This is a genomic window from Rhodococcus sp. NPDC054953, assembly GCF_053609225.1.
On the sequence record NZ_JBSGXD010000008.1, the window covers coordinates 106716 to 164386 of the forward strand.

The following is a 57671-nucleotide window of genomic DNA, read 5'->3' on the forward strand; positions in this document are numbered from 1 at the left end:
CCCTTCGCCGTGGAGGCGGCTACGCCACCCGTGAGTCTTTCTGGCCCCGTGGTGGGCCAAAAAGACTCACGGGCAGCGGAGCTGCCTAGAAGTTGATCATGTGGCCTGCGAGGCCGTGGATGGCCTCCTGCAGCGCCTCCGACAGGGTCGGGTGGGTGTGCACGTTGCGGGCCAGCTCGTTGACCGTGAGGTCCCACTTCTGCGCAAGGGTCAGCTCCGGCAGCAGCTCGGAGACGTCGGGGCCGATCAGATGGCCGCCGATGAGCTCGCCGTGCGTCTTGTCCGCGATCAGCTTGACGAAGCCGGTCGGATCGGCGAGGCCGTGGGCCTTGCCGTTCGCGGTGAACGGGAAGGTCGCGACCTTGACGTCGTAGCCCTCCGCCCGTGCCTGCTCCTCGGTGAGACCGAACGACGCGACCTGCGGCTGGCAGAAGGTGGCGCGCGGCATCATCCGGTAATCGCCCAGTTCGAGGGTCTCCGCGCCGCCGATGGTCTCTGCAGCCACGACGCCCTGCGCCTCGGCGACGTGCGCGAGCTGCAGCTTCGCGGTGACGTCGCCGATCGCGTAGATGCCGGGCACGTTGGTGCGCATCCGCTCGTCGATCGCGATGGCGCCGCGGTCGGTCAGCGCGACACCGGTGTTCTCAAGGCCGTAGCCGGTCACGTTCGGGGCGAAGCCGACGGACTGCAGCACCTTGTCCACGACGACGGTCTCGACGGTGCCGGACTTGTTGTCCTTGATCGCGACGGTGACCTTGGTGCCGTCGTCCTCGATGGTCTGGACCGCGGCGCCGGTCTTGATCGTGACGCCGAGCTTCTTGTACTGCTTGGCGATCTCCTTGGAGACGTCGGCATCCTCGTTCGGCAGCGCGCGGTCGAGGAATTCGACGATGGTGACGTCGACGCCGTAGTTCTTCAGGACGTAGCCGAACTCCATCCCGATCGCGCCCGCGCCGACAATCAGGATCGATCCGGGCAGGTCGCGGGTGAGGATCTGCTCCTCGTAGGTGACGACGTTGCTGCTCAGCGACGTGCCGGGGAGCAGCTTGGTGGTGCTGCCGGTGGCGATGATGACGTTGTCGAAGGTGACCGTCGCGGTGCCGCCCTTGGCCAGCGCAACGGAGATCGCGTTCGGGCCGGTGAAGGTGCCGCGGCCGTCGAACTCGTCGATCTTGTTCTTCTTCATCAGGAAGTGGACGCCCTTGACGCGGCCGTCCGCGACCTGGCGGCTGCGATCGAACGCGGCGCCGAAGTCGAACGACGCCTCCCCCGAGATGCCGAAGGTCTTCGCCTCTTTCGTGAAGATGTGCGCAAGCTCGGCATTGCGGAGAAGCGCCTTGGACGGGATGCAGCCCACATTCAGGCAAACACCGCCCCAGTACTTCTCTTCGATGATGGCGGTTTTCAGACCCAGCTGCGCCGCGCGGATGGCTGCGACATACCCGCCGGGACCGGCACCGAGGACAACGACGTCATAGTGTGAGGTCACGATTCCCCAGGGTAGTCCCGCCCGAATTCCCTGTCCCGACACGGTCCGGTTACCGACGAGTAGGGTCCGCGGCGCGAGCTGGCCCGACCCGCTCGCGCGGCATCCCGCCGAAATCGCGCCGAACGACCGGGTCGGGGAGGACAATCGAGGGGGTGGTCGTGGGCCCGTCAGGACCGAGTCCACGACCACCGCCCGGCCCGCCGGAATCCGCGCTGGCCGGGGCCCGACGCGCCCGGCCGTCCGGCGTGCCGCGCCGCGGAGTATCAATGATGAATGGCTGCACCCGACCCGAACGACCCGCATCTCTGGCTCGAGGACGTCACCGGCGACGCCGCCCTGGACTGGGTCCGGACCCGCAACGACCGCACGGTTGCCGAGTTCGCGTCCACCCCGGACTTCACCGACCTGCAGACCCGCATCCGGGCCGTCTTCGACACCGACGCGCGCATCCCGTACGTCCGCAGGCGCGGCGCGTTCCTCTACAACTACTGGCGCGACGCCGACCACGTGCGCGGGCTGTGGCGACGCACCACGATGGACTCGTACCGCACGGCCGCCCCGGAGTGGGAGGTCCTCGTCGACCTCGACGCGGTCGCGGAAGCGGAGGGCGAGAACTGGGTGTGGTCCGGTGCCCAGGTCCTGCGGACCGAGGACGGCAACGACCAGACCCGGGCGCTGGTCAGCATGTCCCGTGGCGGCGCCGACGCCGTGGTGATCCGTGAATTCGATCTTGTCCGACGCGAATTCGTCGCCGTCGCCGACGGCGGATTCGTGCTCCCCGAGGCGAAGACGGACATCGACTGGATCGACATCGACACCGTCTACGTCGGCACCGACACCGGCCTCGACGCCCTCACCGACTCCGGCTATCCGCGGATCGCGGCCCGGTGGAGTCGCGGCACCGACGTCCGCGACGCCCCGGTCGTGTTCGAGGGCGAGCACACCGACGTCGCGGTCTCGGCATGGTTCGACCGCACCCCCGGCTTCGAACGCAGCTTCGCCGAACGCTCTGTCGACTTCTACACCTCGCAGCGGTTCGAAATCGCCAGGGACGGAAGCCTGATCCGCATCGACGCCCCCGAGGACGCGCGGGTGTCCGCGCACCGGGAGTGGCTGCTGATCCGCACCCGCTCCCCCTGGACGGTCGGCGCGGACACCCATCCGGCGGGCACCCTGCTCGCCGCGAGGTACACCGACTACCTGGCTGGCTCCCGGGACCTGACCGTGCTGTTCGCACCGGACGCGCACACCGCACTCGAGCAGTACGTGTGGACCCGCAATCACCTGCTGCTGGTGACGCTGGCGGATGTGCAGACCCGGATGCGGGTCCTCACCCCCGGCCCGTCCGGGTGGACCGACATCCCGCTGGACGGCATCCCGGACCTGACGTCCACCGACGTGCTCGACGTGGATCCGGTGGACTCCGACGAGTTCTTCCTCAACTCGGGCGGCTACCTGACTCCAGCGACGCTGCTGCACGGGTACGTCGGCGAACCCGTCGAGGCACTCAAGCAGGCCCCCGCCTTCTTCGACGCGGCGGACCTGTCGGTGTCCCAGCGGTTCGCGACCTCCGAGGACGGCACCGCGATCCCCTACTTCGTGGTCCGCCGCGCGAACGCAGCGCCGGGCCCGACGCTGCTCTACGGCTACGGCGGCTTCGAGAACTCGCTGCTCCCCGGCTACAGCGGCGCCCTCGGCCGCGGCTGGCTCGAACGCGGTGGCACCTACGTCGTCGCGAACATCCGCGGCGGCGGCGAGTACGGTCCGGGCTGGCACACCCAGGCGTTGAAGGCGGGGCGGCACCGGGCGTACGAGGACTTCGCGGCCGTCGCCCGCGACCTCGTTGCGTCCGGCATCACCACTGTCGCGCAGCTCGGCGCCCAGGGCGGCAGCAACGGCGGACTGCTGATGGGCGTGATGCTCACCCGCTACCCGGAACTGTTCGGTGCCATCGTCTGCCAGGTGCCGCTGCTCGACATGCGGCGCTACCACCTGCTACTCGCCGGCGCCTCCTGGATGGCCGAGTACGGGGACCCCGACGACCCGGACGCGTGGGCCTACATCGGGGAGTACTCGCCGTACCAGAACACCGACCCGGACCGGGCCTACCCGCCGGTGCTGATCACCACGTCCACCCGCGACGACCGGGTGCATCCGGGGCACGCGCGGAAGATGGCCGCCCGCCTCGAGGAGCAGGACCACCCGGTCCGGTACTACGAGAACATCGAGGGCGGGCACGGCGGCGCCGCCGACAACGCGCAGCTCGCGTTCAAGTCGGCGCTGGCGTACGAGTTCCTCTGGCGCACCCTGAACTGACCCCGTTGAACGGGGGTTCATGTGTCACGTCCGGCTGGCGGATGACTCATGAACCCCCGTTCAATGCGTCGGGAGGGGGTCAGTGCACGATTCTGGCGAGAGCACGCAGGTCGGATTCGATCCGCCGGAACAGCTGGTACACCCCGAGGAACGCGGCGATCCCGCCGAGGCACAGCACCCGGACGGTCACATCGACGGCGCTGCCCGGGTGGTCGCCGACGAAGCTGAGCCCCGCGACCCCGATCAGCGGCACCGAGGCTGCGACGGCGAGATAGCGGGTCCCGACGCGCCGCAGCGCGCGGATGTCGCGGCCGTCGGTGCCGCGGATCTCACCGTGGGACAACACGATCGGATACAGGCAGCGGACCGCATAGTAGGTCAGAAGGAAGTACGGGTAGGCGACGGCGACCGCGCCGCACACCACCAGCGATGCGAGCAGGTGGGAGTAGGCGCGCTGCGGGATGCCGCCCGCCACGATCCGCAGCGCGATCGGATACCCGATCCCCGCCACCAGCCACGCCGCGAAACTGACGACGACGGCACGATGCCCGAGGCCCAGCGTCGCGACCCGCGCCCGGCCCAGGGTTGCGGCGTCGTAGCTCCGGCCCCGGCGGATCCCGCGGGGCACCGTCAGCGCGAGCCTGCACCACCACACGATCAGCACGCCCGCGATCGGGAAGGCGACCGCCCCGACCACCAGGTGCACGAACTCGAGGTGCTGCTGCGCCCGCACCGACAGGGTCGAGATGATCAGCTCCCGGTTGTAGTAGTAGTTGTAGCCCGCGGCAACGAGATTCGGGATCCCGATCGACAGCAGCAGGATCGGCAGTGCCCACCGCCACAACGACGCCCGGACACTGCCAGGGCGGGGGTCGACGAGGTCACGGGCGTGCGGGTCCAGGCACAGCGCGAACTGGCGGGCCAGCCTCCTGCCGTCCGACCAGCGGTCGGCGGGGTCCGGTGCGAGCGACCCGATCAGGACCCGTCGCAGCGCGGCGGGACAGTCGGCGGGCAACCGGCCCGCGAGGTCGTCGTCGACCCCGCGTCGACGCCGCGCGAGTGGCTCGTCCCACGGCTGACCCGGTGCGGCGTCGGGGAACGGCCGCGACCCGGTCAGCAGTTCCCACAGCAGCACGCCCAGTGAGTAGATGTCGCTGCGGGTGTCGATCGGGGCGGACGCCCCCGCCGCGCGGCCCGCCACCGCCGCCAACTGCTCGGGTGACATGTACGCCGCCGACCCGGCCACCGCACCCGACGCGCCGGGCACCGCGGGGGTATCGCCCGAACTGACGTTGAAATCGGCGAGTTTCGGCACCCCCTCGGGTGTGAGCAGCACGTTCGCCGGTTTGATGTCGCGGTGCAGAACCCCGTGCGCGCGGGCGTACTCGAGCGCCTCGGCGAGCCGCAGCCCGATCCACGCCACCGTCTCCGGCCAGGACAGCGCCGCCACCTCCTCGCGCACGCTCGATTCGGCGGGCCGCATCTCACCCTTACCTGCCCGGATCCGGTCGATCGAGTCGAGCAGCAGCCGTCCGTCCCGCTGGTCCTGCGGTGTTCGCCGCACCAGCCGGACCACGTCGAGCAGGGTGCCGCCGGACACGTACTCCATGAACAGCATCCGCAGCCTGCGGTCCTCGAGGACCCGCTGGTCGAAGACCCGCACGATGTTCGGGTGGTCGAGCCGGGCCAGGGTCCGCGCCTCGCTCCCGACGTCCCGGGAGATCTTGAGCGCGACCCAGCGCTGCATCGACCGCTGCCTGGCGAGGAACACCCTGGCGAACGCACCGTGGCCGAGCTCGGTGACCAGGTCGAAGTCGTCGAGCCGGTGCTCGCCGGCGAGGTCGTCGCTGCCGGGCAGCTCCAGGCCGCCGGTGCCCACGGTTCTCGGGTCGTGCTCCCGCAGCCAGTCGAAGCGGTCGGCCTGAGCGGGGAACTCCGCCACGTAGTCGTTGGGGTCGACGGTGTCCCCGCTGAGCCTGCGCACCCGGTACTCCTCGTAGACGAGCTCCGGCGGCAGCGGCTCGGCAAGCAGTTCCGGAAACTCGAGGCAATAGTCGGCGATCCGTTTCGGCCGGTGCACCCGCAGCCACCGGTACGCGAGGTCGACGGCGATCAGCTCGACGAGCGCCGCCCGCCGGATCGCGGCCATGTCCGGCAGGTACTCCCGCAGGTCGGCCGACGCCCGCGCCTCCTCCCAGTCCGCGACGAGGCGCCCGACCCCCGAGTCGACGACGAATCCCGGGCTCGCACCGGGCGCGCTCGGGTGGGTGCCACCGCCCGGGTCGGGCTCGATGTGTCCGCCCGGGTCGGGCTCGATGTGTCCGCCCGGGTCGGGCTCAATGTGTCCGCCCGGGTCGGGTTCCGTCCCCGGCCCCGGTGGCGGACCGCTCGCAACGGTCTCGTCACCCGCGGGTCGGGCGGGCCGATCCATGGCCGGTCGTCACTCTCGGTCCCGCAGCCAGGCCACGATCCGGTCCACGGTGCTTCCGCAGTTGCGGATCCACCCGTTGTGTCCCAACGGTTCCCCCTGGTGCCATGTCGTGACGTCCGCGTTCGGCAGCTTCCGGACCAGGTCCCGGATCGCGGGTTTCGGGGCGAGGTCGTCGGCCTCGACGGAGATGGAGAGCACCGGGAGGGTCAGCCCCGCCAGCGCCTGCTCGTAGTCGATGTCGGCGTCCGCGGGGTCGATCAGGCCGGTCCGCGCGAACCGGGACCAGTCCGAGATCAGGACCTTCGACTGGCGTCCGAAGCCGCCGACGTCGAACCGGTCGCCCGGCCAGAACCCCGCCACGTTGGCGGTCACCGACATCGCGGCCGAGCCGACGAGCAGTCCCGCGCCGCGCATCATCCCGTGCGTGCGGTGGAACGGAGACCCGGACGCGACCAGAATCACCCCGCCGAGCGCACCGTGGATGCGGGCCGCGTACATCACCCCCAGCTGCCCGCCCATGCTGTGCCCGAGCAGGTACGGGGTGCTCTCGTCGAACCGTTCCCGGACGGCCTCGAAGATCGCCGGGTAGTCCACCGACGCCAGCTCCTGATAGCCGTAGCTGCTTGCCGGGCCGGGTCGTGGCCTGCTGTCGCCCTGGCCGCGCAGTTCCCCGATCGCCGCGTTGAACCCGTGGCCGACCAGGGCCCGAGCAACGGTGTCGTAGTAGCCGCCCGGCACCCCGAGCCCGGGGAAGATGACCACCACCGGCGCCGCGTCCCGGCCCGCGAACAGCCGCACCGGGACCTCGGTTCCGTCCGGCATCTGAATCGGAATCGTCTCCACCGTTCAATACTCTCCCCTGAGCGCTGCTGCCGATAGTGTTCGACCATGGCACTCTCCGACCCGCTGCTGCTTCCCGCCGGAACCGAGTTCACGCCCGACGATCTGATCTTCTACGCCGATCGGGACAGCCGCACCCTGGACGAGGCGCTCGCGGACGCGGACCTGCTGGTCAGCTGCCCGCACGCGGGATCGCTGATTCCCGCGGAACTCGCCGAGTTCCTTGCCCCGGAGTTCACCCGCCGGCTGCAGTTCGACTTCACCGACTGTTCCACCAGCCCGATCGTGCGGCGCTGGGCCGAGCTCGACCCGCGCATCGTGTACGTCGAGAACCCGCATCCGCGGTTGGTGCGCGACCCCAACCGGGCCAGGCCCGCCGACCTGCACGCGGACCTGGTCGAGGCGTTCGCCCGGGTTCGGGCGGCAGGCCCGTACAACCGTGTCGACCTCACCGGGGTGGACGCGATCCGCCCGGTCACGTTCTCGTTCTTCCCGCTGCTGGTCGAGCCCGACAGCGCCGCCGGGATGCGGGTGCTGGCGAACTCCCTCGCTGCCGTGGCGACCCGCGGGCTCGAGGTGTACGAACGGACCAGGGACGACCTGATCGGCCGGATGGTCGACCTCGCGTTCACCAGGGCACGGGACACCGGCCGCCCCGTCGAGTTCACCACGCTGTCCTTCCACGACACGATGAACACCACCACCACGCGGGACGGTGCGGTGAATGTCGCTCGTGCACCGGAGGATCGGCTGCCCGATGTGGTTGCCCTGTCCAATCGTGGTGACCACAACGGGGATCCGCGCGGCGACCACCCGGTGACGATGGCACCCGGGATGATCCGGGCGCTCGCGGACGCGCACCGGACCGGCTTCGCGGTCGACGGCGAGGCGGTTGCCCTGAATCAGCCATACCTCGGCAGTCAGGAGATCATCTCTGCCGGACGCCGATTCGCCGAGCTGGCGCCGCAGGCCGCGGCGGCCGGAGTGACCCTCGCTGCGGTGCAGGCGGAGTTCCGCCGCGAGTTCCTGCTCGGCCCCACCCTCACCGCCGAACTGCACGAGCCGGGCGTCGGGTGGCCGGTGGCGGACCCCGACCAGGTCGAGTCGATCGCGGAGTTGTGCCGGGCCGCGTGGGACGCGTACCGCGCCCGCTGACTCAGCCCAGGATCACCCCGAGCGCCGAACCCGCCGCGATCGTGGTGACCGCGAGGATCAGGGTCGGCAGGAAGAACGAGTGGTCGACGAGTTTGCTGCCGAGCTTGGTGCTGCCCGACTCGTCGAAGTTCGCGGCCGCGATCTGGGAACCGTTGGTGGGCAGCAGGTAGACGCCGGCGAACGCGCCCGCCCACATGCCGCTGATCAGTCCCGGCGCCAGTCCCGCGGTGAGGCCGATCGGCACGATGGTCCGGGTCGCGGTCGACTGGCTGGTGGTCAGCACGCACACCAGGAAGACGCCGAGCGCGAAGATCCACGGCGCCGCCTCGACAAGGTCGCCGACGGTGTCGGTGATCAGTTCTTCGTGCGCGCTGATGAAGGTGTCGGTCATCCAGGCGAGACCGAACAGTGCGATCGCCGAGACCATGCCCGCCCGGAACACCGACATCGTCGGCACGTCCGCGACCGGCGGCCTGCTCACCAGCAGGATCAGGGTGCCGACGACGAACATGATCATCTCGATGATCGGCGTCATGCCGAGCGGGGTGCCGTCGGAGGCGTCCGGTCGAATGCCCTTGAACAGCCCGAACACCACGATCGCGACAACGCCGACAAGGAAGATCAGCGCCGCATTGCGCCCCTGCGTCGACGCCTTCAGCTCGATCCTGCTCAGGCCGCCGGCTGGTGCGGCGAGGTCACCGGACGCGATGCGCGCCTGGATCTCCGGGTCCTCGGCGATGTCCTTGCCGAGCCGGTTCACCACGACCGACGAGAGGACGATGCCGATCACCGCCGCGGGAAGGGTGATCTTGATGATGTCGATCAGCTCGAAGTTGTACGGCGCCACATCGGTCAGGGTGACCATCGCCGCCATCGCCGCGGACACCGGGCTGCAGGCGAGCGCGACACCGGTCGCGACCACCGACAGCGACAGCGGGCGAGACGGCCGGATCCCGTTGCGGTAGGAGGCGTCGTAGATGACGGGCAGCAGCGGATACAGAATGTTCGAGGTGCCTGCGCCGACCGAGAACAGGAACGACACCAGCGGAGCGATGAGGGTGATCTGCTTGGGGCGCTTGGCGATCAGGTTCGCGGCAATCGACACCATCCAGTCGATGCCGCCAGCGGCCTGCATCATCGACGACGCCAGCACCACCGACAGGACGATGAGCAGCGCGTCGACGGGAGGGGTGCCGACGTCCTCCCCGAAGACGAACACGAGGACCGCGACACCGGCGCCACCCCACAGGCCGAGGGCGACACCACTCGATCGGGTGCCCATCACGATGGCGCCGAGCACCACGAGGAGTTCGAGCACGATCACCACTGCGTCCACCCGCGTTCACCCCGTTCGTCGGCGGGGCGCCCCGGGCCCGGCTCGAAGCGGATCCTACGCACGGCGAACGCAGGCATCCGGTTACCGCGCCGCGAATCCCGCCGATCGGCACCGACCCGTGACACGGCAACGGCGCCGGCCCCGCGACTGCGGGACCGGCGCCGTTGGCGTGCGTTAGGTCAGAGCCCGATGGTGCGGGCGATCCACGGCCACGACTTGTGCAGGTCGTCCTGCCAGTAGCCCCACGAGTGGGTTCCGTTCGGACGGAAGTCGAAGGTGGCCGGGATGTTCAGGTCATTGAGCCGCTTGAACAGGTTGTTCGTGCACAGCAGGGTGGCGCCCTCGATCACGCCGCCGACGATCACCTGGTTCGCCAGTGCTCCGGTGCCGCCGGTCGCCTCCAGGGTGTCGTGCGGGCCGGGCAGGCCGTTGCCGGTGGACATGTAGATCTCGGTGCCGCGCAGCTTCTCCGCGTTGACGACCGGGTCGTTGGCGATCCACTCCGGGCTACCGTCCGGGCCCCACATGTTCTCGGTGTCGCCGCCGCCGCGGGACTCGACGACCAGCTTGATGTACGCCTTACCCGCCGGGGTGGTGGTCTCGGCGCAGCCGCTGTAGCCCGCGACACTCTTGTACACGCCGGGGGCCTGGATCGCGAGGTTCAGCACGCTGGTGCCGGTCATCGAGATCGCGGCGAGCGAGTTGGTGCCGTTGCCCTTGAACGCCGCGTCGATGATCGGCGGCAGCTCCTGGGTGAGGAACGTCGTCCACTTGTTGCGGCCGAGCTCCGGGTCGTCCTTGATCCAGTCGGTGTAGTAGCTGAACGCGCCGCCGACCGGGGTGACGACGTTGACGTTCTTGTCGGCGAAGAACGAGGCGACGTCGGTGCGACGCTGCCAGGTCGCGGAGTCCTCGCCGCCGCCAGCACCGTTGAGCAGGTACAGGGTGGGGCGCTCGGAGTTCATGTCCGCGGGCAGCTGAATCTTCAGCGGGATGGTCTTGTCCATGGACACCGAGTGCACGTAGGCCGTGATCTGGCGTCCGGAGCCGTCGATGCGCTCGAGCTTGGATCCGTTCGGTGCGACCGCGCTCGGGACCTCGTCGGCGTTGGCGACGGCGCCGACGCCGAGCAGGGGCAGGACGGTCAGCGCGGCCGTCGCGGCCGCGAGGCGGCCGATCCGACGTGCGGATCCACGAAACTTGGGCATCTTCCCACCTTGGTGTGTCGTCTACGTTCGTTAGCGGTGCGTTCGCGTATATATACAGTACCGGGGCCCCATCGTTACCGAATGGGGCCTCGAGACGTGTGTACGCCCGGACAGTGTGGCCGAGTGCGCACCCGTTGTCCACGGAATCGTCGAAGTATCGGATGAACATCACCCGTCGGATCGACGACGCCGCGGTGACCGGACGGACGAGGCCGACCCACCGGACGGTGGATCGGCCTCGGTCAACCGGGTGGGGCGGCCGGGCCGCCCCGAGCGTGCGTCGGACTCAGAAGTCCATGCCGCCCATTCCACCGGTCGGGTCGCCCATCGGAGCGGCGGCCTTCTCCGGCTTGTCGGCAACGACGGCCTCGGTGGTCAGGAACAGCGCCGCGATGGACGCCGCGTTCTGCAGCGCCGAGCGGGTGACCTTGACCGGGTCGTTGATGCCCGCGACGAGCAGGTCCTCGTACTCGCCGGTGGCGGCGTTCAGGCCGCTGCCTGCGGGCAGGTTACGAACCTTCTCCGCGACGACGCCGGGCTCGAGGCCTGCGTTGAACGCGATCTGCTTGAGCGGGGCCTCCAGGGCCACCTTGACGATGTTGGCACCGGTGGCCTCGTCGCCCTCGAGCTTCAGGTCGTCCAGGACCGGAGCGGCCTGCAGCAGCGCGACGCCACCACCGGCGACGATGCCCTCCTCGACGGCGGCCTTCGCGTTGCGGACGGCGTCCTCGATGCGGTGCTTGCGCTCCTTGAGCTCGACCTCGGTCGCGGCACCGGCCTTGATGACGGCGACGCCACCGGCCAGCTTCGCGAGGCGCTCCTGCAGCTTCTCGCGGTCGTAGTCCGAATCCGACGCCTCGATCTCGGCGCGGATCTGGTTGACGCGACCGGCGATGGCGTCGGCGTCGCCTGCACCCTCGACGATGGTGGTCTCGTCCTTGGTGACGACGACCTTGCGGGCGCGGCCGAGCAGCTCGATGCCCGCGGTCTCCAGGGACAGGCCGACCTCTTCGCTGACGACCTCGCCACCGGTGAGGATGGCGATGTCGGCGAGCTGCGCCTTGCGGCGGTCACCGAAGCCGGGAGCCTTGACGGCGACGGACTTGAAGGTGCCGCGGATCTTGTTGACGACCAGGGTCGACAGGGCCTCGCCCTCGACGTCCTCGGCGATGATCAGCAGCGGCTTGCCTGCCTGGATGACCTTCTCCAGCAGCGGCAGCAGGTCCTTGACCGTCGAGATCTTGGAGCTGACCAGCAGGATGTACGGATCCTCGAGGACCGCTTCCTGACGCTCGGCGTCGGTCGCGAAGTACAGCGAGATGTAGCCCTTGTCGAAGCGCATGCCCTCGGTGAGCTCGAGCTGCAGGCCGAAGGAGTTGGACTCCTCGACGGTGATGACGCCTTCCTTGCCGACCTTGTCCATGGCCTCGGCGATCAGCTCACCGATGGACGCGTCGCCCGCGGAGATGCCTGCGGTCGCGGCGATCTGCTCCTTGCCCTCGACCTCCTTGGCGGTGTCGAGCAGCTTGGCGGTGACGGCCTCGACGGCCTTCTCGATGCCGCGCTTGAGGCCAAGCGGGTTGGCGCCTGCCGCGACGTTGCGCAGACCCTCACGGACGAGCGCCTGAGCGAGGACGGTGGCGGTGGTGGTGCCGTCGCCAGCGACGTCGTCGGTCTTCTTGGCGACCTCCTTGACCAGCTCGGCGCCGATCTTCTCGTAGGGGTCCTCGAGCTCGATCTCCTTGGCGATGGACACGCCGTCGTTGGTGATCGTGGGGGCGCCCCACTTCTTCTCGAGCACGACGTTGCGACCCTTGGGTCCCAGCGTCACCTTGACGGCGTCGGCGAGGCTGTTGAGGCCACGCTCAAGGCCGCGACGGGCCTCTTCGTCGAACGCGATGATCTTGGCCATTGCGAAGTGATCCTCCGGATTGGGGGTGACACACAAGGCGACCGCTCGTCGGGTCGCCTCATTGGCGCGCAGGGCGAGCGCATGCGTTCGCCCCGTTCACTCGGCCAGGTTCGGTGCCCGCGACGGACGACCGAGGGTGTCGATGGATCCCGGCCTCACCGCCCCGACCTGGCACTCACGTGTTGCGAGTGCCAAGTGCATTTTTAGCACTCACCCGAGGCGAGTGCAAGGACTCACGACCCCCTCCACGTGCGCGGGGCGCGCCAGCACGGGCCCCTCCGGACCCGGCCGACACGCCCCGATTGCTCCGCGGAATCAGCGGATCACCGTGCTTCAGCGAATCAGGCACACCGCGCCGGTATTGAGGTTCACCGCGAACGACAGCGGGCCCATGCAGTCCACGCCGTCCGGTGTTGCGGTGGCACCGGAGCCCCAGCCGGCCAGCGCGAACGTGGTGTTGCCGTTGCCGCCCCCCGCCTTCGCGATGCCGCCACCGATCGCGAAGGCGTGCGCCTGGCCCGGGCCCTTCGTCGTGCTGAGCGCGACCCCGAAACCGGTCGCGAACGTGTTCGCGCCGCCGACCTCGGCGACGCTGACCGCGGTGCCGCTGTCCGTCGCGCCCGCCGTCGCGGTGCCACCGACCGTTGCGGTCGCGCCGCAACTCGCGTCACCAATCACGCGAATGTCGTCGGCCGACGGCGGGGACACGCAGTCGACGCGGGCCGCGGACGCGACCCCGCCGCCCGCGACGGCGAGGCCGCCGATCACGGCGACACCCGTCGCGATCGACGCGCCAACGCGGGCGAATCGGGTGCCGAACAGGGTCAGGGAACGGGGGCGGAACGCAGTGCGCACGAAACTCCTCGGCGGCATGAAGTGGGATGGGATGGGGTCGACCGTACCGAACAACCGGGCGCTCGGCCCCCGGGTTTCGCAAGCCCATCGTCGGTGACGATTCGCGGCCGGTTTGCCGGTCCGGCCCTGCCGATTTCCCGGGGCAGGCGCAGGTCCGACAGAACGGACATCTCCCCCGGGCGATGGCCGGTCGCCACTCATGGATCGAGCCGGTCGAGCAGGTCGGGCAGGTCCGCCACCGAATCGATGACATGGTCGGGAAGGACCGGCGGCGAGTCAAGGACGGCAGGCCGGAACTTCCCGGTCCGGACCAGCACCCCGACATATCCGACGTACTGCGCGGCGAGCACGTCGCCCACCAGGTCGTCGCCGATCATCATGGCGTGTTCGGGTTCGGTGCCCATCAGCGCTGCCGCGGTGGTGAACCCAGTCGGGGCGGGTTTGCCGATCACGGTGACCCGCGCACCGCCTGCGGCCTCGAGCCCCGGCAGGTAGGCACCGGTGTCGATGCGGAGCCCGTCCGCGGTGGCCCAGGTGAGCCCGCTCTGCATCGCGACGACCGGGACCGCGCGCTGCATCATCTCGGCCACCCGACTCAACGTCAGGTGATCGAACTCCGGGCCCGCGCTGCCGAGCACCACCACGTCCGGATGCTCGTCGACGAGGGTGATCCCGGTCAGGTCCTCCGCGATGTCGCCATGGTTGATCAGCAGGCAGCGGGCGTCCCGGTAGGTGGACCGCAGATACTCGGCGGTCAGCACGGCCGCGGTGACGATCTCCCCGGTGTCGACCTCCATGCCGCAGGACAGCAACGCGGCGGCGATCTCGCGGCGGGTACGGGAGGTGGTGTTGGTGAGGAAGGCCCGGGGCAGTCCGCGGGCGCGCAGCGCATCCAGGGTCGCCCGGGCACCGGGCAGTGCTCGCCACGAGGTGACGAGCACTCCGTCGATGTCGAACAGGACCCCGTCGACGCTCACCGATCAAGTATGCGCCGGGCCGGGCGGCGAGCGGCGGACGCGCCCCGCGTCAGACGCGCCCGCGGGCGGCGAGGGCATTGAGCGCGGCGGCCGCGCCGGCCGCGTCGTCGACGGTGACGGTGAACCGTGACCCGTCGCCCCGGGTGACCTGCAGCGCCTCCCCCGGGCGGGCGATCAGCCCGACACCGCGCGGCCCGATCCGGTAGCCGTAGCCGCCGAACCCGTTCAGCACCCGGACGGTGACGGCCCGCGCCTCGGCCACCTCACCGAGCGGGATCGTGATCGCTCGAACCGGGACGAGTCCGCGCGCGGTCAGCCCGCGATGGTCGATGCCGACCCGGACCGGCGCCAGAACGAGTGCCATCAGGGCCGCGGAGATCACGGCGACAACGAGCACCAGGAGCGCGCTCGCGCCGCCGGTGGCCAGCAATGCGCCCGCGACAACGACGGGAACGACCCCCACGCCCACCCCGACCCACCGGGGCATCGACGCGGATCCCGACCAGGCGACCCGCTCGCGGTCCGCGAGCGGAATCCGCGGAGCGTCCGCGGGCGGCGCGTCGCTCGCCCGCGCCGGGCCGGGGGACGGCACCGCACGGGCACCGAGCAGGGCGGCGATCGCGCCGATCACGGCCGCGGCGACGAGTCCCCAGACGGGAACGGTGACGTCGGCCGCGTCGGCGACGCCCCGCTGCGGGGCGGCCATCAGCAGCGGAACCGCGGCGACGAACGACCCGATCCCGGCCGCGGCCGCGACGCCCGTCCGCGCGGTGCGCAGATCGCGGCGGGTGATCAGGACCAGCACCGTCACCAGGACGGCCGCGGTGGCCGGGCCGAGGAGCACCGACCAGCGCGCCGCGCCGGGCGAGGCGAAGCCGTCCGCGTCGCCGCCCGGCCCGAAGTGCACGGCGAGCGGGTCCGGCAGGTCCGCGGACCAGGCACCGAACAGCACGACCGCGACCGCACCGACCAGCAGCGGCGCCGCCAGTGCGGCGACGAGGGCCCGCGGCCACGACACCCGGGGTGTTTCCATCGAGTCGGTCATCCCATCTCCTTCGTCACGAGGGTCACGAGTTCATCCGTGCTCACGCCGAGTCGGCGCGCCTCGACGACGAGGTCCCGCACCACCTCCTGCAGCCTGCCGCGGCGGCCGCCGTCCGCGACGACGACCGCACCCCGCCCGCGCCGGAGTTCGATCAACCCCTCCTCGCGCAGCAGCTGATAGCCCCGCAGCACGGTGTGCACGTTGAGGTCGAGGGAGGCGGCGAGGTCTCGTGCGCCGGGCAGGCGATCGCCGGGCGCGACTCCGCCGTCGGCGATGGCCCGACGCACGCTGGCCGCCACCTGCTCGAACAGCGGTGCCGGCGACGCGGGGTCGATTCGGATGAGCACGACTTCATCGTATTGTTCTATCTCCAATAGAACAAGTTGCCCGACCGTGCACGGCCGAACGGGCGGTTGTCGGGACGGGCTCTCGACCGATGCCCCGACAACCGCCCGTTCGGTGGAGGATCAGGCGCCGACGTACTCCGCGAGGTGCGTGCCGGTGAGGGTCGAGCGCGCGGCGACCAGGTCCGCGGGCGCACCCTCGAAGACCACCCGACCACCGTCGTGGCCCGCACCCGGACCGAGGTCGATGATCCAGTCGGCGTGCGCCATCACCGCCTGATGGTGCTCGATGACGATCACCGACTTGCCGGAGTCCACCAGCCGGTCGAGCAGGCCGAGGAGGTTCTCCACGTCGGCGAGGTGCAGGCCGGTCGTCGGCTCGTCGAGGATGAGGACGTCACCCTTCTCCCCCATGTGGGTGGCGAGCTTGAGGCGTTGCCGCTCACCGCCGGACAGGGTGGTCAGCGGCTGACCGATCTTCACGTAACCGAGGCCAACGTCGACGAGCCTGGCCAGGATCCGGTGCGCCGCCGGAAGCTTCGCGTCACCGCTGCCGAAGAACGCCTCGGCCTCGGCGGCCGACATGGTCAGCACCTCGCTGATGTCCCTGCCGCCGAACGTGTACTCGAGAACCTCGGCCTGGAACCGCTTCCCCTCGCACACCTCACACGGAGCCGAGACGCCGCCCATCATCGCGAGGTCCGAGTAGATCACCCCGGCGCCGTTGCAGTTCGGGCACGCACCGTCGGAGTTCGCGCTGAACAGGCCCGGCTTGACGCCGTTGGCCTTCGCGAACGCCTTCCGGATCGGATCGAGCAGCCCGGTGTACGTGGCGGGATTGCTGCGCCGCGAGCCCTTGATCGCGCCCTGATCGATGGACACCACGCCGTCCCGGCCCGCGACCGACCCCGTGATCAGCGAACTCTTGCCGGAGCCCGCGACGCCGGTCACCACGACGAGCACACCCAACGGGAGGTCGACGTCCACGTCCCGCAGGTTGTGCGCGTCGGCGCCGCGAACCTCGAGTGCGCCTGCGGCGGTGCGCACCGCAGGCTTGAGTGAGGCGCGGTCGTCGAGATGCCGTCCGGTGAGGGTGCCGCTGGCGCGGAGCTCGCCGACGGTGCCCTCGAACACGATCTCGCCGCCGTCGGTGCCCGCGCGCGGGCCGAGGTCGACGACGTGGTCGGCGATCGCGATCGCCTCCGGCTTGTGCTCGACGACGAGCACGGTGTTTCCCTTGTCGCGCAGCTGCAACAGCAGGTTGTTCATCCGCGCGATGTCGTGCGGGTGCAGACCGATCGTCGGTTCGTCGAAGACATAGGTGACATCGGTGAGCGAGGACCCGAGATGCCGGATCAGCTTGGTGCGCTGCGCCTCTCCCCCGGACAGGGTGCCCGCCGGGCGGTCGAGGCTGAGGTAACCGAGGCCGATCTCGACGAACGAGTCGAGCGTGCGACGCAGCGCCGTCAGCAGCGGCGCCACCGTGTCCTCGTCCAGCCCGCCGACCCACTCGGCGAGGTCGCTGATCTGCATCGCGCACACGTCGGCGATGCTGAGGCCGGCGATCTTCGACGACCGGGCCAGCTCGCTGAGCCGGGTTCCCGCGCAGTCCGGGCAAGTCTGGAAGGTGATCGCACGGTCGACGAACGCCCGGATGTGCGGCTGCATCGCCTCACGGTCCTTGGACAGGAACGACTTCTGAATCTTCGGGATCAGGCCCTCGTAGGTGACGTTGACGCCCTCGACCTTGACCTTGGTTGGTTCCTTGTACAGCAGGTCGCCGAGCTGCTTCTTGGTGAACCTGGCAATCGGCTTGTCGGGGTCGAAGAATCCGCAGCCGCGGAAGATCCGGCCGTACCAGCCGTCCATGCTGTAGCCGGGGATCGTCAGCGCGCCCTCGTTCAGCGATTTGTCGGCGTCGTACAGCGCGGTCAGGTCGAAGTCGGAGACCGTGCCCATGCCCTCGCAGCGCGGGCACATCCCGCCGGTGACACTGAAACTTCTGCGCTCCTTGATCTCCAGTCCGCCCTTTTCGACGGTGACCGCCCCGGCACCGCTGATCGACGCGACGTTGAACGAGAACGCCTGCTGCGAGCCGATGTGCGGCGTGCCGATTCGGCTGAACAGGATCCGCAGCATCGCGTTCGCGTCGGTGGCGGTGCCGACCGTCGAGCGCGGGTTCGCGCCCATCCGCTCCTGGTCGACGATGATCGCCGTCGTCAGGCCCTCGAGCACGTCGACGTCGGGCCGCGCGAGCGTCGGCATGAAGCCCTGCACGAACGCGCTGTAGGTCTCGTTGATCATCCGCTGCGATTCGGCGGCGATCGTCGCGAACACCAGTGAACTCTTGCCGGACCCCGAGACGCCGGTGAACACCGTCAGCCGCCGCTTAGGGAGGTCGACGCTGACGTTCTTGAGATTGTTCTCCCGCGCACCGTGCACGCGGATCAGGTCGTGGCTGTCGGCGGCGGGCAGCCCGGCCGGCTGCGTTGTCGTCGGTGCCATGCTCACGTGGTCTCCATCCGTCGAACGGTGCCGCCGTCGCGGCCGTGGTCTCCGTGCCTGTCCGAACCCTTTATACGGGCGCCGTCTCCCACCGGAAGCCGTCCGGATCGGTGCAGGGGCCCGCGGTGCCGCGGACCGCGATGCGGTGCGAGCCGGTGCCCTCGGGGGACACGCCCGCGTTCTTCGCCAACGCCGCACGCCCGTTCAGCGCGAGGGTGACGCCGTCGGGCGCGGCCTCGAACTGAACGTACTTGCGGCCGAAGCTCTTCTGCACGACGAGCCCACGGTCGACGTAGAACTGCTTGCTCGCCTTGACGTCCGCGACCCCGAGCAGCAGGACCAGCTCGTCGAACTGTCGGACCGCCGGTCCGGTGTCCTTCTTCGACGAACTCGCGATCGTCCAGATCGCGCCGTCCGGGGCCTGCACTGCGCCGCCGTACCCCCACAGGCTCTTCCTAGCCGGCTTCAGTTCGGTCGCACCCCCGGCGAGGGCGGCCGCGACATACGCGTCGACGTTGCCGGGCTGGGACACCACCAGCGAGAGCGTGTAGCCGCGGAACCCGGTGGACGGCTCCTGCTCGGCGCGCACGCCGATCCGGGACCCGAGCCCGAGACCGCGGTAGAACGTCTCCGCGGCCGCGACGTCGGCGGCGCCGAGGAGCACCGAGGTCACCATCGTCGACCCTGCGGTGCTCATCGGGTCACCTCGTTGATGCGCAGCAGGTTGCCCGCGGGGTCGCGGACGGCGCAGTCGCGGATGCCGTACGGCTGCTCGATCGGTTCCTGCACGATGTCCGCGCCGCTGGACTCCAGCTTCGCGAACGTCCGGTCGAGGTCGGGGGTGGCGAGGGTGAGGATCGCGTAGGTCCCCTTCGCCATCATCTCGGTGATCGTGCGGCGCTCGTCCTCGGTGATGCCGGGGTCGGCGGCGGGCGGGTGCAGGACGAGGGAGGTGTCGGGTTGGTCCGGGTGCCCGATGGTGATCCAGTACAGCCCGTTGTAGCCGACCTCCTTGCGGACCTCGAAGCCGAGGAGGTCGCGGTAGAACGCCAGTGCGGCGTCGCGGTCGTCGTGGGGAAGGAAGGCCGAGTGAATGGTGAGGTTCATGTCCATCACGCTAGGGCCGCGCGGCGGGCCGCGCTTCTCGATTCCTGACCGGTCTGGTGACCTGCTTGGTGACACACGACTGCATCTCCGCGTCGGACCGCTGCTGGTCCCGGTACACGCTCGGCGGGACGCCGACGAGTTCGGCGAAGCGGGTGCTGAACGTGCCCAGCGAGGAACAGCCGACCGCGAAGCAGACCTCGGTGACGCTGAGGTCGCCGCGGCGCAGCAGGGCCATCGCGCGTTCGATGCGCCGGGTCATCAGGTAGGAGTACGGGGATTCGCCGTACTCCTTCCGGAACTGCCTGCTGAGGTGCCCTGCGGACATGTGCACGCCGCGGGCGAGGGCCTCGACGTCGAGCGGGTGCGCGTAGTCGCGGTCCATCCGGTCCCGGACGCGTCGCAGTCGGGCAAGGTCGCGCAGCCGCTGGGCGGTTGCGGCCTCGTCGGTCGATCCGGTCATTCGACCGATCGTGCCACGGCCGGGGGCCCGCCGGGCCCGGCGACGCGACCCGGCCCGTCAGCGGGTGAAGTGGCCGCGGGCGAGGTCGTCGACCTCGTGCGGGGTGAGCAGCCGTTCGAGCCGCTCGCTCGGCCAGGACGGCCGCCTGCCGAGGCCGTGCCCGATCGGCAGCATCGGGACCGGGTCGCGATGGGCGGGGCGACGAACGACGGGGATCTTCACGGCAGGCTCCGGGTGCGGGTGCCGACCACGGGGGCGGCGGGCGATGGGCTGGATACCCTGTTCATCGCCGTCCACCGGCAAGTCATTACCGCAGGCGCGATGCGAGACCTTGACGAACCCGACCTGCCGACGAATCATAGGTAGCCGACTCATCTGTAACCGTCGGTACCACACACTTCGAACGAACCGGAGAGCCCCGTGACGAACACCCTCGAAGCCACCATCGAGATCGACGCCGCACCGGACGCGGTCTGGCGGGTGATCTCCGACCTCGAGCGCATGGGCAGGTGGAGCCCGCAGTGCAAGGTGATGAAGGTCTTCGGCGGGCCGGTGCGCACCGGCACCAGGACGGTCAACGTGAACAAGAAGGGCCTGCTCGTCTGGCCGACGAGCAGCAAGGTCATCCGGTTCGACCCGAACACGGCCATCGCCTGGCGGGTGGCGGAGAACCGCACCATCTGGAGCTACGAGCTCACCCCGACCGAGCGCGGCACCCGCGTCACCGAACGCCGCGAGGCCCCGACCGGGACCAGCAAGGTCTCCGCGTTCCTCGTCGACAAATTCATGGGCGGGACCGCGGACTTCGAGGTCGAGATGGTGTCGGGAATGAACACCACACTGGCCCGGATCAAGAGCGAGGTGGAGTCCGCGACCGCGCACGCCGGGTGACCGGGGGCCCAGGCCGGCTTTCGGGGTGGGGCGACCGGGCCCCACTCGGCTAGCCTGTGCAGTGCCCGCGGGCGGCGAGCCCGCGGCCGCCCGCACCGTCCCCGACCGAAGAGGATCTCGTGGCCCGCCGACCCATGCCCATTGGCACTCCGCAGCCGACCGGGCTCGCCCACATCGTCGACCTGGTCCGGACCACGATCCCACCCCTGCACCCCGCCGGGTTGCCGTTCGTCCTCGCCCCGCTCGGCGTTGCCGTGCTCGGCCGCCGTCGCCCGTGGCTGCGTCGCACCGGCCTGCTCGCCGCCGGCGCGAGCGCCGCGTTCTTCCGGCACCCGCATCGGGTGCCGCCGAACCGGCCGAACGTGGTGGTCTCCCCCGCGGACGGCGAGGTGGCGCTCGTCGACACCGCCGTCCCGCCCGCGGAACTGGCGATGGGCGATCAGCCGGTGCCGCGGGTCAGCATCTTCCTGTCGGTGCTCGACGTGCACGTGCAGCGGAGCCCCGTCGCGGGTGAGGTCCTTCGGGTCGTGCACCGGCCGGGAAAGTTCCTGTCCGCCGATCTGGCCGAGGCCAGCGACGCCAACGAGCGCAACTCGATGCTGCTGCGGACGCCGTCCGGACATGATGTCGCGGTCGTGCAGATCGCCGGGTTGCTTGCGCGGCGCATCGTCTGCCAGGCCGAGGTCGGCGACCGACTGCCGATCGGTGACACGTACGGCCTGATCCGGTTCGGTTCCCGCGTCGACACCTACTTCCCCGTCGGCACCACGCTGATGGTGGAGAGGGGACAGCGCGCCGTCGGCGCCGAGACCGTGCTCGCGCAGCTCCCGTGAGCCAGCCGGAGGTCGTGACGAACACCCGCCGCGTCGCAACCAGCGGGCTGCTGCTGCTGCCGAGCACGCTGACGATCCTGGCCTTGTGCAGCGGCCTGTCCGCGGTGAAGTTCGCGCTCGGCGGCCAGCTCGGGGTCGCGCTGGGGATGATCGGCGTCGCCGCCGTCCTCGACTCGCTCGACGGCCGGATCGCACGCCTCCTCGACGCGACGACGAAGATCGGCGCGGAGCTCGACTCCCTCGCCGACGCCATCTCGTTCGGCGTTGCACCGGCACTGGTGCTGTACGTGACGCTGCTGGACGGCAGCAACGCGGGCTGGATGGTGGCGCTGGTCTACGCGGTGAGCATCGTGCTGCGACTGGCCCGCTTCAACACCCTTCTCGACGACGAGTCCGCGCCGTCGTACACGAACGAGTTCTTCGTCGGTGTGCCCGCCCCGGCCGGGGCCCTGATCGCCCTGACCCCGATCGCCGCGTATGAGGCGTGGGGGGACGGCTGGTGGTCGTCGTTCTGGCCGGTGTCGGTGTGGACGGTGCTGTCGGCGGTCCTGATCGTCAGCCGGATCCCGACGCTGGCGATGAAGACCTTCTCCGTTCCGCGGCGGATGGCGGCGGTGCTGCTGATCCTGGTCGCCCTGATCGGCGCCGCCCTGATCACCTACCCGTACGTGCTGCTGATCGTTCTCGTCTTCGCGTACCTGGTGCACATCCCGTTCGCGGTCCGATCCAAGCGGTGGGTCGCCGCCCGACCCGAGGTCTGGGACGTCAAACCCGCGGAGCGGCGCGCGATCCGACGAGCACCCGACGGTCACCGGCCGAAGCGTTCGGCGCAACGCCTCGGGCTCCGCAGGCCGCGATCGAAATGAGAGAGATGACGACGACGATGCGACGGGCGATGCGACGGATGTTCGCCGCGGGCCTTCCCGCTGCGGTGGCGATCGGCTCGGTTGGCCTGCCCGCCACGGCCTCGGCGCTCCCGGTCCGCGGGCCGATTCCGGTTGCCGGATCGTCGGTTGCCCCGTCCGGCACCGACACCGAAGTCACCTTCGAGGCGGGCGGCCTCGTGCTGCACGGCAGCCTCCGCGCACCGGCGCACCCGCGCACGGGTGCGGCGGTCCTGCTGCTGCCGGGCAGCGGCCCGACCGACCGGAACGGCAACCAGCCGGGCCTGACCGCGAACACGATCGGCCGGATAGCCGACGACCTGGCCGCGCAGGGCATCCCGAGTCTGCGTTTCGACAAGCTCGGCAGCGGCGCCACCGGCCTCGCCGGGTTGCCGCCCGAACGCCTCGCCGAGTTCGGCTTTACCGCGCAGGTCGATCACGCGGCGGCCGCCGCCCGGGTGCTGGCCGAGCGCACCGGCGTTCCGACGGACCGGCTGATCCTGGTCGGGCACAGCGAGGGCGCCTTCACGGCGCTCGCCCTCGCCGAGCGCGGCATCGGGCACGGCGGCCTCGGGCTGCTTGCCCCGCTCCCGATGCGCTACCTGGACCTGCTCACCGCGCAACTGAACACCCAACTCGATCAGGCCGTCCGGATCGGCCAGATGTCGGTCGCCGACGCCGACGCCGCCCGCGCCACGCTCCGCGACACCATCGCGGGCCTGCGCGAGTCCGGCACCCTGCCCGCCCGACCGGATCCGCTGCTCGCGAGCATCGGCCTGGTCCGCTCGAACGCGAAATTCCTCGCCGAAGCCGACGCGCTCGACCCGGTGCGGTTGGCCGCCGCCGTCCCCGACAGCACCCCGGTCCTGCTGACGTGTTCCGACAAGGACCTGAACGTCAACTGCGCGCAGGTGGGGCCGATCCGCGACGAATTGGGCCACACCGACCTGCATTTCGCGCATTTCACCAATGCCAATCACCTGCTCGACGAGCTGGGCCCGCTCCCGCCCGGCCCGCTGGACATGATCGTGCCGCTCCCGCAGTCGCTGGAGTTCAGCGCGGCGCTGCACGACTGGTCGGCGCGGTTCCCCACCGATCACAACTAGGGTGGGTTCCGTGACGTCCCCGGAACTCGCCCTCACCGCCCGACTGAACACGTCCGCCGCCGACGCCCGCCGCGGGGTGGTGCGCCTGCACCCCGAGGCCCTTGCCGCGCTGGGACTGCGGGAATGGGACGGGATCGCGGTCGTCGGCGGCCGCCGGACCGCCGCCGTTGTCGCGCTCGCGCCGTCCGGAACCCCCACCGGCACCGCCCTCCTCGACGACGTCACCCTGTCGAATGCGCGAGTGAAAGAAGATGCGCGGGTGGTGATTTCACCAGAAACCGTGTACGGCGCCCGCACCGTCACCGTCAGCGGATCCGCGCTGGCAACCCGCTCGATCTCCGACACCACGCTGCGGCAGGCCTTGCTGGGGAAGGTCGTCACCGTCGGGGACACCGTGTCCCTGCTGCCCCGCGACCTCGGCCCCGGCACCTCCACCACCGTGGCGACCCAGTCGCTGTCCCGCACCTTCGGGGTGACCTGGACATCCGAATTGCTGACGGTGACGGCCGTCGACCCGGCCGGACCGGTGAGCGTGCAACCCAACTCGGCCGTCGGCTGGGGCGAAACCCACCGCGCCGCCGCGTCACCCGACGCCGAACCGCGGGCGGTCCGGGAGCCGGAGGTGCGCCGCACGGACGCGGTGCCGGTGCGCGACCTGGTCGGGGTCGCCGCACAGGCAGCCAAGCTCGCGGAATGGCTCACCCTCGCACTCGACGAGCCGGAACTGCTGCACACCCTCGGTGCGTCGGCCCATCTCGGCGTCCTCGTCACCGGGCCCGCCGGGGTAGGGAAGGCGACATTGGCGCGGGCTGTGCTCGCCGGGCGCGGCGTGGTCGAGCTGGACGGACCCACCGTCGGCGCACTCGACTCCGCCGCGCGGCTGCAGCGCGTCGCCGACGCCGTCGCGCACCTCCGCCACGACCGTGGCGTGCTGCTGATCACCGACCTGGATGCGCTGCTGCCCGCCGAGCCGGATCCGGTGTCGACGCTGATCCTCGACGAGCTGCGGCGCGCGGTGGACACCCCGGGGGTCGCGTTCGTCGCCACCACCGCCCACCCCGACGCCCTCGACGGCCGGGCCCGCGGGCAGGACGTCTGCGACCGCGAACTGACCATCCCACTCCCGGACGCAGGCACCCGCCGATCACTGCTCGAGCTGCTGCTCCGCCGGGTGCCGACCGCGACCCTCGACCTCGACGTGATCGCCTCCCGCGCCCCGGGATTCGTTGCCGCCGACCTCGCGGCACTGGTACGGGAGGCGGCGATGCGGGCGGCCGCACGCGCCAGCGCCGACCGCACCGACCCGCGACTCGAACACGCCGACCTGCTCGGCGCGCTCGACGTGATCCGGCCGCTGTCCCGGTCCGGGACCGAGGAGTTGGCGGTCGGGTCGGTCACCCTCGACGACGTCGGGGACATGGTGGAGACCAAGCAGGCGCTGACCGAGGCCGTGCTGTGGCCATTGCAGCACCCCGATTCGTTCGCGCGCCTCGGCGTCGATCCGCCGCGCGGCGTACTGCTGTACGGACCTCCCGGCTGCGGAAAGACGTATCTGGTTCGGGCGCTTGCCAGTTCCGGTCAGCTGTCGGTGCATGCGGTCAAGGGCGCGGAGCTGATGGACAAGTGGGTCGGCGCATCGGAGCGGGCGGTGCGCGAACTGTTCCAGCGGGCACGGGACTCGGCACCGTCGATGATCTTCCTCGATGAGGTGGACGCGCTGGCCCCGCGGCGCGGGCAGTCCACCGACTCGGGGGTCACCGACCGGGTCGTCGCGGCGCTGCTCACCGAACTCGACGGGGTGGAGCCGCTCCGCGACGTCGTCGTGGTCGGTGCCACCAACCGGCCGGACCTGATCGACCCGGCGCTGCTGCGGCCCGGACGGTTGGAGAAGCTGGTGTTCGTTCCGCCGCCGGACGCCGAGGCCCGGCTCGAGATCCTGCGCACGGCAGGACGTTCCGTCCCGCTGGCCGCCGACGTCGACCTCGAAGCACTCGCCGCCGACCTGGACGGCTACTCCGCCGCCGACTGCTCCGCGCTGCTGCGTGAGGCGGCGCTGTCCGCGATGCGCCGCAACGTGGACGCCGCCGACGTCACCTCCGACGACGTGGCCACCGCCCGCGCAACCGTCCGCCCGTCCCTCGACCCCGATCAGGTCGCCCACCTCGCCGCCTACGCCGAGGGCCGCTGATAGCGGGGCCGGTCAGCGCCAACCCGCCAGAATCTCGTTGGCGCGCACCGCAAGCGCAGCCTGAAGCAGCGGGCCGAAGCTGACCCGTCCGACGCCGAGCGCCGCATAGCTCGCCCTCTCGCCGCTGGCGGGGTCGGCGATCGCATTGACCGGCAGCGGCAGCGCCGCCGTCAGCTCGCGATGCACCTCGTCGGTGTGGAAGCCCACCGGGTACAGGCAATCCGCGCCCGCCTCCGCGGCGAGGGTCAGCCGGGCAATGGCCCGCTGCACCCGATCCGACTCGTCACCGACCCGCCGCAGAAACAGGTCGGTGCGGGCGTTGATCACCACATGCACCCCGACCGCGTCCGCGGCGCGGCGCAGGCCCCCGACAACATCGGCGTGCTCCTGCGCCTCCCGCAGCCTGCCGCCCTCACCGTGCACGGTGTCCTCGATGTTGAGCCCGACCGCCCCGGCCTCGACGAGACCGTTGATCAGGGTCTCCGGCGTCTGGCCGTAACCGGACTCGATGTCCACCGAGACCGGAAGGTCGACCGCCGCGGTGATCTGGGCGACACGGGTGAGCAGTTCGGTGAAGCTCATGCCCTCGTTGTCGGCGCGACCGAGGGAGTCGGCCACCGGATGCGAACCGACGGTGAGGGCCGCGAAACCGGCCTCGACGGCGAGCTTCGCCGACCACGCATCCCAGACGGTCGGAAGGATCACCGGCTCCCCGGGCCGGTGCAGCCCGAGGAGCGTGGTGGCCTTCTCGGTGATCGATTCCATGGTGCGTTCCTCGCCTCGTGTTGTGGTGCGCACATCGTGGCACGCCCGGGCCCCACACTCGGCGCATCCGGGCACGTGTTCGGTTAGCGTCGGGCAATGCCTGTCACGCCCCGCGCCGCTGTCCCCGCGCTCGCCGGACTATTCGGCGGCTACCTGGCGGCGTTCGTGCTCACCGATCCGCCCGGCGGGAGGTGGGCGGTCCACACCTCGGGGCGCGAACTCGACCGGTGGCTGAGCGCGCAACCGACCGCGATCGCCGTCGCCGTGGTGGTCGCGGCCGCAACCTGTGCTGCGCTGGCGCGGAACGGGTCGAGGCGGATCGGGTGGGCGGTCGCGGCGGCCTGCGTCGCGGTCCTGCTCGGCGTCCGCCTCGCGGTGCCCGGCGTCGCGGGGGTCGACGGGCTGATCGCGCTGCACACCGTCAAGTGTCTCGCCGCCGGGGCGCTGCTCGGCGCCGCGGTCGCCGCCGGGTGGGGTCACCGGGGCGCGCAGCGCGCGGTCGCCGCTGGCGGGCTCGCGGGCTTTCTGTCGGTGTCCGCGTGGGGTGCCGCGGCGGCACGGGAGAGCACCTCGACCCTCGGCGAGCCCGCGTGGTGGCTGATCGGGGTGACCCTCGCGCTGGCGGCGGCCGCCGCGGCCACCGCGAACGTGTCGTCCCGGATCCCCCGGATCACCGGCCCCGAGGCCGGTGCCGCGCTGCTGACCGTCGTGGTGCTCGCGGCGGTCAACCGGCTGCAGATCGCCTGGATCGGGCAGGGCGGCAACGACACCCGGCTCCGGCAGTGGGTGGTGATCGCGGTCGCGATGGTGGTGGTTCTGGTCGCAACCGAGGTATGCGCCCGGCTGATCGCCCGCCGAACCCGGTCCGGTGACGGGGCGATCGTGCTCGCGGCGACCGGCGTCGCGGCGGCCGCGATGCCGGTCCTCGTCGATCTGCGCAACCCGTTCCGCGACGTCCCGTCCGCCGCCGTGGTCGCGGTGGCCGCCGTCGCGGTCGCCGTCGGCGTCGCGGTCGCGGTCCGCCGTCCGGCCCCGATCGCGGGACTGGCGGTGGCAGCGGCGGTTCCGGTGGTCGGCGCGATCTGGCCGGACCTCGGCGCCCAGGGACCGCTGCTGCTGGTGCGGCTCGCGGTGGTCGGGGTCGGCGCGGGCTGGGCGCTGGCATCCGCCCTGCCCGGGTCGGCGGCGGTCGCCGCCGTCGGGCTGGCGATCCCGTTCGCGTCCACCGTGTTCCACGCGGCGGCGACGGTGATCGTGCCGCACTCCCCGAATGTCATCTTCGACGGCGCCTACGAACCGCTGCGTGGCGTCGAGATGTCACGAGCGTATTCGGAGGACCTCGACGCCTTCTTTGCGATCAGTAGCTACGACGATCGGATGGCGGGCATCGCCCTCGCGGTCGCGGTCGCGTTCTGCGCGTGGGGCGTTCGCGGCGTCCGGGCGGTCCGGTGACGACCGCGCGGAGCACCGTCGCCTTCCTGGCCGCGCTGCTGACCGCGGCCGCGGCGGGCTGGGCGTTGATGACCCCGCTGGCGGCAACCGTCGGGGTTGCCGGATCGGAGGGGCAGATCCGGGCGTTGCTGACCAGCCGGTCGCTCGCCGCCGCGGTCGGACTGCTGGTGGCGGTCGCGGCCGCCGGGGCGTTGTCGCGGCGCGGCTCGGTCCGCACCGCGCGGCTGGCGGCGCTGCTCGGGCTCGGCCTGTCGGTCGCGGTGCTGGTGGTGAACAGCGATGCGCGACAGGTGGAGTGGCTGATCGCGGCGACCTACGTCGCGGGCATCGGCGCGGGCCTTGCGCTCGGCGGTGCGGTGGTCGCCGCCACCGGCCGGGCCGAGGAGGTGGCGGTGACCGGGGGTGCGCTTGCCGCGTTCCTGCTCGTGCCCTATGCCACCGCACGGCTCGATCTCCCGATGACGGTCGGCTGGACCGCGTACGCGCCGCTCACCGACGCGGGCAACGCCGTCGATCCGGCGCCGTGGTGGCTGGTGCTGCCCGCGGCGGTCGCAACGCTGTTCGCGCTGCTGCTCGGCGGCGGGCGCGCCGCGCGGCCGTCGACGCGGGGCGGAACCGTCACCCTCGCCGTCGTGCTCGCCGCCCTGGTGACGAACGCGGCGATCGGTGCGACACAGGACAATCGCACCGTGACCTGGGTGCTGCTCGGGGCGTTCGTCACGGTCGTGATCGGGGCCGCGTTCCTGCTCGATGGGCAGGACGGGACACTGCTGCTCACGACCACCGCGATCGTCGCCGCGGCCGCGGGCACGCTGCCCGGCACGTCCGACCTCACCTGGGTCGGGGTCGCGATCCTGGCGGTCGGGGTGACGGCGGGCGTGGTGACCGGCGTGCGGTGGCCGGGCGTCGTGGTCGGGCTGACCCTGTTGGCGGCGGTGTGCCTGATCGGCGTGCTGCCGGACGTCGCGGATGGGCTGGGCGACGTGCTCCGCTCGTTCGCGCTCGCCCCGGTCGCCGGGTATGCGGTCGGCTCCTGCGTCGGCGCGAGGTCGGGGGCGACGGTGGCCGGCCTCGCGGTGCTGTTCGTGCCGAGCGCGCTGACGGTCGCCGGGCAGGCATCGGGGTCGGGGCTGCTGGGGGCGCAGTCCCCGTTTACCGAGCTGCCGCGGGGTGCGCTGGCGACCGCGCCGCCGGACCTGCCCGCGGTGGCCCTGGCGATGACGCTGGTCACGCTGACCCTCGTCGCCGCGGTGGGGACACTGCGGCAGCGCACCGAGGATCGCTGACACCGCCGCCTCGCCCCGCGCCTCCCGCCCCGCCCCATGCATTGAACGGGGGTTCATGTGCCAGTTCCGGACGGCGGATGGCACATGAACCCCCGTTCAATGCTTCGTGGGGTAGGCGGAGCCGCCTGCAGGAAGAAAGCTGGCGTGCCCTAAACTGGACATCACCGCCCGGATACTCCCGGGCGTATCGACACCCCGCCGCCGCACGGCAACGACCCCCGACGGAGTGCCCTTGCTCGCTATATTGTTCGCCCACGCAATCGCCGCCGTTCTGGCGCCAGCTGCCGTGCGAACAATGGGGCGCAACGCATTTCTGCCGCTGTCGCTGGTGCCCGCCGGGTCACTGGTGTGGGTGATCGCGAACTGGAACACCGAACAGTCGCTGCACATCAGCTGGGCTCCGGGCCTGTCGATGGACATCGACATGCGGTTCGACTCCCTCGCCGCGATCATGTCCGCGCTGATCCTCGGCATCGGCACCCTCGTGCTGATCTACTGCTCGCGGTACTTCCAGAACGACGAGACCCGGCTCGGCATCTTCGCCGCCGAGATGGTCGCGTTCGCCGGCGCCATGTTCGGCCTGGTCACCAGCGACAACATGCTCATCCTCTACACGTTCTGGGAACTGACGACGATCCTGTCGTTCCTGCTGGTCGGTCACTACGCCGAACGCGCGTCGAGCCGACGGGCCGCCACCCAGGCCCTGCTGGTGACCACCGCGGGCGGCCTCGCGATGCTGGTCGGCTTCATCATCCTCGGTCAGGTCGGCGGCAGCTACCAGATCTCGGTGCTGCTGGAGAACCCGCCCGGCGGCTGGCTCCCCGCGGTCGGCGTAGTGCTGGTGCTGATCGGCGCGCTGTCGAAGTCCGCGATCATCCCGATGCATTTCTGGCTGCCCGGAGCGATGGCCGCACCCACCCCGGTCAGCGCCTACCTGCACGCCGCCGCGATGGTGAAGGCGGGCATCTACCTGATCGCCAGGCTGGCACCGGGGTTCGCCGACTCCGGACCGTGGCGGGTCACCGTGATGACGCTCGGCCTCGGCACCATGCTGCTCGGCGGCTGGCGGGCGATGCGGGCGTTCGACCTCAAACTGATCCTCGCCTTCGGCACCGTCAGCCAGCTCGGCTTCCTCACCGTCCTGGTCGGCACCGGCACCCGCGACGCCGCCCTCGCGGGGATGGCGCTGGTCGTCGCGCACGCCATGTTCAAGGCCGCCCTGTTCATGGTCGTCGGCATCATCGACCACACCACCGGCACCCGCGACATCCGCAAGCTCGCGCACCTCGGCAGGGCCGCGCCGGTGCTATGCCTCGTCGCGATCGCGGCCGCGGCCAGCATGGCCGGGCTGCCCCCGTTCTTCGGGTTCGTCGGCAAGGAGGGCGCCCTCGAGGCGATCGCCACCGCGTCGGTGCTCAATCCGACCGTCCGCTGGATCGAACTGGCGGGCATCGTTGCCGGGTCGATCCTCACCGTCGCCTACAGCATCCGCTTCATCTGGGGCGCGTTCGGCCGCAAGCAGCTCACCCACCCGAGCCCCGCGGTCGCGGCCATGCACCGGCCCGGTCTGCTGTTCCTTGCGGTTCCGACGGTGCTGGCGGCGGCCGGGCTGGTCACGGGCCTGATCTCGCCGGTGATGGACGCCCTGCTCAGCGCGTACGCGAACAGCCTGCCCGGCAGCCAGCACTACCACCTCGCGCTGTGGCACGGGTTCGGGCTCGCGCTGTGGCTGACCGTGCTGGTCGTCGCGGGCGGCGTCGGGGTGTACCTGATGCACCGTCGGGTCAGCAGGCTGCGATTCGAGCACGCCCCGCTCGGCAACGCCGAACGGGTCTACGACGCGACGCTGCGCGGCATGGACACCGTCTCGCTGCGCCTGACCGGCACCACCCAGCGTGGTTCGCTGCCACTGACCCAGGCCACCATCCTGATCACGCTGGTGCTGCTGCCGACAATCCTGCTGGTGCTCGGCACCGACACCACGACCCGGCTGCGGTTGTGGGAGTCGCCGATCCAGTTCGCCGTCGGCCTCATCATGATCGCGGCCGCGCTGGCCGCGACGGTGATGCGCAACCGGCTCGCCGCCGTCATCCTGGTCGGCGTCACCGGCTACGGCTGCGGCGTCATCTTCGCCCTCGACGGCGCCCCCGACCTCGCGCTGACCCAGTTCCTGGTCGAGACGCTGACCCTGGTGATCTTCGTGCTGGTGCTGCGCAAGCTGCCCGCCGAAACCGACGAACGCCAGTCCGTCGGGTTCAAGCCGGGGCGGGCGCTGCTCGGCGCGGCGGTCGGCGCGATGGTGACCGCGCTCGGCGCCTTCGCGATGAGCGCCCGCAGCACCGAACCGATCTCCGTGCACATGCCGGACCTCGCCTACCACGTCGGCAACGGCAAGAACGTCGTCAACGTGCTGCTCGTCGACATCCGCGCCTGGGACACCCTCGGCGAGATCTGCGTGCTGCTGGTCGCCGCGACCGGCGTCGCCTCGCTGGTGTTCCGCAACCGCCGATTCGGCAGCGCGCCGCGGGTCGCGGACGTTCCCGAGTTCGAGTCCCCGGCCTCGGAGACGACGTGGCTGCGGGGCGGCGACCTGATCGACCCCCGACACCGGTCGCTGATCCTCGAGGTCACCACCCGGATGATCTTCCCGACGATGATGGTGCTGTCGGTGTACTTCTTCTTCTCCGGCCACAACGCCCCCGGCGGCGGCTTCGCGGGCGGCCTGACGGCCGGGCTCGCACTGGTCCTGCGCTACCTTGCCGGCGGCCGCTACGAACTCGGTGAAACCGTGCCGATCGACGCGGGCAAGATCCTCGGCCTCGGCCTGATCTTCGCCGCGGGAACCGCGCTGACCTCACTGTTCCTCGGCGCACCCGTGCTGTCGTCCGCGACGATCGAAGTGACGCTGCCGCTGCTCGGCGACATCAAACTGGTCACCGCGCTGTTCTTCGACCTCGGGGTGTACCTGATCGTCGTCGGGCTCGTCCTCGACGTGCTGCGCAGCCTCGGGGCGCGACTCGACTCCGAAGTCGAGACCCGGCCGGAGGAGGTGGCAGCGCGATGAGCGTGAACATCGGGTTCCTCCTCGTCATCGGCGTCCTGATCGCGACCGGCGTCTATCTGCTGCTCGAGCGGTCCATCACGAAGATGCTGCTCGGCCTGCTGCTCTTCGGCAACGGCGTCAACCTGCTGATCCTCACGATGGGCGGCCCGCCCGGCAGCGCCCCGATCGTCGGCCGGTCCAACGACGTGTACGACACGATGGCCGACCCGCTGGCGCAGGCGATGATCCTGACCGCGATCGTGATCACGATGGGCATCGCCGCGTTCGTGCTGGCCCTGGCGTACCGGTCCTACAAGATCAACACCAAGGACGCGGTCGAGGACGACGTCGAGGACACCAAGGTCAAGACCCGCCGCGGCCCGGCCGAGGCCCCCGACCACGACCGCTCCGACGACCCGATCACCGGCGACTCCACGTTCAGCGGCGACGCCTTCGACGACAAGGGCAATCCCATCCCCCTGGAACAGCTCAAGAACCTCGAGGACCTCGAGGTGTACGAGGACCTGCGTGAGGGCGACTTCGACGAGTTCGACCCGAACGGTGACACCATGTCCGACCCGGACGGCAACAACACGTCCGACCCGGACGGTCACAACAAGTCCGACCCGGACAGCGACAACACGTCCGACCCGGACGGCGACGACGATCCACGCGACCCGCTGCCCACCGGCGGTGACCGCCGATGACGCTGGTCCAGAACCTCACCCCGCTGCCGGTGCTGGTGCCGATGCTGGCCGCGGCCGTCACCCTCGTCGGCGGCCGCCGGCCCCGGTTCCAGCGCGCCATCACCATCGCGGCGCTCACCGCCGGGCTCGCGGTGTCCGTTGCGCTGCTCTACCTCGCCGACCGGGACGGCATCTCCGCGCTGCAGGTCGGCGGGTGGGACTCCCCGATCGGCATCACCCTCGTCGTGGACCGGCTGTCCGCGACCATGCTCGTCGTCTCCTACACCGTGCTGCTCGCCGTCATGGCCTTCGCGGTAGGGCAGGGCATCCACGACGGCACCGAACGCCAGCCGGTGTCGATCTTCCTGCCCACCTACCTCGCGCTCGCCGCGGGCATCTCCAACGCGTTCCTCGCCGGCGACCTGTTCAACCTGTACGTCGGGTTCGAGGTGCTGCTTGCGGCGTCGTTCGTGCTGCTCACCCTCGGTGCCAGCGCCGACCGGGTCCGCGCAGGCGTCTCCTACGTGATGGTGTCGATGGTGTCGTCGCTGATCTTCCTGATCGGCATCGCCCTCGCGTACGGCGCGACCGGCACCCTCAACCTGGCCCAGATGGCGGTCCGGCTCGACGACATTCCCGCCGGGACACGGATGGCGATCTTCGGGGTGCTGCTCGTCGCGTTCGGGATCAAGGCGGCGGTGTTCCCGCTGTCCACCTGGCTACCGGACTCCTACCCGACCGCGCCCGCCCCGGTCACCGCGGTGTTCGCCGGCCTGCTCACCAAGGTCGGCGTGTACGCGATCATCCGGGCGCACACGCTGCTGTTCCCGCAGGGCGAGCTCGACGACGTCCTGCTGGTGTGCGGGCTGCTGACGATGATCGTCGGCATCCTCGGTGCGATCGCCCAGTCCGACATCAAGCGACTGCTGTCGTTCACGCTGATCAGCCACATCGGCTACATGGTGTTCGGCATCGCACTGTCCACCGAGCAGGGCCTGTCCGGCGCCATCTACTACGTTGCGCACCACATCATCGTGCAGACCACACTGTTCCTGGTCGTCGGCCTGATCGAACGGCAGGCAGGATCGTCGTCGCTGCGGCGGCTCGGCGGTCTCGCCGCGGCAAGCCCGGTGCTGGCGATCGTGTTCCTGATCCCGGCCCTCAACCTCGGCGGCATCCCCCCGTTCTCCGGATTCATCGGCAAGATCGCGCTGCTGCAGGCCGGTGCCGCGCACCCGAGCGTGCTGTCGTGGATCCTCGTCGCCGGCGGCACCGTCACCAGCCTGCTGACCCTGTACGTCGTCGCCCGGGTATGGACGAAGGCCTTCTGGCGGGCCCGCGCCGACGCCCCGGAGGGTGACCTCGCGGACGTCAGCCCGTCCGCCCTGATCGACGAGTCCGAGGAAGACATCGCGTTCGTCGACCGCGAGGACGTCGGGCGGATGCCCGCGCTGATGCTGGCACCGACGATCGCGCTGGTCGGTGTCGGGATCGCCCTGACGGTGTTCGCCGGTCAGATCATCGCGGTCACCGACCGGGCAGCCGCGGACCTGCAGGACCGGTCCATCTACATCGAGGCGGTCCTCGGGCCCGGCCACCACGAGCAGGCGACGGCGTCCGGGGGCGACCGATGACGCGGGCGCTGGCGCTGCGGGCGGCGTCGTTGGTGTGGCTGGTCCTCGTGTGGGTGCTGCTGTGGGGCAACGTGTCCGCAGCCAACATTCTCGGCGGGGTGGTCGTCGCCACCCTGATCACGGTGCTGCTGCCGCTGCCGAGGGTGCCGGTGCAGGGGCGGATCCACCTGTGGTCGGTGGTCAAGCTGATCGGCCTCGCGCTCGGCTACGCCGCGCAGTCGAGCGTGCAGGTCGCGTGGCTGTCGGTGCGGCCGGGGCCGCTGCCGGTGACCGGGGTGTTGCGGTGCAGGCTCGGCATCAAGTCCGACCTCGTGCTGACGCTGTGCGTGGACGTGCTGAACCTGATCCCCGGCACCCTGGTGCTCGAGGTCGACCGCGTCAAGCGCGTCGTGTACGTGCACGTGCTCGACATCGGCACCGACAAGGCGGTGCGCCACTTCCACCGAACCGTCCGGCAGCTGGACCGCCTGTTCATCCAGGCCTTCGAGCGGGACACCGAGTGGACACCCGCCCCGCTGCCCGACGACAACGCCACCGAAAGGAGCCCCCGATGACGACCGTGATCGTGATCGCAGGCGTGATGATGTCGATCGCCGCCGTGCTCACCTCGTACCGGCTCCTCGCGGGCCCGCACACCCTGGACCGCCTCGTCGCGATGGACACCCTGGTCGCGGTCGCGATCTGCGGTCTCGCGCTGTGGGCGGCGTACAGCATGGACACCACCCTGGTCCCGGCGATCGTCGCGCTGTCGCTGGTCGGCTTCATCGGCTCGGTGTCGGTGGCCCGTTTCCGGGTGCGTGACGACCAGTGAGCGCCGCACTCGACGTCCTCGCCGCGATCGCGATCCTGCTCGGTGCGCTGCTCGCGATGACCGCGGCGCTGGGCATCGTCCGCTTCGCCGACACCCTCTCCCGCATGCACCCGGCGACCAAACCCCAAGTCATCGGCATGCTCCTGGTGCTGTTCGGGTGCGTCGTCCGGCTGCGCGGCAACGTCGACATCTGGATGCTGGTGCTGGTCGGGCTGTTCACCCTCGTCACCGCGCCGGTCATCGCGCACGTCGTCGGCCGCGTCGCCTACCGCGAGCAGCGGGGTCGGGACGGGCTCGGCATCGTCGGCGACCTCGACCGGGAACAGAATCCCCCCGCGAGTTAGTCGTTTTACCGTTGTTCGACGCGGCATCGACCCGAGAACGACCAACTCGCGGACCTCACCGTGGCAGTTCTGTCGCGCCGCCCGCACGCAACGCGTCCGCGACCCGTTCGAGCAGCTCGTCGGGATAGTGCACCACCAACTCCTTCGTCGCGACCACCACATCCCAGCCGAGCCGCCGGACGCTGTTGCGGCGCCGGACATCGCGCGAGTACCGGCCCCGCTCGCGGTGGTGGTCGCCGTCGTACTCGAGCACGACGCGGTACTGCGGCCACGCCATGTCGACACGCGCGACCAGCCGGGCCCGCTCGTCTGTCAGCAGGACCTGGGTGTCCGGTTTCATGAATCCCGCGCGGACGACCAGCAGCCGCGTCCGCGTCTCCCACGGTGATTCGGCGCCGCCGTCAGCGAAGTCCACGACGCGCCTGAGCTGTTTGAGCCCCCGGTCGCCCCGATGCTGCTCGACCATCACCAGCAGATCCTTCGGGTCGCGCCGACCGATGTTGCACAGTCCGTCGACCGCCTCGATCGCGGCGTCGAACGGCAGCCGCCGCCCGAGGTCGTACGCGGTCCGCAGGTGCGACGTCAACGCATAGCCGAGCACCTCCTCCGATTCGCCGGACAGCAGGGTGTCGTAGCGGAGCCGGACGCCCGCCCTCCTGCGCGCAGGTGTAGGCAGGACGATCTCCGGTTCCACATCCTCGGGCACGTACCGGTAGCCGTGGAGCGCGGCCGCCGACCACCCGGCCAGCACGCCCTGCGGATAGGTGACCCCCAGCGCCCGCGACCGCTGTGCGAAGTCGAGCGGCTGGTCCGCGCGGATGTATACCCCGGTCAGCACCGCCCGGTAGTCGCGCTCGACCTGCCAGGGCGTCATGCCCTCGAGGAGCCGGGACCGGCGAATCGGTCCGACAGGTCTCGGATCACGCACCATCCCCGGACCCTAACCGCGAGTTAGTCCTTTTCAGGCGGTAGTGACCGAAATCGACAGTAGAACAACTAATTCGCGACGACGACTAACTCACGACCAGGCGCGGCCGTCCACCCCAGCGACCCAACGCCGACCCCGGTGCCGCGAAGAAGGTGGCGTGGAAGGCGACGACGACCGCACCCATCACCCCGAGGATCAGCGGCACCGACAGGTACGGGGCCGCCGCGATCGGCACGGCCAGGTAGCGGTAGCCGCCGAGCAGCGCGGCGAACGCGACCGTGCCGCCGACGACGAGCCGGACCCGGAACCAGCCCCAGCCGCGTTCCGGTTCGCGCAGGGCCGCCTCGATGGTCAGGCACAGCACGACCCCGGCGACCAGGTCGACGGCGTAGTGGTAGCCGAAGCCGAGCGTCGCCATCAGGGTGCACACCAGCCAGAAGGTGCCGCCCCACCGCAGCCACGTCGGCCCCCGGCGCGAATGCACGAAGATCGCCAACGCCCACGCGGTGTGCAGGCTCGGCATGCAGTTGCGGGGCGCGTCCCCGGTGAACACGAACGCCGCCGGGTCGGTGCCGGTCGGGATGACGGTGGGCCAGTAGTCGCCGAGCTGGGCGCCCTGCCCGGCGGTGCCGAACGCGAAGTCGGGTCCGACGACGGGGAACAGCAGGTAGAACACCGGGCCGATCAGGCCGATCGCGAGGAACGTCCGGACCAGGTGGTGCCCCGCCCAACCTGCCCGCAGCTGCCAGAGCGCGACGACGATCGCCGCGACGGGCAGCTCGATGTACACCCAGTGCAGGACGCCGTACCCGACGGGACCGAGCGCGTCGACGACCTGACCCATCACCCACGACGGGCTGCCGAACGCGCGGTCGGCGAGCTCGAGGTACTCGTCGAGGACGGCGGGGCGCGTCATCACCGTGATCTGCAACCAGACGTCACCGATCTTCGTCGCGACGATCAGCAGGGCTCCGAACCCGGCGCCGAGCAGCACGCTGCGCCTGCGCTCACCGGTCCACCGCACCGCCGCGACCACGGCGATCAGGGTCAACACCCAGGTGGGGCCGTTCCCGACCGCGAACGGCCCGTCCTGCAGCAGTCGACCCGCGAGGAACACTAGGTCGATGCCGACGGCCGCCGCGACCGCGGCAACGCGCTGCCGGTTCGTCAACCCGACGAGGCCGAGCGCCAGCCCGGCCCACGGCACCGACATCGACTTGGGGGTGCCGACGAAGTCCCTGGCGAGTGACTGCACCGGCCCCTCGAACCCGGATCGGGTCGCGACGACCTGCAGCACCAGCATTGCCACCACGACGGTGGCCACCGCGGCGGGCACGAGGACCCGCCGTCCACCCGCCCGCCACGCCGCACTGGCGGTCGAGTTGTCAGTCAACACCCGTACATAGTAAACGGTGCGTGAACTGCGCTTTAACGCTCCAGTTCGGTGACGAGTGCGTCCACGACGGCGGTCAGATCGCCGCCGTTGCCCGCCGCGACCGCCCGCTGCCGCTGATAGGACGCCCCCCGTCGCGGGATGTCCGCGACCCTGGCCAATTCGTCCGCGCAGCCGAGTTCCACCGCGAGCGGCGCGAGCTGCTCGAGCAGATCGTCGAGGTCGTCGGTGACGAGGCGTTCGTTGCTGGCGGCGTCCAGGATGATCTCGGCGTCGAGGCCGTACCGCGCGGCCCGCCACTTGTTCTCCTGCACATGCCAGGGCGGCATCCCCGGCAGCTCGATGCCCGCCTCCAGCTGCCGGTCGAAGTGGACGACCAGGCAGTGGATCAGCGCAACCAGGGACTCCAACTCACCGCGGGTGGAGACGCCGTCGCAGACCCGGACCTCGATCGTGCCCCACTGCGGTGCGGGCCGGATGTCCCAGTGCAGGGCACCGAGCCGCTCGATCACCCCGGTCTTCATCTGGTCGTGGACGAAGCCCTCGAACTGCGCCCACGTCTCGAACTGGAACGGCAGCCCGGCGGTCGGGAGCTGCTGAAACATCAGGGCCCGGTTGCTGGCGTACCCGGTGTCGACGCCCGCCCACATCGGCGACGACGCCGACAACGCGAGCAGGTGCGGATACTTGACCAGCAGCGCGTTGATGATCGGGAACACCTTGTGCGCCGACGACACCCCGACGTGGACGTGCACCCCCCAGATCAGCATCTGCCGACCCCACCACTGGGTCCGCTCGATCATCTCGTCGTAGTGCGGATTGGGCGTCACCTGCTGGGTGGACCACTGCGCGAACGGGTGGGTGCCCGCGCACATCAGCTCGACGTTCTCGCGGTGCGCCGCCCGGCGCAGCAGCGTCATCGTCTCCTGCAAGTCCGCCATCGCCTCCGCGGTGGTGTCGCAGATCCCGGTGACGAGTTCCACGGTGTTGCGCAGGAACTCCTTGTGCAACCGCGGCGCGTCCGCGAGGTCCGCGGCGGCGGCCAGGACCTGCGCGGCGCTGTTGGACAGGTCGCGGGTGTCCGGGTCGACCAGCGCGACCTCCCACTCGACGCCGATCGTGGGCCGGGGCGAACCGGCGAAATGGACTGCCACAGCCCGAATCCAACCACAGTCCCGACGACGACGCCGCGACCGGAAACCGGCCTGTGGCCGAGGTCTCCGATCGCGGCGGGTGGTCGAGCTCGGGTTCCGCTACGCGGTGGTGTTACTTGATCACACCGCAGGCGACGCGGGCGCCAGCGTCGCCGGTGTCCAGGGTGGCCTGATCCGGCGCGGGGGCGTACCGGGTCGGGATGTTCGCGAAGTTGTCGGCACCGGCGTGCACGACGATCGCGGTGCCCTCACCGTGGTTCTGCAGATCCTCGATCGTGAACGCGTCGGTGGTGGTCGTCAGGTTCGCGGTGCCGTCCGCACGCACGAACAGCGACGGCAGGTCGCCGCTGGCCGGGTTGCCGCTGTGGCCCTCGACCTGCAGGTGCCCACCGGCGGAGACGAAGTCGCCCTCGCAGCTGCCGACCGAGTGAATGTGCAGGCCGTGGAAGCCGGGCTCGAGGCCGTTCGCCGCGACGGTCACGACCACGTTCTCACCGGAGCCGACGAACGTCGCGGTCCCGGCCGCCTTGCCGTCCGCACCCTTGAGCACGGTGTTGAGCCGGTCGGCATGCTCGGCGCCGTGGCCCTCGCCTGCGTCACCCTCGGGTGCGGGCGCGCCGGTCCACACCGCAGGGGTGGTGCCCTGAACGTCGCTCGCCACCTCGTTCGGCGGGCTGCAGGCGGTGAGGCCAACGGCCGCGATCGCAACCATCGGGGCGACGACGCGCAGGGACACGCGGCGTGACCGGGTCGTCTGCGAATCGCGTCGGGTAAGCAAGGCCATCAAACCGCTCCTTCGAGATGGGCTGGAAGTGCACTGATCATAGCCAGCCGGGCGAACCGGCCGACCGGTGGTCTACGACGCCGCATAGTTGAGCGGCTCCGCCCCTCGTCTACTGGGAGGTGACGATGACGATCACGCCGGGGGACGCCGTCGCGATCCCGCCGAACCGCTGTTCGGCGGTGATGCCGAGATCCGCGGCGATCTGCTGCGCCGCCTGCCGCTCCGCCGCCGAGTTCGCGCTGTAATAGGCGGTCGTCTTCGCGACGTTGCCGCTGCTGTAGTTGCCGGTCTCGGCCACCGTCCAGCCCTCCGACTCGAGGGTGCCCGCGGTCTGCGCGGCAAGACCGCTGACGGTGCTGTTGTTGAAGACCCGCACCGGGACCGCCGACCGGTCGACGGCGGCGGTGGTCGGCGTCGCCGCAGCGGCGACCGGAGCGAGGGTGGTCGGCGAGACGGGCGCCGGTGTCGTTGCCCGAGCCGACGCCGCAGGCGCGTTCGGCGCCCCCGTGACCGGGGCCACGCTGGGCAGCACCTCGGACGAGCGGGTGTCCGACCCGGAGTTCGACAGGGTCAACGCTCCGATGCCCGCGAACGCGATGGCCAGGGCGATGAGAACCATCGCGAGTGCGCGTAGTGGGGGTCCCGACGGTGCCGGCTGCGGGGTGCTCACGGGTTCGACCATACGGGTCGGGGCCCCATCTGCGTCATCTGGGCACGCGGGCCGATCGCGCGGGCCGCACCACGAGGATCGGGCGACATGGCTAGGTGACGTCGAAACCGAGGCGGCGGGCGGCGCGCGCCTTCTGCCTGCTCGCGCGCAGCCGACGCAGCCGTTTGACCAGCATCGGATCCGCGGCAAGGGCCTCCGGCCGGTCAACGAGCGCGTTGAGCACCTGGTAGTAGCGGGTCGCGGACATGTCGAACAGTTCCTTGATGGCATCCTCCTTCGCGCCCGCGTACTTCCACCACTGGCGTTCGAAGGTCAGAATGTCGTGATCGCGGCGGGTGAGTCCGTCCGCTCCGACCCCGGCGCTGTCCGGCTGGTCGGTGGGCTGCGAATTCCGGCTACGCGCGACTGCGCCGTCCATCTCACTCCTCAACGTCGAACTCTCGCCCCATCCATCAGCGAAGGCTAAAGCTCCCCACCGACAGATCCGGGTGCACCGATCCGGCGACGAATGACAACCCTGTACTTCCGACGGCTATTGAACCACGGTGACCGCACCCGTTCCCCGGTTCGCGGTGCTGGCGCGTCGCGATGCGGGGCCCGGCGGCATCCGGCAACAGGGCGCACCGATCGCCACCACTATTCTCGGTCGCATGGCAATTCTTCCTATCGTGATCGTCGGTGACCCGGTTCTCCATCAGCCGACTGCGCCGGTGACGCAGCCGCTGTCCGAGATCGCCGAGCTCGTCGCCGACATGTACGACACGATGGACGCCGCGAACGGCGTCGGCCTTGCCGCCAATCAGGTGGGCGTCGGCCTGCGGGTGTTCGTGTACGACTGCCCGGACTACGACGTGAACCCGGACGGGGAGCGGCGTCGCGGCGAGGTGGTCAATCCGGTGCTGGAGACCTCGGAGATCCCCGAGTCGATGCCGGACCCCGAGGACGACGAGGAGGGCTGCCTGTCCGTCCCGGGTGAGCAGTTCCCCACCGGCCGCGCGAACTGGGCGAAGGTGACCGGGGTCGACGTGAACGGCGATCCGGTGACGATCGAGGGCACCGGCTTCTTCGCCCGGATGCTGCAGCACGAGGTCGGGCACCTGGACGGCTTCCTCTACACGGATGTGCTGATCGGGCGGAACGCCCGCGCCGCGAAGAAGATCATCAAGCGGTCCGGCTGGGGTGTCCCCGGCCTGTCCTGGACGCCCGGCACGGTCGAGGACCCGTTCGGTCACGATGACTGACGACCCGGCGGGCAGCGGCAGGCACCACCGCCCGCCGCCCGTGCCGGGTGGGGGCGGCACCCCCGGTCCCGAAACGGTGCCGCACCGGGCCAGGACCGCGCCCCGCCTCGGCAGCCGGGTGGTGCTGCGCTACAAGCTGCCGCCCGGCTATCCGCAGCCGCTGACCGACATGATCGGCGAACTCGTCGCGCTGACGCCCGCGGTCGTGGTGCGCGCCCAGGACGGTCGGGTCGCGCAGGTCGAGCGCGGCCAGGTCGTCGCGCTGAAGGAGATCGGGGCGCGCCCGGTCGCGACCCGCGAGATCCGGGCGCTCGAACTCGCGGCGGCGGACGGCTGGCCGGGGACCGACCAGTCCTGGATCGACGGCTGGCTGGCACGGGCGGGCGCGGGGATCACCGGCCGCGCGAACTCCGCCGCCCCGCTCGGTCGGGCGCACCGGATCGGTGACCTGCACTCCGGTGACACCCTGGACCGGCTGCACGCCTGGTACGCGGAGCGGCGACTGCCGCTGACGCTGCTGCTGCCGGACCGCCTCGGGGCGGCCCCCGACGGCTGGACCGTGTCGGCGGAGGTTCAGGTGATGGCGGCGGACATCACCAATCTGACGTTGCCGGACGGCGAGTCGATGGTGACGGTCGATCCGGCGCCGGGGGCGGGCTGGCGGTCGCTGCGCCGACCCGGAACGGGGGTGTCGGACCGGGAGGTTGCGGTGCTGACCGCGGTCCGTGACGGCGAACTCGGATTCGGGGTCCTCGGCGCCGCGGGGTCGGAACCACTCGGCATCGCCCGGGCCGCGATCACCGAGGCACCGGACGGCAGGCGCTGGGTGGGGCTGACCGCGGTCGAGGTCGCACCGGCGCACCGCAGGCGCGGGCTGGGGATGCTGGTGTGCGCGGAAATGATCCGCTGGGGCCGCGACCACGGCGCGACGCACGCCTACGTCCAGGTCCGGGCCGACAATCCCGGCGCCCTCGAGTTGTACCGGACCCTCGGGCTGATCGATCACCACCGCTACCGCTACGCCACCGCGCCCACCCGGTCCGGGTGAAGGGCACCTTCAGCCGGTCCGGCGGGGCGCAGGTGCCCTTCACCCGGCGGGGCGGGCTGTCGGAGCAGCGCACTACGCTGCGGGCATGCGATTGGCGACGTGGAATGTGAACTCCGTTCGGGCCAGGACCGACCGGATCGTGGACTGGCTGACCAGGACCGACGTCGACGTGCTCGCCATGCAGGAGACCAAGTGCCGGGACGACCAGTTCCCGACCGAACGGTTCACCGAACTCGGCTACCAGGTCGCGCACGTCGGCCTTAGCCAGTGGAACGGGGTCGCGATCGTGTCCCGCGTCGGCCTCGACGACATTCAGGTCGGCTTCGAGGGCCAGCCCGGATTCGCGAAGCAGGCCCCGGACAGCCTCGACGTCGTCCCGCCGGTCGTCGAGGCCCGCGCGATCGGCGCTACCTGCGGCGGCGTGCGGGTGTGGAGCCTGTACGTGCCGAATGGCCGCGAGCTGTCGGACCCGCACTACACGTACAAGCTGGACTGGCTCGCGACCCTGCGCGACGATGCGGCGAAGTGGCTGGCCGACGACCCGAACGCGCAGATCGCGCTGGTCGGCGACTGGAACGTCGCGCCGACCGACGAGGACGTGTGGGATCCGGCGCTGTTCGAGGGCAAGACGCACACCTCGCGCCCGGAGCGGGACGCGTTCGCCGCGTTCGAGGAGGTCGGGTTCGCCGAGGTGACCCGGCCGCACACCCCCGGGCCCGGGGTGTACACCTACTGGGACTACACGCAGCTGCGGTTCCCGAAGCGGCAGGGCATGCGGATCGATTTCCAGTACGCCTCCCCCGCGCTGGCAGCCCGCGTCACCGATGCGTCGATCGACCGGGAGGAACGCAAGGGCAAGGGCGCGAGCGATCACGCCCCGGTGATCGTCGACCTGGATTAGGTTCGCGCTCGTCCGTCCGCCGCACCCCCTTCCCTCAGGAGTCCACCGTCGAGACCGCCAATGACCAACCCGACCGGATAGACGCCGCCTGGGTCGAGAACGGTCAACACCGATCGGCCCGCTGGCGCACCAACGGCGACCTCAAGCCGCCGAAGACGGTGGTCATCGCCGGGGATGAACTCCGCGCCGACGACGCGATGCGGCTTGCGTCCGAGGGCACCGCCATGCTGTGGCGAGGCGACTTTCCTGGCGCCCGGCAACTGCTCGATGCGCTGAAGCGGCGGCTTGATCGGCTGCGAGTGCAGGCGGGCCCGGACCTCACGCTGACCTTCCACCGACACCGGCAGGCCAGGGCGCACCGCACCCGGATCCTGAGCATGATCGTCATCGAACTCGGCCCGGACTACGCCATCGACCTGAGGCGGGCACCCGATATCCGGCTGGCGTGCCGCGAGGCGTACGGCGACGCCTCGGAGGCCAGCCTGGTGTCCCTGCAGGAACTGCTGGGGGTCGTCGGTGCACACGAGTGGCGGCGGCGGGGCGTGCAGATCCCGGCGCTCGATGCCCGCATCCACCCCCACTACGGGGTGTTCGCACCGACCCGGAACGAGTACGTCGACCTGGTCGCGGAGGCGGAGTTCCCGGCACGCGTCGGCACGGCGTTCGACATCGGCACCGGCACCGGAGTGCTTGCCGCACTGCTCGCCCGACGCGGCGCCGAGCGGGTGATCGCGACCGACATCGCACCGCGCGCGGTCGCCTGCGCCACCGACAACATCGACCGTCTCGGGCTGGCGGACCGGGTGCAGATCGTCCACACCGACGGGTATCCGGACGGGCGCGCCGACCTGGTGGTGTGCAATCCGCCGTGGGTGCCGGCCGCGCCGACGTCGTCGATCGAGTTGGGGGTCTTCGACCGCAAGGGCCAGATGCTCGCCGAGTTCGTCCGCGGACTGCCGGGCCACCTCACCGCGGGCGGGCAGGGATGGCTGGTGCTCTCCGATCTTGCGGAGCGTCTCGGCCTGCGCACCCGCGCCCAGCTGACCGACCTGTTCGATCGGTCCGGACTGATCGTGCTCGGCCGCAGCGATGTCCACCCGCGGCACCCGCGGGCGTCCGGCGGTCGCGGCCAACGCAGCCGGGGTCCCGAAGATCCGCTGGCGGCCGTCCGGGCGGCAGAGGTCGTGTCCCTCTGGCGGCTCGCGGCCCGCGACGGCTGACCGCGACGTCGTCGCGTCAGGCGTCGTCGAGCAGCGGCAGGTACTCGGTGTGGGTGCCGAGATAGCGTCGCACGTAGGTGCAGACCGGGTGCACCCGCCATCCGCGCACCCGCGCCTCCTCAAGCACCTCCCGGACCAGCACCGCCGCCCATCCGCGGCCGCCGTGCTCCTCCTTGACCACCGTGTGCATCAACGCGACAGCGGCGCCGTCCGCCGGTGCGCAGTCGACGCCGTCCAGGCGGCGGTATCCGAGGATGCCCACCAGTTCGCCGTCGACCCACAGGTCGAAGCGCGAGTGCGCGGGGTTGTCCTCAACCTGAGCCCGCGCCGCGTCGGCGCGGGCCGCGACGGCGGTCACCGCCGCCGTCCGGTGCTGGTGGTTCCGCTTGAACATGCCGCCATGCAAGCAGCATCCGGGCCGGGCCGCTGCCCGGGACGGGCCCCGTCGACAAGTTGTCGCCCATCCTTCGTCGAATCGTGGCCGAATCGCCGCCCGGCGCTCACACCGGGACCAGAATGTCGCGGTACTCGGGGTTCGCGGCGACGAATCGCTGCAGGTAGGTGCACACGGGCCGGATCTTCCATCCGTACCCGCGGGCCGCGTCGAGCGCCCGCCGGACCATCAGCGCGGCGAGCCCCCGGTGCCCGAAGTCCTCGACGATCACGGTGTGCAGGAAGGAGACGACCGGCGCCGTCGACCGCCGTCGGCCCCTGGCGGCTCCATCGTTCGACTCGAGGTCGTAGTAGCCCAGAATGCCGACGAGGTCGCCGTTGAGCCACAGCTCGAAACGGCTCTGAGCGGCATTGTTCGTCACCTCGGCCGTCGCCTTGTCCGCGAGCATCGGTCCTGTCTCCTTCTGGGTGAAGCGCCGGGCAGCCTGCCCGTAACAAAAATGTGATCCACGCCACTATAGGTCGGCTGGCGGGTGCGCAACAGGGATCGGGCGAAACTGGGCTAGGGTCTGCGGCGACAACTGAACACCCACGGGGGCTCGCACCAGCGGGCTGAGAGGACGGCTAGCTCCTTCGCGAGCGATGAGGGCCGTCGACCGTATGAACCTGACCGGGTAATGCCGGCGTAGGGAGTATTCGAATGAGGGACACCTCTGTCACCACGGCCGTCACCACGGGACCGATCGCGGGCAGCAGCAAGCGGTACCTGGACGTCGACGGGCTGTCGGTGCCGGTGCGCCGCGTGCACCTGACCACCGGCGATCATCTGGACCTGTACGACACGTCCGGCCCGTACACCGAGGACGACGCGCGAATCGACCTTGAGGCGGGCCTGCCGCCGGTGCGGTCGGGCTGGCCGCGGCCTGCCGGGGCCAGCACCCAACTGGGCTGGGCGCGCGCGGGCGTCGTCACCGCCGAGATGCGCTACTGCGCCGCCCGCGAGGGCGTGTCGCCGGAGGTGGTGCGCGACGAGGTCGCCGCCGGTCGGGCGGTGATCCCGGCCAACCGCAATCACCCCGAGCTCGAACCGATGGTGATCGGCAAGCGGTTCGGGGTGAAGATCAACGCGAACATCGGCAACTCGGCGGTCACCTCGTCGATCGCCGAGGAGGTCGAGAAGATGGTGTGGGCCACCCGTTGGGGCGCCGACACCATCATGGACCTGTCCACCGGCAGGAACATCCACGAGACCAGGGAGTGGATCCTGCGCAACTCCCCCGCCCCGGTCGGGACGGTGCCGCTCTACCAGGCGCTGGAGAAGGTTGGCGGCGACCCGGCAGCACTGACCTGGGAGCTGTACCGCGACACCGTGATCGAGCAGTGCGAGCAGGGCGTGGACTACATGACGGTGCACGCCGGGGTGCTGCTGCGGCACGTCCCGCTGACCGTGAAGCGGGTCACCGGCATCGTCTCGCGCGGCGGGTCGATCATGGCCGCCTGGTGCCTCGCGCACCACCGGGAGTCGTTCCTGTACACCCACTTCGCGGAGCTGTGCGAGATCCTCGCGCGCTACGACGTCACCTTCTCGCTCGGCGACGGGCTGCGCCCCGGGTCGATCGCGGACGCAAACGACGAGGCGCAGTTCGCCGAGCTCCGCACCCTCGGCGAACTGACCGCAATCGCGAAATCCCATGGCGTGCAGGTGATGATCGAGGGCCCGGGGCACGTGCCGATGCACAAGATCGTGGAGAACGTCCGCCTCGAGGAGGAGCTGTGCGAGGAGGCACCGTTCTACACCCTCGGCCCGCTCGCCACCGACATCGCGCCCGCCTACGACCACATCACCTCCGCGATCGGCGCGGCGATGATCGCGCAGGCCGGGACCGCGATGCTCTGCTACGTGACCCCGAAGGAGCATCTGGGGCTGCCGAACCGGGACGACGTGAAGGTCGGCGTCATCACCTACAAGATCGCCGCGCACGCCGCCGACCTGGCCAAGGGGCACCCGCGGGCGCAGGAACGCGACGACGCACTGTCGACGGCCCGGTTCGAGTTCCGCTGGCACGATCAGTTCGCGCTGTCGCTCGACCCGGACACCGCCCGGGAGTATCACGACGAGACGTTGCCCGCCGAGCCAGCGAAATCTGCACACTTCTGTTCGATGTGCGGGCCGAAGTTCTGCTCGATGCGGATCTCCGCCGACGTCCGCCAGGTGTACCTGCCCACCGTTCCGGCGGGTCGATAGGCTCCTTGCTCGTGAACCTGCTGCCGCTGACCCCCGACGGACAGACCCCCGTCCGTGCCCTCACCATCGCCGGTACCGATTCCGGCGGCGGCGCTGGCATTCAGGCCGACTCCCGCACGATGGCGCTGCTCGGTGTGCACGCCTGCGTCGCCGTCGCCGCGGTGACGGTGCAGAACTCGGTGGGGGTGAGCGGTTTTCACGAGATCCCGCCGCAGATCGTGGCCGATCAGGTGCGGTCGGTGGTCGGCGACATCGGGGTGAGCGCCGCGAAGACGGGGATGCTGGCGTCCACCGCGATCATCGAGTCGGTCGCGCAGGTGTGCGGCGAGGTCGGGATCGGCAAGGGCAGGCCGGTGCCGCTGGTGGTGGACCCGGTGTGCGCATCGATGCACGGCGACCCACTGCTGCACGCGGAGGCCCTCGACGCGGTGCGGCACACGCTGATCCCGATCGCGTCGCTGGTCACGCCGAACCTCGACGAGGTCCGGCTGATCACCGGCATCGAGGTCGTCGACGACGCGTCGGCTCGCCGGGCAGCGGAGGCGCTGCACGGGCTCGGCGCGCAGTGGGCGCTGGTCAAGGGCGGGCACCTGCGTACCTCAACGGAATCGACCGACCTGCTCTTCGACGGCGAAACGTTCCACCAGTTCACCGGCCCGCGGATCGACACCGGCAACGACCACGGCGGCGGGGACACCCTCGCCGCCGCGGTCGCATGCGCGCTCGCGCACGGCCGGTCGATGCCCGAGGCCGTCGCGTTCGGGAAGCAGTGGGTGACCCGCTGCCTCGCGGCGTCCTACGACCTCGGGGCGGGACACGGCCCCGTCTCCCCGCTGTGGCGGCTGCATCCGGGCGCTGCGGAAGGTCAGTGCGAGTAGTCCCGGAAGGTCATCACGGCCGCGACGAGGATCACCGCCGCCGCGACGATGTAGACCGCTATGCGGAACCAGTAGGGACCGACTTCGTAGTAGTTCACCGCGAACGCGCCGAACATTGCGGCCAGGATGAGCACCATCCCGTACAGGGGCGTCCGCTGTTCCCGATCAGCCATACCATCAGTGTCCGCGCGGACAGCGGCGGTCGCAATGGCCGGTCATTCGGCCTGATCGCCGTCGGCCTCGTCACCGCGGCGGTGCCGCTCGTCGTCACCGCGGCGGTGCCGCTCGTTGGCACCGCGCCGCTGCTGCTCCTTCGCGACGCGGCGCTGCTCCTCGGCTCGTTCGCGGCAGCGCCGCAAGAACTCCTCGTCGGACTCACTGCTGACGCCCGCCTGCCGACCGGGCCGGTCGTACTCCGGGAAGCCGGTGACCCGGGCCGGGGCCTGCACACCGACGCCGCCCTGTGGACGCCCGAGTAGCAGCCACAGCACGGATCCGAGCAGCGGCACCAGGATCACGACGATCAGCCACAGGATCTTCGGGAGGTGCCGGACCCGGTGCTCGTCTGCGCAGATCACGTCGACGAGGCACCCCACCCACAGCACCATCACGATCAACCCGAGATACGGCACGCGCCGCCCCTTCCCACGTTCCTCCTCCGGACAAACCGGACCCAGGAGTTTCATCCACGCCGGGCCCCGGCGCGTTACGGGCCGCGGCGGACGACCGCGGGGTCAGTCCCGCTGAACTGTGTACATCCGCAGGTCCGCGGGCACGCCCCGCGGCGCGGACGAGAACAGTCCACGACGGAACGGTCGAGCAAGCAGGCCCAGCTCGGCAAGCCGCTCGGAGCCGAGCGCGTCGACGGTCGCCGCGGAGGCCATCACGTGGCCGTCGGCGCCTGCCTGCATCACCCTGGCGGCGATGTTGACGTCGACCCCGAGCCAGTCGGCGCCGACCTGGCGAGGAATGCCGGTGTGCACGCCGACCCGCATCCGGGGGCGGTGGCCGTGGCACTCCACCCCGCCCAACGCCGATCGGGCGGCGAACACGGCTTCGATGGCGCGGTCGGGGCGGGCGAACACGGCCATCATCCCGTCGCCCATCCGCTTGACGACGAGTCCGCCGCGCTCGACGACGGGAGGTTCGATCGCGCGGGCCACCTCGCGGAGCAGGTCGATCGTCGCCTCGTCGCCCGCGGCGAGCGCGAAGTCGGAGTAGCCGACGAGGTCGGTGAAGACGAGCGTCATCTCCCGCGTGCCCCGGCCGCGACCGGTGCGTTCGAGCACCGCCTGCCACAGTTGCAGCGCGCCGAACCCGGCCTCGCGGGCGGCGCCGGGCCGTTCGCCCCGCAGCCGGTCGGCGACCCGGGCAACCGCCCGCACCCCGCCCGGTCCCGCGGTGGAGAGCGGGTCCCCGAAGCTGGCATCGCCGGGCAGGGCGCGCCGGACCCGCCGGACCGTGTCGACCACGGCGGGTGCGCTGTCCACCGCGCGCAGCCAGGCCAGCGCGGACGCGACGCGGCGCGCACCGTCGCCGGACTGCCCGGCCGCAGGCTCCTCGGTCACCGGCAAAGTGTAACCACCCGTCACAGACAGGAGCCTGCGGCGCAGCGCCTACGCGTCGCGCTTGTTGACGACGAACAGCGCGGCCCCAAACACCACGGCGACGAACACCGCGAAGTAGACGAGGCTCCCCCACGGACCCCAGTGCCAGTCGATGCCCTGGTCGGAGCCGAGGAAATGATTCGCATTGGCAAACGGCAGGAACGGCTGGATCTCGCGGCCCACCCTGCCGAACAGTCCGAACAGCGATTCGATCAGCAGCGGCCACAGCAACAGCAGCGTGATCGCGCCAGCGGACTGCCGCACCAGCGACCCGACCGCGACGGCAAGCGCGACGCACAGCAGCGCATAGATCGGCACCCCGTAGATCGCTCGCCAGGATTCGGATCCGGACAGCGTCAGCAGCGCGCCCGCCTCGCTCCCCGCGGTGGCCTTCGCGATCGCGTACGCACCGAACGTCAGCCCGAAGGTCAGCACCGCACCGAAGACCCCGATCAGGCCGGCCTTCGTGAGCAGCACCGTGTCCCGCTTCGGCACCGCCTGGAAGGTGGTGCGGATGAGGCCGAACCGGTACTCACTGGTCACCGCGAGCGCGGCCATGATCATCAGGATAAGAACGCCGAACCCGCTGACGCCGCCGACCGAGTCCGCGAGGGTCGGCAGGAACGGGTCGTAGCCGGGGTCCTCGCCGGTCGCGACCTGATCGTGGTATGCGCTGAGCCCCACCTTCGCCGTCACGCCGATCACGGCGGCAAGGACGAGCCCCAACACGACGATCGCGGCGGTGCACCACCACGGCGACTTCGTCGAGGTGAGCTTGATGCGTTCCGCTGCAACGACACCCATCAGAGCGTCCCTCCCATCACGTCGGCGTGGTACTGCACGTCGTCCCCTGTCATCTTCATGAATGCGTCCTCAAGCGACCCGCGCTGCGCCGCCAACTCGTGCAGCACGATGCCCTGCCCGCCGGCGATCTGCCCGACGGTGTCGGTCGTGGCGCCGCGCACGATCAACGCGGCATCACCGTCCGGGCCCGCGCCGTCGGACTCCACGGACAGGCCCTGCCCGACGAGGGCCGCCTGCAGCACCTCGAGCTGCGGGCTGCGCACCCGCACCGACGCCTCCGAGGACCGGTCGACGAATTCCTTGACCGGGGAATCGGATACCAGCCGACCTCGCCCGATCACGACGAGATGCTCTGCGGTCAAAGCCATCTCGGACAGCAAATGGCTCGAGACGAGGACCGTCCGACCCTCGCCGGCGAGGCGCTGCATGAACTTGCGGATCCAGACGATGCCCTCGGGGTCGAGACCGTTGACCGGCTCGTCGAACAGCAGCACCTGCGGATCGCCGAGCAGCGCACCGGCCAACCCGAGCCGCTGCGCCATGCCGAGCGAGAACCCGCCCGCCTTCTTCCCGGCGACCTCGGTGAGACCGACCAGACGCAGCACCTCGTCGACCCGGGACGACGGAATCCCGTTGGAGGCGGCCATCCACTGCAGGTGTGCCCGCGCGGACCGGTTGGGGTGCACCCACTTGGCGTCGAGCAGTGCGCCGACGGTCCGGAGCGGCTGCGGCAGATCGTGGTACGGCTTGCCGTCGATCAGTGCCACGCCCGCGGTCGGCCGGTCCAACCCGAGGATCATCCGCATGGTCGTCGACTTGCCCGCGCCGTTCGGCCCGAGGAACCCGGTGACGATCCCCGGCCGGACCGTGAAGGTCAGGTCGTCGACCGCCCGCACGTCCCCGAATGTCTTGGTCAGTCCCCTCACTTCAATCATGACCACCAGCATTCCCGAAAAACCGGAGGCGCACATCATTCCCTGGTGGCGCGCCGTGTCATCCGTGGGGCTGACAGGCCGTCAGGGTTTTCCCCGAGCCGTCAGGGTCAGTGCGACCCGTTCCCGCCAACGGTATCCGGGGTCGTCGGGAACCGGTCCGCCGGGTTCTCGCCCTCGTCGTACACCGACTGCGGGGGCCCGATCAGCAGCGGATCCGGTGTTCCGACGACGCGCGGGTCCTTGCCTGCGTAGTCGAACCGCGCCAGCACCCACCGCATCGCCTCGAGGCGGGCACGCTTCTTGTCGTTGGACTTGACGATCGTCCACGGCGCGTGCGGGGTGTCGGTGTAGAACAGCATGTTCTCCTTGGCCTCGGTGTAGGCGTCCCACTTATCGAGGCTGGCGAGGTCGGTCGGCGAGAGCTTCCACTGCTTGACCGGGTCGGTGCTGCGCGCCACGAACCGGGCGTGCTGTTCCTCGCGTCCGACGGAGAACCAGAACTTGATCAGGTGAATGCCCGATTGGACCAACATCCGCTCGAATTCCGGTGCTGAGCGGGTGAATTCGAGGTACTCGGTGGGGGTGCAGTAACCCATGACCCGCTCGACACCGGCCCGGTTGTACCAGGACCGGTCCATCAGCACGATCTCCCCGCCCGCCGGCAGGTGCGCGACGTACCGCTGAAAGTACCACTGCGTCCGTTCGCGCTCGGTGGGCTTCTCGAGGGCCATCACCCGCGCGCCGCGGGGGTTGAGGTGCTCGGTGAACCGCTTGATCGCACCGCCCTTCCCCGCCGCGTCCCTGCCCTCGAAGATGATGACGATCTTCTCGTCGTTCTCCTTGACCCAGGCCTGCAGTTTGAGCATCTCGATCTGCAGGGCACGTTTACGGAACTCGTACTGGCGCCGGGTCATCTTCCGGTCGTACGGGTAGCCGTGCCGCCACGGCGCCTCCGGCCCGTCGTCGGGCCGGACCCGCCCCGACTTGCGCAGCAACTCGCCGATCTCGTCGATCTCCGGGGTGACGTCGATCTGCGTCGGTGCGGCCGGCGCGAACACCCCGTCCGGTGCGTGCCCGTCGCGCGACTGCCCGTGCTGCTCGCTCACGCTGTCGAGCCTACCGCCGGACCGACGACCTCGGCGGGATCTACAGGTCGGGGGAGGATGCTTGCGCCCAGAACCGCTTCGGAATCCGCCCCGCCAGCCGTGCGAGGTGCCCGGCGGTGACGGCGGATGCCATCGCGGACGCCATCGACACCGGATCCTTCGCCCGGGTTACGGCGGTCGCGAGCAGCACCGCGTCGCAGCCGAGTTCCATCGCCAGGGCCGCGTCGCTGGCCGTGCCGATGCCCGCGTCCAGGACGACCGGAACCCCGGCCTGCTCGACGATCATCGCGATGTTGTGCGGATTGCAGATGCCTAGTCCGGTGCCGATCGGCGCACCGAGCGGCATCACCGCCGCGCACCCGACGTCCTCCAGCCGCTTCGCGAGTACCGGATCGTCGGTCGTGTACGGCAACACCGTGAAGCCGTCGTCGACGAGTTGTTCTGCGGCGCTGACCAGTTCGATGGCGTCGGGGAGCAGGGTGCGATCGTCGGCGATCACCTCGAGCTTGACCCAGTCGGTCTCGAGAGCCTCCCTGGCCAGTTGCGCGGTGAGCACCGCTTCCGTGGCACCCCGGCAGCCCGCCGTGTTCGGCAACGGCGCGATGTCCAACCGCCGCAACAGGTCCAGCACCCCGGTGCGGCCGACGGCGTCCACCCGGCGCATCGCGACGGTGGTCAGTTCGGTGCCCGACGCGACCAGTGCCTCCTCGAGCACCGTCAGGTTTGCGGCGCCGCCGGTCCCCATGATCAGCCGGGACCCGAACGTGCGGCCGGCGATCGTCAGCTGGTCACCCACCCTGCACCGCCGTCAGGATCTCGATCTCCCAACCCTTTTCGACGTTCCGATCCCACGACGAGCGGGGCACGACGGCGCCGTCCACTGCCACCGCGACCCCTCGGTCGGGCAGGTCGAGGTGGGCGAGAAGCTGTGCCACCGTCATCGGCTCGGACAGTTGATGGTCCTCGCCGTTGACGGTGATGCCGATGTTCACCATGGTCGTCATTTCCTCACTCGTGCGTCGACACCAGTGTGCCGAAACGGTCGGGCAGGCAGGACACCGCCTCCGGCAGCGGTGTCCCGTCCAGTTCGGCAACCACCGCGTCCGCGGACAGCGGCGTCAACAGGATGCCGTTGCGGCCGTGCCCGGCGGCAAGGACAACCCGGTCCGTGACGCGGCCGAGAATCGGCAGGTTGTCGGGGCTCATCGGCCGCAGTCCCGCGGTCGTCTCGTGCAGTTCGTACTCGCCGATGCTCGGCATCAGGGCCTGCGCGTCGGCGATCAGGTCCCGCACCCCGGCAACGGTGACGGCGGTGTCGTCACCCGACTCGTGCTGGGTCGCGCCGACCACCAGTCCGTCCCCCCGCGGAACGAGGTAGACGGGGCGACCGTGCACGCTGGCCCGGACGGTTCGGCTCGGCGCGGGCGCCACCCCCGGCCGGTGCCGCAGCCGGAGCACCTCCCCCTTCACCGGGCGCACCGGCAGCCCCGGCCACAACCGGGCGGACGCGGTCCCCGCGGCGAGCACCACCTGGTCGTCGGGCAGGGCCTCCAGGTCGGTGACGGTGTCGGCCCGGAACGTCACACCCGCGTCGGTGGCGGCCGCCCGCAGGGCCCGGACCAGCGCACGGTTGTCGACCGCGAGCTCGGTCGGGGCGACCAGCGCCAGCCGGATCGCCGGGGCAAGCGACGGTTCCGCGGCCCGGATCTGCGCCCGGGTGAGCAGGTCGAGGTCGTGGCCGTGCCCGGCGAGCCAGTCGGCGACGGTGCGCAGGTCCGCGGCGTCCGCGGCGTCCAACGCGACCGTCATCGAGCTCTGCGAGGTGAACAGCGTCTCGCCCGTCGACCGTTCCAGTTCCCCGCCGAAGCCGGGCCACCGGTCCAGCGACGCGGATCCGGCGGCGAGCACCGCGTCCTCGCCGGGCCAGCCCTCGGACAGCGGGGCCAGCATCCCGCCCGCCACCCACGACGCCCCCGACCCGACGGCCGGGTCGTAGAGCGTCACGGACCACCCGGACCGGGCTGCGCGCCACGCGATCGACAGGCCGATCACGCCGCCGCCGACCACCGCAACGGTTCCGTTCACCACATCCACCTCACTCCCTGCGCCGGCATGATCCGGGTCAGGTCTGACGGTCGGGGCGCGCACGCCCCCTCTCAGCCCCGCGTCCGCCGGGACTCCCGTGTCTCAATCGTTCCCCCAGAGACTACCGTTGGCCACGTGCCCACCTCGCATGCCGCTCAACGCCCCGCCCCGCGCGAACGTCTCGCGACCGCGCGCCTGTACCTGTGCACCGACGCCCGACGGGAGCGCGGCGACCTGGCGAAGTTCGCCGACGCGGCGCTGTCCGGCGGCGTCGACATCATCCAGCTCCGGGACAAGGGATCGGTCGGGGAACGGGAGTTCGGCCGGATCGAGGCGCGCGAGGAACTGGCCGCGCTCGCCGAACTTGCTGCGGTCTGTCGCAGGCACGGCGCGCTGCTCGCCGTCAACGACCGCGCCGACCTTGCCCTGGCGGCGGGCGCCGACGTTCTGCACCTCGGGCAGGGCGATCTGCCCGTGCACTACGCGCGCCGGATCGTCGGACCCGACGTCGTGATCGGCCGGTCCACCGGCAGCCGCGCGCAGGCGCAGCTCGCCGCGATCGAGGAGGGCGTCGACTACTTCGCGACCGGGCCGGTGTGGGCGACCCCGACCAAGCCGGGCCGGGGCGCCGCGGGCCTCCAGCTGGTCCGGGAGGTCGCGGCCGCGGAGCCGACGCTGCCGTGGTTCGCGATCGGCGGGGTCGACGAGCAGCGGCTGCCGGAGGTTCTCGAGGCGGGCGCCACCCGGATCTGCGTGGTCCGCGCGATCACCGAGGCCCGCGACCCGCAGGCCGCGGCCCGCGCCCTCGGCGACGCCCTCGACCGCAACGCCGCCGCATCCCGCTAACCCGCCTCCTCGGGTTCCCTAATGTCACATTGGCTCACTTAGCGATACTCGATGTGACATTAGGGAACCCGCGGGGCGCGGAACCTTAGTCGAGCCAGGACAGGACAGTGGACGGCGACAGCCGAAGCACGGTGGTGGGCAGCCGGTCGCGGAGCCCGCGGTCGGCGGTGACGACGACGGTCAGTTCGCCGGGCGCCGCGGTGAGCGTGCCCACCGCGGCGGGGCCACCCGCGAGCTCCGCCAGCGTGTCGTCCCCGCTGCCCGGCGCGACGTGCACGGGCACCCGGGTGTCGACGGCGGCGACCTGCGCCGCCCGTCCCTCAAGGACCGCCTCGACCCGCGGCAGCCAGCCGAAGCCGCCGTCGGGGAGTTCGATCGTCCTCGGCAGGGTCGCCGCGATGCCCGCGAGCAGCCTGCCGGTGGCGCCCGCGCGGTCCCGCCACCACCCGTCGGGGCGGGAGCCGACGACGTTCGCGGTGTCGAGCAGCAGGCGCACCGGGGCGGCCCGCAGCGCCGCCCAGCTGGCCGCGAACCCGGGATGCAGCGGCAGGTCCGGCACCCGATCCTCGGGCACCCAGCGCAGTTCGGTGCTCTCCCCGTTCGGGACCGTCGCCAGCGGGTGCTCGGCGTCCGCGATCACCGTGGTGTACGTCCAGTCGCTGCCAACGACACGCGCGGTGACCCGTTCGGCCCGCACCCTCAACTGGGCGGCACCGATCCCGGCCTCCTCCTCCGCTTCCCGGACCGCGGCATGGGTGGTGCTCTCGTGCGAGTCCCTCGCGCCACCGGGCAGCGCCCAGGTCCCGCCCTGATGACTCCACGCCGCACGGTGCTGGAGCAGAACCGCCGATCCACCGTCGGGCAGCGGAGCGCGCAGCAGCAGGCCAGCGGCGCCGAACCGGCCCCAATACCGGTTGCCGTCGTCGCTCGTCGCCCAGCCGTCGCCGTCACCGCGCATCGACTTCGCCCACCTACTCCGTGTCCTCGGAATTCCCGCGCGAACGCATCGTGCGCCCACCGAACGATCCGTCTCCGAACTTAGCCAGTCACTCGGCCCGAAGCACGGATACTGCTTATATGCTGCCCACTGTCGGGGGATCCAGCCAGGTGCGAAGGGGTGCGCGGTGACAGTTCGGGTGGCCCCCTCGACGCAGCCGCGAGGCGTCGAGGCGTCGGGCGCCCCGGTCGGCACGGCTGCGCGACTGCGGACCCTGGCGCGCACCACCCCCGCCAGGATGACGGCGCTCGGGATCGGGTTGGTGCTGCTCGCGATCGTGTCCGGGACGGTCGCCGCGACCCAGGTGATGGACCGGCAACGCACCCTCGACGTGCTGCACACCGAGATCGAGCCGCTCGCCTACGCCGCCCAGGACATCTACAGCTCGCTGTCCATCGCGGACGCCGCCGCGACGACGGCGTTCCTCTCCGGCGGGATCGAACCGGTCGACGTGCGCGACCGCTACACCCGGGCGATCACCGACGCGGGCGTCGACCTCGTCGACGCGGCGGCGGGCACCGACCCGACCGACA

The 57671-nt window shown here is 70.8% G+C and carries 57 protein-coding genes (1 of these 57 only partly in view); 23 read left to right on the top strand and 34 right to left on the bottom strand.

Going from position 1 to position 57671, the window contains the following annotated elements:
- Positions 1-85: 85 nt before the first annotated feature.
- Complete coding sequence (lpdA, locus tag ACWF62_RS08245; RefSeq protein WP_378506125.1) at positions 86-1489, bottom strand: dihydrolipoyl dehydrogenase; 1404 nt, start codon at positions 1487-1489, stop codon at positions 86-88.
- Between the two features lie 273 nt (positions 1490-1762).
- Here lpdA and ACWF62_RS08250 point away from each other — a divergent pair, with 273 nt between their 5' ends.
- A complete protein-coding gene (locus ACWF62_RS08250) occupies positions 1763-3805 on the top strand; it encodes a prolyl oligopeptidase family serine peptidase (RefSeq protein WP_378506124.1) in 2043 nt (680 codons plus the stop codon).
- A 79-nt stretch (positions 3806-3884) separates the two neighbouring features.
- On the opposite strand, the gene ACWF62_RS08255 is transcribed toward ACWF62_RS08250, so the two are convergent.
- Positions 3885-6236 (bottom strand): serine/threonine-protein kinase, encoded by a 2352-nt coding sequence (locus ACWF62_RS08255; protein ID WP_378506123.1) that lies wholly within the window; start codon positions 6234-6236, stop codon positions 3885-3887.
- Positions 6237-6245: 9 nt separating this feature from the next.
- Positions 6246-7079 carry an alpha/beta hydrolase family protein gene (locus ACWF62_RS08260; protein WP_378506122.1) on the bottom strand — a complete coding sequence of 278 codons (834 nt, stop codon included), beginning with the start codon at positions 7077-7079 and terminating at the stop codon, positions 6246-6248.
- Positions 7080-7124: 45 nt separating this feature from the next.
- Here ACWF62_RS08260 and ACWF62_RS08265 point away from each other — a divergent pair, with 45 nt between their 5' ends.
- A complete protein-coding gene (locus ACWF62_RS08265; protein ID WP_378506121.1) occupies positions 7125-8231 on the top strand; it encodes an N-formylglutamate amidohydrolase in 1107 nt (368 codons plus the stop codon).
- A gap of 1 nt (position 8232) precedes the next feature.
- On the opposite strand, the gene ACWF62_RS08270 is transcribed toward ACWF62_RS08265, so the two are convergent.
- From ACWF62_RS08270 to ACWF62_RS08325, 12 genes are all read right to left on the bottom strand, one after another.
- Positions 8233-9567 (bottom strand): anaerobic C4-dicarboxylate transporter, encoded by a 1335-nt coding sequence (locus ACWF62_RS08270; RefSeq protein ID WP_378506120.1) that lies wholly within the window; start codon positions 9565-9567, stop codon positions 8233-8235.
- 179 nt (positions 9568-9746) lie between these two features.
- Positions 9747-10775 (bottom strand): alpha/beta hydrolase, encoded by a 1029-nt coding sequence (locus ACWF62_RS08275; RefSeq protein WP_378506119.1) that lies wholly within the window; start codon positions 10773-10775, stop codon positions 9747-9749.
- Positions 10776-11061: 286 nt separating this feature from the next.
- On the bottom strand, positions 11062-12687 hold the full coding sequence (groL, locus tag ACWF62_RS08280; RefSeq protein WP_378506118.1) for a chaperonin GroEL: 1626 nt from the start codon (positions 12685-12687) through the stop codon (positions 11062-11064).
- A 333-nt stretch (positions 12688-13020) separates the two neighbouring features.
- Positions 13021-13560 carry a DUF6764 family protein gene (locus tag ACWF62_RS08285; RefSeq protein ID WP_378506117.1) on the bottom strand — a complete coding sequence of 180 codons (540 nt, stop codon included), beginning with the start codon at positions 13558-13560 and terminating at the stop codon, positions 13021-13023.
- Positions 13561-13739: 179 nt separating this feature from the next.
- Entirely contained in the window at positions 13740-14519 is a 780-nt protein-coding gene (locus ACWF62_RS08290; RefSeq protein WP_378506116.1) for an HAD-IIA family hydrolase, read from the bottom strand.
- A gap of 49 nt (positions 14520-14568) precedes the next feature.
- Positions 14569-15564: an SdpI family protein gene (locus ACWF62_RS08295; protein WP_378506115.1), complete on the bottom strand. Its 996-nt coding sequence runs from the start codon at positions 15562-15564 to the stop codon at positions 14569-14571.
- Positions 15561-15911, bottom strand: coding sequence for a GntR family transcriptional regulator (locus tag ACWF62_RS08300; RefSeq protein ID WP_378506114.1), 351 nt, complete (start codon positions 15909-15911; stop codon positions 15561-15563). The genes ACWF62_RS08295 and ACWF62_RS08300 overlap by 4 nt, the downstream gene beginning before the upstream one ends.
- A gap of 120 nt (positions 15912-16031) precedes the next feature.
- A complete protein-coding gene (locus ACWF62_RS08305; RefSeq protein WP_378506393.1) occupies positions 16032-18413 on the bottom strand; it encodes an ATP-binding cassette domain-containing protein in 2382 nt (793 codons plus the stop codon).
- Between the two features lie 70 nt (positions 18414-18483).
- Positions 18484-19110 (bottom strand): glyoxalase, encoded by a 627-nt coding sequence (locus tag ACWF62_RS08310; RefSeq protein ID WP_378506113.1) that lies wholly within the window; start codon positions 19108-19110, stop codon positions 18484-18486.
- Complete coding sequence (locus ACWF62_RS08315; protein ID WP_378506112.1) at positions 19107-19520, bottom strand: VOC family protein; 414 nt, start codon at positions 19518-19520, stop codon at positions 19107-19109. The genes ACWF62_RS08310 and ACWF62_RS08315 overlap by 4 nt, the downstream gene beginning before the upstream one ends.
- A 10-nt stretch (positions 19521-19530) precedes the next feature.
- Positions 19531-19980 (bottom strand): helix-turn-helix transcriptional regulator, encoded by a 450-nt coding sequence (locus tag ACWF62_RS08320; protein WP_378506111.1) that lies wholly within the window; start codon positions 19978-19980, stop codon positions 19531-19533.
- Positions 19981-20037: 57 nt separating this feature from the next.
- Positions 20038-20202, bottom strand: coding sequence for a hypothetical protein (locus ACWF62_RS08325; protein WP_378506110.1), 165 nt, complete (start codon positions 20200-20202; stop codon positions 20038-20040).
- 198 nt (positions 20203-20400) lie between these two features.
- Here ACWF62_RS08325 and ACWF62_RS08330 point away from each other — a divergent pair, with 198 nt between their 5' ends.
- The 5 genes from ACWF62_RS08330 to ACWF62_RS08350 all read left to right on the top strand — a co-directional run bounded on the left by ACWF62_RS08330 (position 20401) and on the right by ACWF62_RS08350 (position 25882).
- Entirely contained in the window at positions 20401-20871 is a 471-nt protein-coding gene (locus tag ACWF62_RS08330) for an SRPBCC family protein (RefSeq protein ID WP_378506109.1), read from the top strand.
- A gap of 119 nt (positions 20872-20990) precedes the next feature.
- Complete coding sequence (locus ACWF62_RS08335) at positions 20991-21704, top strand: phosphatidylserine decarboxylase (RefSeq protein WP_378506108.1); 714 nt, start codon at positions 20991-20993, stop codon at positions 21702-21704.
- Entirely contained in the window at positions 21701-22570 is an 870-nt protein-coding gene (locus ACWF62_RS08340) for a CDP-alcohol phosphatidyltransferase family protein (protein ID WP_378506107.1), read from the top strand. The genes ACWF62_RS08335 and ACWF62_RS08340 overlap by 4 nt, the downstream gene beginning before the upstream one ends.
- A gap of 5 nt (positions 22571-22575) precedes the next feature.
- A complete protein-coding gene (locus tag ACWF62_RS08345) occupies positions 22576-23694 on the top strand; it encodes an alpha/beta hydrolase (protein ID WP_378506106.1) in 1119 nt (372 codons plus the stop codon).
- A 10-nt stretch (positions 23695-23704) separates the two neighbouring features.
- Entirely contained in the window at positions 23705-25882 is a 2178-nt protein-coding gene (locus ACWF62_RS08350) for an AAA family ATPase (RefSeq protein ID WP_378506105.1), read from the top strand.
- Positions 25883-25894: 12 nt separating this feature from the next.
- Here ACWF62_RS08350 and ACWF62_RS08355 read toward each other — a convergent pair whose 3' ends face one another.
- Positions 25895-26647 carry an isocitrate lyase/PEP mutase family protein gene (locus tag ACWF62_RS08355; protein WP_378506104.1) on the bottom strand — a complete coding sequence of 251 codons (753 nt, stop codon included), beginning with the start codon at positions 26645-26647 and terminating at the stop codon, positions 25895-25897.
- 96 nt (positions 26648-26743) lie between these two features.
- Here ACWF62_RS08355 and ACWF62_RS08360 point away from each other — a divergent pair, with 96 nt between their 5' ends.
- The 8 genes from ACWF62_RS08360 to mnhG all read left to right on the top strand — a co-directional run bounded on the left by ACWF62_RS08360 (position 26744) and on the right by mnhG (position 35903).
- The gene (locus tag ACWF62_RS08360; protein ID WP_378506103.1) at positions 26744-28099 is read left to right on the top strand and encodes a hypothetical protein; all 1356 of its coding nucleotides are present in this window, start codon (positions 26744-26746) and stop codon (positions 28097-28099) included.
- Positions 28096-29385, top strand: coding sequence for a hypothetical protein (locus ACWF62_RS08365; RefSeq protein ID WP_452629809.1), 1290 nt, complete (start codon positions 28096-28098; stop codon positions 29383-29385). Before ACWF62_RS08360 ends, ACWF62_RS08365 begins: the two co-directional genes overlap by 4 nt.
- A gap of 232 nt (positions 29386-29617) precedes the next feature.
- A complete protein-coding gene (locus tag ACWF62_RS08370; protein WP_378506101.1) occupies positions 29618-32449 on the top strand; it encodes a Na+/H+ antiporter subunit A in 2832 nt (943 codons plus the stop codon).
- The gene (locus tag ACWF62_RS08375) at positions 32446-33135 is read left to right on the top strand and encodes a Na(+)/H(+) antiporter subunit C (RefSeq protein WP_452629810.1); all 690 of its coding nucleotides are present in this window, start codon (positions 32446-32448) and stop codon (positions 33133-33135) included. The genes ACWF62_RS08370 and ACWF62_RS08375 overlap by 4 nt, the downstream gene beginning before the upstream one ends.
- Positions 33132-34748, top strand: a complete 1617-nt coding sequence (locus ACWF62_RS08380; RefSeq protein WP_378506099.1) for a Na+/H+ antiporter subunit D — start codon at positions 33132-33134, stop codon at positions 34746-34748. Before ACWF62_RS08375 ends, ACWF62_RS08380 begins: the two co-directional genes overlap by 4 nt.
- On the top strand, positions 34745-35302 hold the full coding sequence (locus ACWF62_RS08385; RefSeq protein ID WP_378506098.1) for a Na+/H+ antiporter subunit E: 558 nt from the start codon (positions 34745-34747) through the stop codon (positions 35300-35302). The genes ACWF62_RS08380 and ACWF62_RS08385 overlap by 4 nt, the downstream gene beginning before the upstream one ends.
- Positions 35299-35559, top strand: coding sequence for a monovalent cation/H+ antiporter complex subunit F (locus ACWF62_RS08390; RefSeq protein WP_378506097.1), 261 nt, complete (start codon positions 35299-35301; stop codon positions 35557-35559). Before ACWF62_RS08385 ends, ACWF62_RS08390 begins: the two co-directional genes overlap by 4 nt.
- Positions 35556-35903, top strand: a complete 348-nt coding sequence (gene mnhG, locus ACWF62_RS08395) for a monovalent cation/H(+) antiporter subunit G (RefSeq protein ID WP_378506096.1) — start codon at positions 35556-35558, stop codon at positions 35901-35903. Before ACWF62_RS08390 ends, mnhG begins: the two co-directional genes overlap by 4 nt.
- A gap of 55 nt (positions 35904-35958) precedes the next feature.
- Here mnhG and ACWF62_RS08400 read toward each other — a convergent pair whose 3' ends face one another.
- The 6 genes from ACWF62_RS08400 to ACWF62_RS08425 form a co-directional block, all read right to left on the bottom strand.
- A complete protein-coding gene (locus ACWF62_RS08400; RefSeq protein ID WP_452629811.1) occupies positions 35959-36777 on the bottom strand; it encodes a DUF559 domain-containing protein in 819 nt (272 codons plus the stop codon).
- A gap of 139 nt (positions 36778-36916) precedes the next feature.
- Positions 36917-38167, bottom strand: coding sequence for a DUF5933 domain-containing protein (locus ACWF62_RS08405; protein ID WP_452629828.1), 1251 nt, complete (start codon positions 38165-38167; stop codon positions 36917-36919).
- A 92-nt stretch (positions 38168-38259) separates the two neighbouring features.
- A complete protein-coding gene (locus ACWF62_RS08410; RefSeq protein ID WP_378506094.1) occupies positions 38260-39378 on the bottom strand; it encodes a glutamate--cysteine ligase in 1119 nt (372 codons plus the stop codon).
- 112 nt (positions 39379-39490) lie between these two features.
- Complete coding sequence (gene sodC / locus ACWF62_RS08415; RefSeq protein WP_452629812.1) at positions 39491-40162, bottom strand: superoxide dismutase[Cu-Zn]; 672 nt, start codon at positions 40160-40162, stop codon at positions 39491-39493.
- A 109-nt stretch (positions 40163-40271) separates the two neighbouring features.
- On the bottom strand, positions 40272-40832 hold the full coding sequence (locus ACWF62_RS08420; protein WP_378506092.1) for a LytR C-terminal domain-containing protein: 561 nt from the start codon (positions 40830-40832) through the stop codon (positions 40272-40274).
- A 91-nt stretch (positions 40833-40923) separates the two neighbouring features.
- Positions 40924-41250 carry a DUF3263 domain-containing protein gene (locus ACWF62_RS08425; protein WP_452629813.1) on the bottom strand — a complete coding sequence of 109 codons (327 nt, stop codon included), beginning with the start codon at positions 41248-41250 and terminating at the stop codon, positions 40924-40926.
- 232 nt (positions 41251-41482) lie between these two features.
- On the opposite strand from ACWF62_RS08425, the gene ACWF62_RS08430 reads away from it, so the two are divergent.
- The 4 genes from ACWF62_RS08430 to ACWF62_RS08445 all read left to right on the top strand — a co-directional run bounded on the left by ACWF62_RS08430 (position 41483) and on the right by ACWF62_RS08445 (position 45242).
- Positions 41483-42073 (top strand): peptide deformylase, encoded by a 591-nt coding sequence (locus ACWF62_RS08430; RefSeq protein WP_452629814.1) that lies wholly within the window; start codon positions 41483-41485, stop codon positions 42071-42073.
- Positions 42066-43121: an N-acetylglutamate synthase, CG3035 family gene (locus ACWF62_RS08435; RefSeq protein ID WP_452629815.1), complete on the top strand. Its 1056-nt coding sequence runs from the start codon at positions 42066-42068 to the stop codon at positions 43119-43121. Before ACWF62_RS08430 ends, ACWF62_RS08435 begins: the two co-directional genes overlap by 8 nt.
- Before the next feature lie 85 nt (positions 43122-43206).
- On the top strand, positions 43207-44022 hold the full coding sequence (locus ACWF62_RS08440; protein WP_378506088.1) for an exodeoxyribonuclease III: 816 nt from the start codon (positions 43207-43209) through the stop codon (positions 44020-44022).
- Between the two features lie 158 nt (positions 44023-44180).
- Positions 44181-45242 (top strand): methyltransferase, encoded by a 1062-nt coding sequence (locus ACWF62_RS08445; RefSeq protein WP_452629816.1) that lies wholly within the window; start codon positions 44181-44183, stop codon positions 45240-45242.
- Positions 45243-45258: 16 nt separating this feature from the next.
- On the opposite strand, the gene ACWF62_RS08450 is transcribed toward ACWF62_RS08445, so the two are convergent.
- Positions 45259-45636: a GNAT family N-acetyltransferase gene (locus ACWF62_RS08450; RefSeq protein WP_452629817.1), complete on the bottom strand. Its 378-nt coding sequence runs from the start codon at positions 45634-45636 to the stop codon at positions 45259-45261.
- Positions 45637-45742: 106 nt separating this feature from the next.
- On the bottom strand, positions 45743-46084 hold the full coding sequence (locus tag ACWF62_RS08455) for a GNAT family N-acetyltransferase (RefSeq protein WP_378506085.1): 342 nt from the start codon (positions 46082-46084) through the stop codon (positions 45743-45745).
- Positions 46085-46335: 251 nt separating this feature from the next.
- Between ACWF62_RS08455 and thiC the strand changes: the two genes are divergently transcribed.
- Positions 46336-47880, top strand: a complete 1545-nt coding sequence (gene thiC, locus ACWF62_RS08460) for a phosphomethylpyrimidine synthase ThiC (protein WP_452629818.1) — start codon at positions 46336-46338, stop codon at positions 47878-47880.
- An 11-nt stretch (positions 47881-47891) separates the two neighbouring features.
- Positions 47892-48758 carry a bifunctional hydroxymethylpyrimidine kinase/phosphomethylpyrimidine kinase gene (gene thiD / locus ACWF62_RS08465; RefSeq protein ID WP_378506083.1) on the top strand — a complete coding sequence of 289 codons (867 nt, stop codon included), beginning with the start codon at positions 47892-47894 and terminating at the stop codon, positions 48756-48758.
- Here thiD and ACWF62_RS08470 read toward each other — a convergent pair.
- The 9 genes from ACWF62_RS08470 to thiO form a co-directional block, all read right to left on the bottom strand.
- Positions 48746-48931, bottom strand: coding sequence for a hypothetical protein (locus ACWF62_RS08470; protein ID WP_378506082.1), 186 nt, complete (start codon positions 48929-48931; stop codon positions 48746-48748). The two genes, thiD and ACWF62_RS08470, sit on opposite strands and share 13 nt — an antisense overlap.
- 42 nt (positions 48932-48973) lie before the next feature.
- Positions 48974-49390: a PLDc N-terminal domain-containing protein gene (locus tag ACWF62_RS08475; RefSeq protein ID WP_452629819.1), complete on the bottom strand. Its 417-nt coding sequence runs from the start codon at positions 49388-49390 to the stop codon at positions 48974-48976.
- A 102-nt stretch (positions 49391-49492) separates the two neighbouring features.
- Positions 49493-50326, bottom strand: coding sequence for an adenylate/guanylate cyclase domain-containing protein (locus ACWF62_RS08480; RefSeq protein ID WP_452629820.1), 834 nt, complete (start codon positions 50324-50326; stop codon positions 49493-49495).
- A 48-nt stretch (positions 50327-50374) separates the two neighbouring features.
- Positions 50375-51169 (bottom strand): ABC transporter permease, encoded by a 795-nt coding sequence (locus ACWF62_RS08485; protein ID WP_378506079.1) that lies wholly within the window; start codon positions 51167-51169, stop codon positions 50375-50377.
- Positions 51169-52104, bottom strand: a complete 936-nt coding sequence (locus tag ACWF62_RS08490; RefSeq protein WP_378506078.1) for an ABC transporter ATP-binding protein — start codon at positions 52102-52104, stop codon at positions 51169-51171. Before ACWF62_RS08490 ends, ACWF62_RS08485 begins: the two co-directional genes overlap by 1 nt.
- Positions 52105-52211: 107 nt before the next feature.
- A complete protein-coding gene (gene ppk2 / locus ACWF62_RS08495; protein WP_452629829.1) occupies positions 52212-53162 on the bottom strand; it encodes a polyphosphate kinase 2 in 951 nt (316 codons plus the stop codon).
- 88 nt (positions 53163-53250) lie between these two features.
- On the bottom strand, positions 53251-54006 hold the full coding sequence (thiG, locus tag ACWF62_RS08500; protein ID WP_378506076.1) for a thiazole synthase: 756 nt from the start codon (positions 54004-54006) through the stop codon (positions 53251-53253).
- Positions 53999-54214 (bottom strand): sulfur carrier protein ThiS, encoded by a 216-nt coding sequence (gene thiS / locus ACWF62_RS08505; RefSeq protein ID WP_452629821.1) that lies wholly within the window; start codon positions 54212-54214, stop codon positions 53999-54001. The genes thiG and thiS overlap by 8 nt, the downstream gene beginning before the upstream one ends.
- A 4-nt stretch (positions 54215-54218) precedes the next feature.
- Positions 54219-55304: a glycine oxidase ThiO gene (thiO, locus tag ACWF62_RS08510; RefSeq protein ID WP_452629822.1), complete on the bottom strand. Its 1086-nt coding sequence runs from the start codon at positions 55302-55304 to the stop codon at positions 54219-54221.
- Positions 55305-55430: 126 nt separating this feature from the next.
- Between thiO and thiE the strand changes: the two genes are divergently transcribed.
- A complete protein-coding gene (gene thiE, locus ACWF62_RS08515; protein ID WP_452629823.1) occupies positions 55431-56141 on the top strand; it encodes a thiamine phosphate synthase in 711 nt (236 codons plus the stop codon).
- An 85-nt stretch (positions 56142-56226) separates the two neighbouring features.
- Here thiE and ACWF62_RS08520 read toward each other — a convergent pair whose 3' ends face one another.
- Entirely contained in the window at positions 56227-57099 is an 873-nt protein-coding gene (locus tag ACWF62_RS08520) for an NUDIX domain-containing protein (RefSeq protein WP_452629824.1), read from the bottom strand.
- A gap of 166 nt (positions 57100-57265) precedes the next feature.
- Between ACWF62_RS08520 and ACWF62_RS08525 the strand changes: the two genes are divergently transcribed.
- Positions 57266-57671 carry the beginning of a hypothetical protein gene (locus tag ACWF62_RS08525; RefSeq protein ID WP_378506071.1) on the top strand. The gene runs 926 nt beyond the window's last position, so 406 of the gene's 1332 nt are visible here — the first part of the coding sequence; the start codon lies at positions 57266-57268; its stop codon lies off the right edge, out of view.

Coding starts and splice junctions, on each gene's coding strand:
- ACWF62_RS08390 (WP_378506097.1), top strand. CDS start 35,299: ATGACGACCGTGATCGTGATCGCAGGCGTGATGATGTCGATCGCCGCC.
- ACWF62_RS08305 (WP_378506393.1), bottom strand. CDS start 18,413: ATGGCACCGACGACAACGCAGCCGGCCGGGCTGCCCGCCGCCGACAGC.
- ACWF62_RS08455 (WP_378506085.1), bottom strand. CDS start 46,084: ATGCTCGCGGACAAGGCGACGGCCGAGGTGACGAACAATGCCGCTCAG.
- ACWF62_RS08250 (WP_378506124.1), top strand. CDS start 1,763: ATGGCTGCACCCGACCCGAACGACCCGCATCTCTGGCTCGAGGACGTC.
- ACWF62_RS08400 (WP_452629811.1), bottom strand. CDS start 36,777: ATGACGCCCTGGCAGGTCGAGCGCGACTACCGGGCGGTGCTGACCGGG.
- sodC (WP_452629812.1), bottom strand. CDS start 40,162: ATGGCCTTGCTTACCCGACGCGATTCGCAGACGACCCGGTCACGCCGC.
- ACWF62_RS08315 (WP_378506112.1), bottom strand. CDS start 19,520: ATGAACCTCACCATTCACTCGGCCTTCCTTCCCCACGACGACCGCGAC.
- ACWF62_RS08470 (WP_378506082.1), bottom strand. CDS start 48,931: ATGGCTGATCGGGAACAGCGGACGCCCCTGTACGGGATGGTGCTCATC.
- ACWF62_RS08435 (WP_452629815.1), top strand. CDS start 42,066: ATGACTGACGACCCGGCGGGCAGCGGCAGGCACCACCGCCCGCCGCCC.
- ACWF62_RS08450 (WP_452629817.1), bottom strand. CDS start 45,636: ATGTTCAAGCGGAACCACCAGCACCGGACGGCGGCGGTGACCGCCGTC.
- ACWF62_RS08520 (WP_452629824.1), bottom strand. CDS start 57,099: ATGCGCGGTGACGGCGACGGCTGGGCGACGAGCGACGACGGCAACCGG.
- ACWF62_RS08295 (WP_378506115.1), bottom strand. CDS start 15,564: ATGACCGACTCGATGGAAACACCCCGGGTGTCGTGGCCGCGGGCCCTC.
- ACWF62_RS08425 (WP_452629813.1), bottom strand. CDS start 41,250: ATGGACGGCGCAGTCGCGCGTAGCCGGAATTCGCAGCCCACCGACCAG.
- ACWF62_RS08385 (WP_378506098.1), top strand. CDS start 34,745: ATGACGCGGGCGCTGGCGCTGCGGGCGGCGTCGTTGGTGTGGCTGGTC.
- ACWF62_RS08360 (WP_378506103.1), top strand. CDS start 26,744: ATGCCTGTCACGCCCCGCGCCGCTGTCCCCGCGCTCGCCGGACTATTC.
- thiS (WP_452629821.1), bottom strand. CDS start 54,214: ATGACGACCATGGTGAACATCGGCATCACCGTCAACGGCGAGGACCAT.
- ACWF62_RS08440 (WP_378506088.1), top strand. CDS start 43,207: ATGCGATTGGCGACGTGGAATGTGAACTCCGTTCGGGCCAGGACCGAC.
- ACWF62_RS08320 (WP_378506111.1), bottom strand. CDS start 19,980: ATGACCGGATCGACCGACGAGGCCGCAACCGCCCAGCGGCTGCGCGAC.
- ACWF62_RS08265 (WP_378506121.1), top strand. CDS start 7,125: ATGGCACTCTCCGACCCGCTGCTGCTTCCCGCCGGAACCGAGTTCACG.
- ACWF62_RS08345 (WP_378506106.1), top strand. CDS start 22,576: ATGACGACGACGATGCGACGGGCGATGCGACGGATGTTCGCCGCGGGC.
- thiC (WP_452629818.1), top strand. CDS start 46,336: ATGAGGGACACCTCTGTCACCACGGCCGTCACCACGGGACCGATCGCG.
- ACWF62_RS08275 (WP_378506119.1), bottom strand. CDS start 10,775: ATGCCCAAGTTTCGTGGATCCGCACGTCGGATCGGCCGCCTCGCGGCC.
- ACWF62_RS08485 (WP_378506079.1), bottom strand. CDS start 51,169: ATGGGTGTCGTTGCAGCGGAACGCATCAAGCTCACCTCGACGAAGTCG.
- ACWF62_RS08375 (WP_452629810.1), top strand. CDS start 32,446: ATGAGCGTGAACATCGGGTTCCTCCTCGTCATCGGCGTCCTGATCGCG.
- ACWF62_RS08310 (WP_378506113.1), bottom strand. CDS start 19,110: ATGAGCACCGCAGGGTCGACGATGGTGACCTCGGTGCTCCTCGGCGCC.
- ACWF62_RS08255 (WP_378506123.1), bottom strand. CDS start 6,236: ATGGATCGGCCCGCCCGACCCGCGGGTGACGAGACCGTTGCGAGCGGT.
- ACWF62_RS08355 (WP_378506104.1), bottom strand. CDS start 26,647: ATGGAATCGATCACCGAGAAGGCCACCACGCTCCTCGGGCTGCACCGG.
- ACWF62_RS08380 (WP_378506099.1), top strand. CDS start 33,132: ATGACGCTGGTCCAGAACCTCACCCCGCTGCCGGTGCTGGTGCCGATG.
- groL (WP_378506118.1), bottom strand. CDS start 12,687: ATGGCCAAGATCATCGCGTTCGACGAAGAGGCCCGTCGCGGCCTTGAG.
- ACWF62_RS08430 (WP_452629814.1), top strand. CDS start 41,483: ATGGCAATTCTTCCTATCGTGATCGTCGGTGACCCGGTTCTCCATCAG.
- ACWF62_RS08285 (WP_378506117.1), bottom strand. CDS start 13,560: ATGCCGCCGAGGAGTTTCGTGCGCACTGCGTTCCGCCCCCGTTCCCTG.
- ACWF62_RS08490 (WP_378506078.1), bottom strand. CDS start 52,104: ATGATTGAAGTGAGGGGACTGACCAAGACATTCGGGGACGTGCGGGCG.